This window comes from Brachybacterium sp. GCM10030268 (assembly GCF_042666305.1).
Classification (GTDB): Bacteria; Actinomycetota; Actinomycetes; order Actinomycetales; family Dermabacteraceae; genus Brachybacterium.
Genome location: NZ_JBHTCW010000002.1, coordinates 342868 through 399317, shown reverse-complemented (window position 1 = coordinate 399317; position 56450 = coordinate 342868). Strand labels below are relative to the sequence as shown.

Sequence of the window (56450 nt, the reverse complement as noted above, 5' to 3'; positions counted from 1 at the left end):
ACGATCCTGACCGTGGCGGCCGCCGCGCCACTGTTCCTGGGTCGTCAGGTGCGGGCGCGCCACCGAGCTCGGCGCCCGCATCGCGTGCTGATCCCCGTCCTCCCGGCGGTGCTCGCGATCGGACTGACCCTCGGAGCCTCCGCCGTCACCCTCGCCTCTCCGGAGCCGATCCAGGAGCGCGTCACCGCACATGTGGACGGGTCGAGCGGGCAGACGACCTGGGAGGCCACCGGCACCACCGACTGGGGTGAGCAGCTGGACGGGGCGACCGCGACCACCGAGCTGGAGCCGCTGACGTACGACCTGCGGGCCGACACGGCCGACGGGAGGACGGACGCGGAGCTGACCATCACCGCGCCACGGGACGCCTCCGAGTGCCTGCTCGTGCCGGAGGAGGGGACGCTGACCGACGTCACGGTCGACGGGACCCCCGTCGATGCCGAGGGCGGCCTGGGTGAGGTCCGCATCGTCGGGGTGCGCGCGGGGCAGACGATCACCATCGAGTTCTCGCTCGCCGCCGGCGCCGAGCTGACGGTGCGCGAGACGATCTTCGAGCCGTCTCTCGCCGGTGGCTGGACGGAGCCCGCGGAGGACGTCTCCCTCGTGCAGCCCCGCGTCACGGTGAGCTCCACGATCCGGACGAGCTGAAGAGGGCATCGAGAACACCAGGGCGACTCTGCGCGCGGCATCGCGAGAACTCCGGTCCCGATCCGGTCATCGTCCGTGGGCCGGCCTCACCCTCCCAGCGGGACGGCGCCCAGCACCTCGTGCAGCGGACCCCCGGAACGGCCCTGCCCGAGGCGGGAGGTGACCAGCTCGATCTCGTCGGTCCGCCACATCGGTCCGCGGTAGACGGAGAGCGCATGGACGGCGTCGGCGAGCATCACCTGCGTCGGATCCGGCTGCGGCGGGTCCCAGCGCGAACGACGGCGGCGCGCTCGCGGTGCCCGGGCGGAGACCCGTGCGACCGTGAGGTGGGCCCGCCGGCGCTCACGATCCTCCTCGCCCAGCAGCTGTTCGCTCATCAGGGCGCCGAGACGATCGACCTCCCCGCCGACCCCGATCCACAGCGTGCGGCTGCTGAACGTCCCCGCCCCGGAGAGCTGCAGATCCATCGGCTCGTGCCGCGCGGCCACCTCGGCGAGCGAGGCCAGGGCCCCATCGACCGCCCCGTCGGGCAGGTGGGGACGGAAGGCGAGAGTCAGATGCCACTGGGCGGCGTCTCCCCAGCGCAAGGAGAGTCCCGTCCGCGACCGCACCTCGTCCAGTGCGGAGGCGAGATGGTCCAGGGCATCCGGTGAGGGCCGGATCGAGACGAAGACCCGCATCATGCGGCCGGCGGGAAGCTCTCCCTGGCCGCCTTCGCGATCCGTGCCAGCTGAGCACGGTCTCCGATGGCCCCCAGCACGCCGCCGAGGCCGGGGATCGCCTTGCCGAACAGACGCACCGAGCGCAGGCCGAACTTGCGCAGGATCCGCCCGCCGATGGCGCCGGCGACGGCGGACTGAGGACTGGTCGGCAGGCGCTTGGCGACGGTGCGCGTGGCGACTCCGGCGACCGGACCGAGCCCGACGTTCTTGAGCACGTCCCCGGATTCCTCGCCCATCAGCGCTGCCAGGACGCGGACCCGGACGTCCTCGTCGTCGACGTCGTACCCGCGCACCACGGCGATGGCGCCGACCATGCGGGTGGACTGGACGTAGAACTCGACCACGTTGGTCGGCAGCAGGATGGGGAGCGTGAAGATGCCGCCGAGACCGGTGAGGAAGCCCGCCACGGTCACGCCGCGGCGATGGCGACGCACGATGCGGCGGATCGCGACCTCCGGGCGCTTCCGCCCCCGGCCGCGCTGCGCCCACCGGGCGATGTCCTGCGCCGAGGAGTAGCTGAGCTTGCCGTCCAGTCCGATGTCGCGGAACGTCTCGACCAGGCGCTGGAGCGCTCCACCGCTCGCGTCCGCGGCGGCCGGCTCGCTCTCGGCGCGAGGACCTCTGCGGGCCTCCTTCAGCGCCTGACGTGCCGTGCTGGTGGTCCTGCGGTCACGGCGCAGCATTCCGAGGATGCCCACGGCGAATCCCTCCTCGTCTCGTCTCCGGCTGCCCGGACGGGCGCCCATCGCGTGCGGCCATCATGCCGTCGTCGGGCGCTGACGGCGACACGTCCCGACCATTCGGTGCGGCGGGCCGGGGCCCTCGGCGCCCACCATGGCCCGGGACCACCGATCACGCGGGTCGCCCTGAGCACCGACGTGATGGACCTCCTGGCCGACACCGCTCGCAGGTGCGCCCGTCCGTGAGCCCCTGGTCGTAGGCTCGAGGCACCATGCAGCAGAAGCTCTATCGAGACGATGCGATCGTCCTGCGCACCCACCCCTTGGGCGAGGCCGATCGCATCATCACGCTGCTGACCAGGCGCCACGGCAAGGTGCGTGCGGTCGCCAAGGGCGTGCGCCGCACCGGCAGCCGCTTCGGTGCCCGTCTGGAGCCGTTCAGCCTCGTCGACCTCCAGCTGCACGCGGGCAAGAATCTGCACACCGTCACCCAGGTCGTGACCATCGAACCGTTCGCCGTGGCGATCAGCGCGGACTACGGCCGCTTCACCGCCGCCAGCGCCATGCTCGAGACCACCGACCGACTCACCGACGAGGTCGTCGATCCCAGCCAGCGCGGTTTCCTGATGCTGGTCGGTGCGCTGCGCGCGATGGGGGAGGGCCGGGTCGCACCGCCCCTGGTGCTGGACTCCTTCCTCCTGCGCACCCTCGCCGTCTCCGGGTGGGCCCCCGAGCTGCGGATGTGCGCCTCCTGCGGCGCTCCCGGCCCGCATCACGCCCTGGACGTCCGCGCGGGCGGGCTGGTCTGCACCGGGTGCCGCCGTCCCGGGGCGATCGCGGTGCGGCAGTCGGCGATCGAGCACATGATCTTCCTGCTGGCGGGGGACTGGGAGAATGTCGTCCCGGCCGAGGACACGGTGGCCCACGAGGCCGGTCGCCTGATCAGCGACACCGTGACCTGGCACCTGGAGCGTTCGGTGCGCTCCCTGAGCTACGTCGAGCGCTGAGCGCGTCCGCGCGAGAGACCCTGGAGGAGACCTTATGCCCGGCGCATCCGAGCGCGGAGGCGAGCAGCCGTTCGAGCACCCCAGCGGCGCGCAGCCCCCCGATCTGCCCGCACCCACCATCCCCGCCCATGTCGCAGTGGTGATGGATGGCAACGGCCGCTGGGCCAACCAGCGCGGACTGCCGCGCACCGCCGGTCACGAGGCCGGCGAGGCTGCACTTCTGGACGTCGTCGCCGGCGCTCTCCAGATCGGCGTCACGCACCTGTCCGCCTATGCCTTCTCCACGGAGAACTGGAAGCGGTCCCCCGACGAGGTCCGCTTCCTGATGGGCTTCTCGCGCTCGGTGCTGCGCCGCCAGCGGGACACCTTGAATTCCTGGGGCGTGCGGATCGTGTGGATCGGCCGCGCGCAGCGGCTGTGGGGCAGCGTGATCCGGGAACTCCAGGAGGCCGAGCAGCTCACGCGCGGTAACACCCGGATGACGCTGTACATGTGCGTGAACTACGGGGGCCGCGCCGAGATCGTCGACGCCGTGCGCGCCGTCGCCGAGGAGGCACGCGCCGGCCGGCTCAGCGGGCGCGGGATCACCGAGAAGACCCTCACCAGGCATCTGATCGACCCCGGTATGCCGGACGTGGACCTGTTCCTGCGCACCAGCGGGGAGCAGCGCACCTCGAACTTCCTGCTGTGGCAGTCGGCCTACGCGGAACTCGTGTTCGTCCCGGAGCTGTGGCCCGACGTCGACCGCCGGGTCCTGTGGCGGGCGATCACCGAGTACGCGCGCCGCGACCGCCGTTACGGGGGAGCGATCGATGCGCTCGCGGCCGACGAGCTCCCGGCGGGCGATGGCACGTCGACGGGATCCGCGCCGGCTCGGTCCTGACTTCGCCCGCTGCTCAGCGCATCCCATCGGTCCGCTCAGCGCATCCCGTCGGAGCCCTCGCCCGTATCGACCGCCGCCTCGTCGGGGTCTGCGCCCACCTCTGCGGGATCGGCTGCCCGGCGCCCGCGCGCGCGACGTACCAGGACGAGGACGCCGGCCGCGAGCGCGAGCAGCACCACGGCGGCGACCCCGGGGCTGCGCAGGAACAGCTCGACCCACAGGAACAGCGCGGTGAGGCCGACGGTCGCGTAGACCACCGCCCATGCGAGCCCGCCGATGGCCAGTGCGGGCAGGTAGCGACGCAGCGGCATCCCGGTGAGCCCGGCGGCGGCATTGGCGGCCGTCTGGAATCCGACGGTCAGGAAGCTGATCGCCACGACGGGTGCGCCGCGGCGGTTGACGATGCCGATGGCGCGGACCACGCGCGGACGGCGCAGCAGATCAGCGACGCGACCGCGGTCCGCGAGCCGGTGCGCACCGCGGCCGAGGGCATAGGTGCCGCCGGCGCGCAGAAGGATCACCAGATAGAGCAGAGCGATCGCCGGCAGCAGCGGCAGCGATCCGATCCACTCCATCATCTGCTCGGCTCCGTCATCGGGGTCATCGGGCCCGCTGCGTCATGATGTCTGCGCCATCATCAGGTCGCCCTCATCCGGAGACGGCCCGGTCCGCGGGAGCGTGCTCGGTGCACAGCCCGAAGACCTCCAGCGTGTGGTCGAGGTCGGTGAAGCCGTTCCTGCCGGCGATCGAGGTCATGGCGGCCTCGAGCTCGGGAGCGAGGAACTCGACGGTGCGCCCGCATTCGCGGCACACCAGATGGTGATGGTGGCCGCTGTCGGCGCACTGGCGGTACAGCGCCTCGCCGTCATCGGCGACGAGCACGTCGAGGCTACCGGCCTTGCTCAGCGCCTGCAGATTGCGGTACACGGTCGCCAGGCCGACGGTCTCCCCGTCGGCCTTCATCTGCTCGTGGATCTGCTGGGCGCTGCGGAAGTCATCCTGTCGCGAGAGCGTCTCGAGGATCGCGGCACGCTGGCGGGTGTTCCGTTGCATCCCTCCATTGTCCCTGATCCGGTTCGGGACCTCCATCCCGACGTGATCGGACGGACTCATCCGCGCGCTGCGTCCATCGCCTCGGGCTCCGGCGGCGCGGCGGTGAGGTCGCGATTCCGCCGTGAGCGGGCGGTACCGCGGGCCGCGGCGATGACGAGGCCGACCGCGTAGACCGCGATGGTCAGCAGCACGATCACCCCGCCCGGCGGGAGATCCACGTTCACGGTGATAAGCAGGCCGCCCAGAGCGCACGCGACGGCGATCACCATGGCGGTGCGCATGGTGCGGGCGAAGCCCACCACCAGGTTCTGTGCCGCCGCGACGGGCACGATCATCAGTGCCGAGACCATCAGGGCGCCCACGATGCGCATCGACAGCGTCACGGTGAGAGCGGCCATGACCGCGACCAGAATGTTCACCAGCCGCACCGGCAGACCGGATGCGCGGGCGAACTCCTCGTCGCTGGTGACCGCGGAGAGCAGGCCGTTCAGGCCCAGCCCGATGGCCAGGACCACCACGGCCAGCGCCACGGCGATGGTGACGTCGGGCAGGGTCACGGTCGACAGGGACCCGAACAGGTAGCCCATGAGGTTCTGTGAGGTGCCACCGGCGAGCTGGATGATCACCACGCCGCCGGCGATGCCCCCGTAGAACAGGATCGCCAGGGCGACGTCGCGACTGGTGTGGCCGAACTCCCGCACGTACTCGATGGCCAGCGCCCCGATCACGGAGGCGGCCAGCGCGCCGGGGATCGCCAGCAGATCGGCGGGGGTGGCGGCGACCCACGCGCCGACCAGCCAGCCGACGGCGACACCGGTCAGAGCCACATGGCCCAGGCCATCGCCCAGCAGCGACAGACGCTTCTGGACCAGGAAGGTACCCACCACCGGGGCGGTCAGACCGATCAGCACCGCGATGATCAGCGGGTACCGCAGCACGTCGTAGGTAAGGATGTCGAGCGGAGAGATCATGCGGGGTGGATCTCCTGTCCGAGGCACTCGTCGATCCGGTCGATCGGGCCGGTGTGGTCGTGACCGGGGTCCAGTTCGGGGCGCTGCGCCTCGGGCCCGTCATGGACCACGCGCCCGTGGTCGAGCACGACGGCGCGGGTCAGCTGGTCCTCCAGGGCACCGGTCTCGTGCAGGACTACCAGGATGCTGGTGCCGCGGGCGGAGAGCTCCCGGAACAGGCCCGCGATCAGATCCTGCGTACCGACGTCGATGCCGGCGAAGGGCTCGTCCAGGACCAGCACCTCGGGGTCGCGCACCAGGGCGCGGGCGATCATCACGCGGCGCCGCTGACCGCCGGACATGCGGGTGATCGGCCGGTCGACGAGGTCGACCAGACCGACCGCCTCCAGCGCCCGCTCGATGCGCGGATCGCGGCGACGGAGGAACCACGAGCGCGATCCGAGCAGGCCCGTGGCGACGGTCTCGCGCGCCGTGGCCGGGATGGAGCCGGCCGCCGGATTGTCCTGCGGGACGTACCCGAGACGATCATGCGAGGCCCGCTTGCGCACGGACTGCCCGAACAGGCGCACGGTGCCGGCTTCCAGCGGCAGCACCCCGAGCACGGCGCGCAGCAGCGTCGACTTCCCGGAGCCGTTGGCACCCAGCAGCGCGACCAGCTCACCCCGGTCGAGGCGGAGGTCGACGTCGTGGAGGACGCGGTTGCCGCCGAGAGCGACCCGCGCGCCCTGGACCTCGACCACCGGGTCCAGAGCGCCGGCGGGTGCCGGCGAGTCCGTGGCGGCCGTCATGACCAGCTCTCGACGAGCTTGCGGCTGTTCTCGCGCATGACCTGAGGATAGTCGGCGTCCTCGGAGAGCTGCGTGGCGAGGTTGTCGAGCTCCTCCGCCTCGACGCCGACGTTGTCGGCAAGGGTCTGCGCGACCTTCGGGCTCGCCGTGGTCTCGAAGAAGATCGTGGTCACGCCGGCCTCGGCGATGACCCCCTCGAGCTCCAGCAGCCGCTGCGGCGAGGGCTCGGTCTCCGGATCGATACCCGTGATCCCCACCTGGGTGAGATCGTAGCGATCGGCGAGATAGGAGAAGGCCGTGTGGCTGGTCACGAAGGTGCGTTCGCCGTCGGCGGCACCGAAGCTCTCCGCGAGCTCCGCATCGAGATCCTCGAGCTCGGTGCGGACCGTCTCGGCGTTGGCGGTGAACGTCTCGGCGGCCTCCGGAACGATCTGCCCGAGACGCTGGGCGAGGGCGTCCGCGATGTCGGCCATCCGTGCGGGGTCGTGCCAGAGGTGGGGGTCGTCCCCGGCGATGCCGTGGTCATGGCCGTCACCGCCCGCCTCGGCGCCGCCCTCGTCGCTCGAGCCCGAGCCCGCTGCCTCGTCGTGCTCGCTCCCCTCGTGCTCGTGCTCATGCTCATGCTCGTGGCCCTCGTCGGCCGAGAGCATCGAGACGACCGTGGAGACGTCCAGCACGTTCTCGTCGCCATGGGAGCTGATCGCATCGTCCAGTGCGGTCTGCAGCCCGGGGATCTGGACGACGAGGGCCGCCTCCTGGATCTCGATGACCTGCTTGGGGGAGAGCTCGATGCCGTGTGCATCGGCCCCGGGCTTGGCCAGCTGGACGATGTCGATCTCTTCGCCGCCGATCCGGTCGAGGAGGTACTCCATGGGGTAGCACCCGGCCACCACCACCGGCGCCGTGGACCCTTCGCCGCCGGCCCCGCAGGCCGCGAGAGCCCCGGCGCCCGCACCGAGGCCGGCGAGGGCGAGGACGGAGCGGCGGGACGGACGCAGGGCGGAGCTGTGCAACATGACAATCATTCTCACCAGCGGTGGGGCGGGAGGCAAGTCGCGCCACGCCCTGCGGCCCCGTTCGTGCCCACGATCACAGCTGGGCCGGGCCCGGTGCAGGTCGGCTGAGGCCGCCCCAGGGCCTCCCGCGCGCGGCCACGCCGCGACCTGGCTATCCTGGGGCGGACCATCTCACCCGTCACCAGGAGTCTCCCCGTGGCCAAGGCCCCCGCCAGCACGCTGGACAACGTCATCGCACTCGCGAAGAAGCGCGGCTTCGTGTTCCCGGCGGGAGAGATCTACGGCGGTACCCGCTCCGCGTGGGACTACGGTCCGCTCGGCGTGGAGATCAAGGAGAACATCAAGCGCCAGTGGTGGCGCACGTTCGTCCAGTCGCGGGCGGACATGGTGGGCCTGGACTCCTCGATCATCCTGCCCAAGCGCGTGTGGGAGGCCTCCGGTCACGTCAAGACGTTCACCGATCCGCTGGTGGAGTGCAAGAGCTGCCACAACCGGTTCCGCGAGGACCATCTGCTCGAGGCCTTCGAGGCGAAGAAGGGGCGGGCACCCGAGGGCGGCCTCGCCGAGGTGCCCTGCCCCAACTGCGGCACCCGCGGGGAGTTCACCGAGCCCCAGCAGTTCTCCGGGCTGGTCAAGACCTACCTCGGCCCCGTCCAGAGCGAGGCCGGGCTGCACTTCCTGCGGCCGGAGACGGCCCAGGGCATCTTCGTGAACTTCCTCAACGTCGTGGGCGCCACCCGCCAGAAGCCGCCCTTCGGGATCGGGCAGGTCGGCAAGGCATTCCGCAACGAGATCACCCCCGGCAACTTCATCTTCCGCACCCGCGAGTTCGAGCAGATGGAGATCGAGTTCTTCACGCCGCCCGCGGAGGCCGACGAGCACTTCGAGACCTGGGTCGAGGACTGCTGGAACTGGTTCACCGACCTCGGGATCTCCGAGGACAACCTGCGCCGATTCGACGTCCCCGAGGACGAGCGGGCCCATTACAGCGCGGGCACGATCGACATCGAGTACCGCTTCGGCTTCTCCGGCAGCGAATGGGGCGAGCTCATGGGCATCGCCAACCGCACCGATTTCGACCTCGCCAGCCACACCGAGGGCTCGGGCACCAAGCTGCAGTACTTCGACCAGGCGTCGAACGAGCGCTACACGCCCTACGTCATCGAGCCGTCCTTCGGTCTGACCCGCTCGATGATGGCCTTCCTCGCCGACGCCTACGCCGAGGACGAGGCCCCGAACTCCAAGGGCGGTGTCGACAAGCGCACCGTGCTCAAGCTCGACCCGCGCCTGGCTCCGATCAAGGCCGCCGTGCTGCCCCTGTCCAAGAGCGAGGACCTCGTCCCGCGTGCCACCCAGCTCGCCGACCAGCTGCGGAAGCACTGGAACGTCGAGATGGACGTCACGCAGGCGATCGGTCGCCGGTACCGTCGCCAGGACGAGATCGGCACCCCGTTCTGCCTCACGGTCGACTTCGAGACCGCCACCGATCAGGCCGTCACGATCCGCGAGCGGGATTCCATGTCCCAGGAGCGCGTGGCGCTGGATCAGGTGGAGTCCTATCTCGCCGCGCGGCTGATCGGCGCCTGAGGGCGCCCGGCGTTCCCCGCGACCCATGGCAGCCGGCGGCGGTGCGGAGCTCTCGCAGGCGTACTTCGAGGATCTCGTCCAACCGCTGCTGACCCGTCATGCTCCTCAGCTGGGGTACGCCGCAGCCCGGCTCGGCTCGGGCTCCGACGTGCTGGGCTTCGATGATGCCCAGTCCCGCGACCACGACTGGGGTCTTCGCCTGACACTGCTGGTCGAGGACGACCGGGCCGATCCGATCGACGCCCTGCTCGAGCGCGAGCTGCCCAGGACCTGGTGCGGACATCCGACCCGTTTCGCGACGACCTGGGACCCGCAGGTCCGTCACCGGGTCGAGGTGGCCTCGGCCGCCGACTTCGCGCGCTCCCGGCTCGGTCTCGACCCGACGCGAGGACTCACCGTCCTCGACTGGCTCTCGCTGACCGGACAGTGCGTCCTCGAGGTCACCGCTGGGCCCGTCTTCCACGACGGCACCGGCGCCATCTCCCGGATCCGCGAGACCCTGGCCTGGTATCCGCGCGATCTCTGGATCTACGCCGTGGCCGCCGACTGGTCGCGTCTGGGCCAGGAGTTCCCCGACGTCGGCCGCGCGGGCCTGCGGGGCGACGAGGACGGGTCGTCGGTGATCGCCGCTCGTCACGTGCGCACGATGCTCCACCTCGCGCATCTGCTCCACCGGCGCTGGCCGCCGTACGGGAAGTGGCTCGCCCACTCGGCCGCGGGGCTCCCGGGTGGAGGAGCTCTCCGCATCGCCGTGCACGAGGTGCTGAGGGCGCGGGACTGGCGCACACGCCAGGGCGCCCTGGCCGACGCCGTCGAACTGCTCGCAGCGGCCCAGGGTGAGATCGGGCTGCCGACGCTGCAGCCGGCGACCGAGGCCTTCTTCGAGCGCCCGCATATCGGGGTGCGCGGCATCCCCGAACTGCTCGGGGAGACGATCACCGATCCGGCCGTGCGGGCGCTGCCGGCCGGCGTCGGCACCGCCGAGCAGATCAGCGATAACGTGACCGTGCTGGTGGACGCCGACGCCCGGCGCCGCCTCGTCGGCGGCTGAGGCCGACGCTGCCAGACGCTGTCTCGTCAGCGGCCGACCCGACCAGGGGCCCGGCCCCGGAACCGAGCCACCGCTGTCCCGGTGGCGCGGACCCTCCGCTGTGCGCTGATCAGCGCACGACGGATCTGTCCTCGCGCCGCCGCCCGCGGGATCAGGCTGGTCCCATGACACCCATCGCATCCCCTTCACGACTCGAGACCACCCCCGATTCGGCCCCGCCCCAGGGGCTGGGCGACCTCACCGCGACCCGCCTCCTCCACCACCGGATCCTGCTGCTGGACCGTGAGCTGGATCAGGACAACGGCGCCCGGCTCAGCGCACAGCTCCTGCTGCTGGCCGCCGAGGACCCGCAGCGCGACATCACCCTGCTGATCAACTCCCCGGGCGGACTGGTCCCCGCGATGCTCGCCATCGGCGACCTCATCGACCTCGTCCCGTGCGACGTGCGCACCATCGCCCTGGGGATGGCCTACAGCGCCGGGCAGTACCTCCTGACCCACGGCACCCCGGGCAAACGGCTGATCCTGCCCCACGGCAGGGTGCTCATGCACCAGGGGTCCGCCGGGTTCGCCGGCAGCGCGGCGGACATCGAACTGCAGGCCGAGGATCTGCGGCGCGGCCGCGATCTGCTGATCGCCATCACGGCGGAGCGCACCGGACAGAGCGAGGAGACCATCGCGGCGGACTCCGAGCGGGACCGCATGTGGGATGCCGCCGGCGCCGTCGACTACGGGTTCTGCGACCGCATCGTCACCGCCCTCGAGGACGTGCTGCCGATGGGGGTCCCGGCCCGCACCGCCCCGTCGCTCGGACTGACCAGCGCCGTCCCCTCCACGTATCAGGGTCCGGCCCACGGAGGCGCGCGATGAGCAGCTACACCATCCCCAGCGTCGTCGAGCGCACCGGTGCCGGCGTCGAGCGCAGCGCCGATGTGTACTCGCGCCTGCTCTCGGACCGGATCATCTACGTGGGCACCCCCATCGACGACGGCGTTGCCAACACGGTCATCGCCCAGATTCTCCATCTGGAGAACGACTCGGCCGACGCACCGATCCACCTCTATCTCAACTCCAGCGGCGGTGAGGCGCAGGCGGTGCTGGCCATCTACGACACCCTGACCTATGTGCGCAGCCGGGTGGCGGTGACCTGCGTCGGCCAGGTGGTCGCGGCGCCGGTGGTGCTGCTGGCCGCCGGGACGCCGGGGCTGCGCTGGGTGCTGCCGCACACGCGGGTCGTGCTGCATCCGCTGGAGGCGCAGGGGCGCGGCGCCGTGCCGGACCTGATCCTGGCGACCGAGGAGGTCGAACGGATACGCCGCGCGCTCGAGGCGCTGATCGCCGAGCATTCCGGGCGCTCCCTGGACCAGGTGCGCCGGGATCTGGAACGAGAGCAGGTGCTCGACGCGGAGGCGACCGTCGCCTACGGACTGGCCGACGAGGTGCTGATCAGGCGGCCGACAGCACGGTGAGGCCGGCGCCGGCGGTCCGGCCGTCGCCGTCGAAACGGATCTGCCGGCGCCCCGGACCGGAGAGCGAGGAGAGCTCGAGCCGCACCGGCTCCGCCGCGGCGAGGCCCGTGACCGCGGCGCCGTCGGCCACCCGCAGCAGCAGGTCGGGAACCGTGAGGGCGAGGGCGCCGGTGATCGCGGCGAGCAGCTCGGAGGAGGGGTCCTCGCGCCCGCGCTCCACGTCGGACAGGTGCTGCATGCTGATGCCTGCGGCATCGGCCACCTGTGCGAGCGTGCGGCGCTGGCGCGTGCGCTCCTCGCGGAGCGCGGCGCCGACCAGCTCGCGCAGCAGAGGTTCCAGATGCCCGTCCATGGCCCGAGGCTACGCCGGACTCCTCCTCGGCGCCGCGTCCTCTGCTGAGAGCAGAAACCGGAGCTGTGCGGCCCCTGCCGTCAACCTCCGCCACTGTCCTCGCCGTCCCCGCATCCCGGTCCCTCCCCAGCCCGGTTCGATGCACATCACCCCCGTCCACCCTCCCCGCCGGCACGGCCAGGTGGGACAATCAGTCCGATGACCACCCTCGACGCTTTGCATTCCGGGAGCGGGCATGCCGTGACCGGGCCCGCTGCGACGCCGTCGGCCGTGCCTGCCGATGGCCCGACCCGTCGCGCCCTGACGATCGGACCGCACACGATCGACACCCCGGTGGTGCTCGCACCGATGGCCGGGATCACCAACATGGCCTTCCGCCTGCTGTGCCGCGAGTTCGGGGCCCTGCACAGCGAGCACGACGGGGGACTGTACGTCTCGGAGATGGTCACCACCCGCGCCCTGGTGGAGGATCACCCGGAGTCGTGGCGCCTGGTGACCATGGGCGAGCGGGAGACGCCGCGCTCGGTGCAGCTGTACGGCGTGGACCCCGCCACGGTCCGCCGGGCGGTCGAGATGCTGCGCGAGCGCGACCTCGTCGACCACATCGACCTCAACTTCGGCTGCCCGGTGCCCAAGGTGACCCGGCGCGGCGGGGGAGGCGTGCTGCCGTGGAAGACGGAGCTGTTCACCCAGATCGTCCGCGGCGCCGTCGAGGCCGCCGGGCCCGACGTGCCCGTGACCGTGAAGACCCGTATCGGCATCGACGACGAGCACGTCACGTACCGCGACGCCGGGCTCATCGCCCAGGAGGTCGGGGCGGCCGCGATCGCCCTGCACGGCCGCACTGTCGTCCAGCATTATTCCGGGACCGCCCGCTGGGACGCGATCTCCGATCTCAAGGAGCTGGTGACCGACATCCCGGTGCTCGGCAACGGCGACATCTGGTCCGCCGAGGACGCACTGACGATGATGGAGCAGACCGGCTGCGACGGCGTCGTCGTCGGCCGCGGCTGCCAGGGACGGCCCTGGCTGTTCGCCGACCTCGCCGCGGCCTTCGCCGGCCGACCCGACCGCATCCGCCCCTCGATGGGGGACATCGCGAGGATCCTGCGCCGGCACGCGGAACTGCTGGTCGAGTTCTTCGAGGACGAAGGCCGCGCCCTGCGCGACCTGCGCAAGCACGTGGCCTGGTACTTCAAGGGGTACCCCGTCGGCGGCGAGATGCGCCACCGCCTGGCCACCATGGAGTCGCTGGCCGACCTCGACGCGAAGCTCGCCGAGCTCGATCTGGACTCCCCCTACCCCGGAGAGGCCGTCGAGGGCCCGCGCGGCCGGGCCGGCAGCCCCAAGCGCGCCGTCGTGCCCCAGGGGTGGATGGAGTCCCGCGCGATGACCACCGACCACGCCGAGCGGCTGCACGAGGCCGAGCTCGACACCTCGGGGGGCTGAGGGGATGACCACGCCCGCGGGATACACCGAGGCCGACCTCGAACGCTGGGTGAACGAATCCGCCAAGTCCCAGGCGCGCACGCCGTTCCAGCGTGACCGCGCCCGGGTGCTGCACTCCTCGGCGCTGCGGCGGCTCGGGGCGAAGACGCAGGTCCTCGGCGCCGGCGCCAACGACTTCGTGCGCACGCGCCTGACGCATTCCCTCGAGGTCGCGCAGGTGGGCCGGGACATCGGTCTCGAGCTGGGCTGCGACCCCGACGTGGTCGACGCCGCCTGCCTCTCCCACGACCTCGGCCATCCCCCCTTCGGCCACAACGGGGAGAAGGTGCTGGCCGACCTCGCCGCCGATTTCGGCGGCTTCGAGGGCAACGCCCAGACCCTGCGCCTGCTGACCCGCCTGGAGCCGAAAGTCATCGGGGAGGAGCGTCCCTACGGGCTCAATCTCACCCGGGCGAGCGTGGACGCCGCGATCAAGTACCCCTGGGCCCGCGGACAGGGACCGGACCCGGACTCTCCCAAGTTCGGGGCGTACGCCGACGACCTCGACGTCTACGAATGGGCCCGCCGGGGCGCCGTCCCGGGCCGCAAGTGCTTCGAGGCGCAGGTCATGGATCTGGCCGACGACATCGCCTATTGCGTTCACGACATCGAGGACGCCGTCACCGGACTCACCCTGGACCTCGCGAAGCTGCAGGAGCCGATGGAGCGCTCCGCGGCCCTGTACGTGGTCCAGGACTGGTACATGCCCGATGAATCCATCGACGCGCTCGACGCCGCCCTACAGCGCCTCGAGGCCGAGCCGTACTGGACGCCGTCGTTCACGGGCACGATGCGCTCGGCGGCCGCGCTGAAGAACATGACCAGCCAGCTCATCGGGCGGTTCACCCGCTCGGTGGTCACCGCCACCCGCACCGCCCACGGCGAGGAGCCCATCGCCCGCTACAGCGGGGAAGCCGTGGTGCCCGAGCAGACGCACCTCGAGATCGCCGTGCTCAAGGGGCTGGCCGCTGCCTACGTGATGTCCTCGGCCACCCAGCAGCCGGTCTACGAGGCGCAGGAGGAGATCATCCGCGACCTGTACTCGCGGCTGTGGAACACCGGCACGGTGTATCTCAGCCCGCTGTTCGCCGAGCTGTGGGAGGCTGCCGGCGACGACGACTCCCGTCGACGCGTGGTCGTCGATCAGATCGCCTCCTACACGGACGTCACGGCCCGGCGCCTGCACGAGGTGCTGTTCGACCGGGAGCTCACGCATGTCACCGCAGCGGACACCCCGCTGCCCGGACTCGGATCGGAGCTGTGATCGGGTGGCCCAGGGACTGATCAATCGCGACGACATCAACCTGGTGCGCGAACGCTCGCGCCTGGACGAGGTCGTCGCCGAGCACGTCACCCTGCGCACTGCCGGAATCGGCTCGATGAAGGGCCTGTGCCCCTTCCACGACGAGAAGACCCCGTCGTTCAACATCCGGCCGCAGCTGGGCCAATGGCACTGCTTCGGGTGCGGCGAGGGCGGCGATGTCATCTCCTTCGTCCAGAAGATCAATCACCTCAGCTTCGTCGAGGCCGTCGAGCTCCTGGCGGGCCGCTACGGGATCCAGCTGCGCTACGAGGAGTCGAGCTCGGGCGGCGGGCGCGGTGACCGTCCCGACTTCGGGACCCGTCGCCGCCTGCTGGATGCCCACGCCATCGCCGAGGAGTACTACTGCGAGCAGCTGGCCGGTCCGGCCGCCGAGGTGGGCCGCCGGTTCCTGACCGAACGCGGCTTCGACCGGGAGGCCGCCGAACGCTTCGGCGTCGGCTTCGCCCCGGAGGGCTGGGACTCCCTGACCTCCGTCCTGCGCGGTCGCGGCTTCACCGAGCAGGAGCTGGTGGCCAGCGGGCTCGTCTCCCAGGGTCAGCGGGGCGTCTACGACAGGTTCCGCGGGCGGCTGGTGTGGCCGATCCGCGACATCACCGGCAACACCATCGGCTTCGGGGCGCGCCGGCTGCTGGAATCGGACAAGGGCCCGAAGTACCTCAATACGCCCGAGAGCCCGATCTACCACAAATCCAACGTGCTCTACGGCCTGGACCTGGCGCGCAAGGAGATCTCGAGACAGCGCCGCGTGGTGGTGGTCGAGGGGTACACCGATGTGATGGCCGCGCACCTGGCCGGCGTCACCACTGCCGTGGCCTCCTGCGGCACCGCGTTCGGCGCAGACCACGTCAAGATCGTCCGGCGCGTGATGGGGGATTCGAACCCGTCCTCGGGGCTGCAGCTGAACGCCGACGGCCGTGGGCTCTCCGGGGAGGTCGTCTTCACCTTCGACGGCGACGCCGCCGGACAGAAGGCCGCGCTGCGCGCCTTCGATGAGGACCAGAAGTTCGTCGCCCAGACCTACGTCGCCGTCGAGCCCGAGGGCATGGACCCGTGCGAGCTGCGCATCGCTCGAGGGGACCAGGCGGTCGTGGACCTGATCGAGGCCCGCAAGCCCATGTTCGAGTTCGCCATCCGCTCGGCGATCTCCCAGGTCGACCTCGACACGGTCGAGGGCCAGGTCAGTGCGCTGCGGATGGCCGCCCCCGTGGTCGCGCGCATCCGCGACCGGGCGATGCGCCCCGAATATGCCCGACGCCTGTCGGGATGGCTGGGCATGGATGAGCGCACCGTGCTGCGGGCCGTCCATGACGCCTCCCGCAGCGAAGAGCGCGCCGGCAGGCATGCTGACGAGCCGCTGAGCACGGAACGCCCCGGCACCCCGGCGGCGAGCGCGGGGGAGCAGCCCGCGGTCCCCGTCGCGCGTCTCGCCGACGCGGTCGGTCCCCGCGACCCCGTCGGACAGGTCGAGACCCAGTCCCTCGCGGTGATGATGCAGACCCCGCACCTGCTGGACACCGAGACGGTGGCAGCCCTGCCGGACGACGCCTTCCACGTGCCGGCTCTGCAGAGCGTGTGGGACGTGATGCTGGCCGCCGGAACACTGCTGGACGCGACCGAGGGGACTCTCCACCCCGCCCGCTACCTCGAACAGGTCCTCGAGATCGCGGGGGAGACCGTGCGTCCGCTGATCGTGGAAATCGCGAATCTCGACCTGCCCGCCCGCGACGAGGAGGGGCTCCAGCGACTGGCCAACTCGCTGCTGGCTCGTCTCAGCGAGCTGTCGATCACCCGAGAGTATTCGGTGCTCAAGCAGCGTCTCCAGCGCACCGATCCCTCGGACGGGGAGCGATACCAGGAGATCCTGGGCCGCCTCGCGCAGGTGCAGGAGAAGCGCCGCGCACTGCGCCAGAGCGTCGAGTGAGCGTCATGTGGAGGTGCTGACGCCACCGGGTACGGGGCCATGCAGGGACGGAGCCGTGACCGGACGGAGCCGTGACCACCGTTAGCCGTGGAGCCATCACGGAGCCATGGAGCCACGGGGTCGCTGCGCCGTCGCGCCGTGGAGCCACGTTCTGTCCGGAAAACCGGAAGCCGGTCTAGGGCCTGCCCCCTGAGGCCGATGTCGCCGCGTTGGTAGCGTTCCCCGAGCGCGCAGACCGGCGTGCCCCGTTCCACGCCCTATGCTGCCGAGGCGATCCCTCGCAGCCACCCGGAGCTGCCCCCATGCGACTGCCCGACCTCTCGAGGTACCAGCTCCCGCGCGAGTACACGCGGCTCGCGCGGCGCGCGGTGCGTCACGTCGTGGGAACCGTGCTCGGACTCCTGATCGGACCGCTGCTCGTGCTCGCAGCCCCGCTGCAGTTGATGCGCCTGCGGGCCCCCTTCCGTCGGGTGCGCCGCTGGGAGCTGTACCGCTTGCGCCGCTTCTACCAACTGCAGGTCGGGGCAGGGGACGGTGCCTTCCTCGGCGGACGCCGAGCGCTGCTGCACGGGCCGTTGTCGGCGGTGCTCGGGTACGTGATGTGCGATCTGCTGCTGCTGGTCGCCGCGGTCGTCCTGGGCAGTTTCACCCAGCTGCTGGCGGCCGGTCCCGTGGTGCTCGAGTTCGCCGTGTGGACCATCAGTCGTCCTGCGCTGCCGGTGCTGGTGATCTTCGGGACCTCCAGCCTGCTGGCCACGGCCCTCTACGCCGAGTTCGCGGTCTGGTTGCAGGCGAAGCTCCTGGGCCGCTGGACCGCGATCACGCGCCAGGATGCGCTGGAGACCCGCATCAGCCGCCTGCTGACCACGCGCCGCGGCGTGGTCGTGGCGATCGACGACGAACGCCGCCGTATCGAGCGCGATCTGCACGACGGGGTCCAGCAGAACGTGGTCTCGCTGTCGGTGACGCTGGCCCGGGCCCGGCGCGCCACGGATCCCCACCGTTCCGCCCAGCTGCTGGAGCAGGCTCACGGCCAGTCCCAGGCTCTGATCGAGGAGGTCCGCCAGGTGGCCTGGCGGATCTACCCGACCACACTCGACGAGCACGGACTGGCCGCCGCCCTGGACGGTGTCGCCGCGACCAGCCCGGTGCCGGTCCACGTGGACCACAGGATCGAGGCCGAGCTGCCTCCGGCGGTCGAATCGGCCGCCTACTTCGTGGCGCGGGAAGCGGTGACCAACGTGGTCAAGCATGCCGGTGCCCGCAGCATCCGGATCACCGTGGCCACTGAGGGCGAGCCCGACCGGCGCGTCCTGCGGCTGGCGGTCCACGACGACGGCACCGGCGGGGCCGATCCCGAAGGCGGCGGACTGCAGGGCCTGGCCAGGCGGGTCGCAGCGCTGGACGGTAGCGTGAGCGTGAACAGCCCGCCCGGCGGCCCCACCGTCATCACCGCGGAGATGCCCTGTGACTGAGCCCCACATCCCTTCGATCCCTGAACAGCCCGACGGGGAGGGTCCCCGCGCGCCGCTCAGCGTGGTCCTCGCCGACGATGCGGTGCTGCTTCGTGAGGGTGTCCGCAGCCTGCTGGTCGACGAGGGCATCGACGTCCTCGCCTCCGTGGGGGATGGAGACGCCCTGCTGAGCGCGGTCGCCGCGCATCATCCGCGCCTGGCGATCGTCGACGTGCGCATGCCGCCCACCCACACCAACGAAGGGCTGCTGGCCGCGGTGCGGATCAAGCGCGACCACCCGGACGTCGGGGTGCTCATGCTCTCCCAGTACGTGGCGCGCGAGTACGCCAGCGAGCTGCTGGGCACCGAGACCCCCGGCATCGGGTACCTGCTCAAGGACCGCGTCACCGAGATCGACAGCTTCCTCGACGCCGTCCACCGGGTCGCCGACGGAGGCACCGTGATCGACCCGGCCGTGGTCCGTGCCCTGCTGCGCGCGCCGGAGCAGCAGAAGGCGGTGAGCCGCCTGACGCCGCGGGAGATCGAGGTGCTCGAGGCGATGGCGGAGGGTCTCTCGAACCGCGGAATCGCCGAGCGCATGTTCGTCTCGCTGAGCACGGTGGAAAAGGCGATCAGCGCCATCTTCGACAAGCTCGAGCTGGCCGGGGACGAACAGACCAGCCGCCGTGTCCAAGCTGTGCTGCGCTACCTCGACGACCGGTAGACCCGTCGCGGTCCACCATCGCGCCTCGTCCCGGTCGAGCGGTACGGCTGGCCCAGCTCCTGGTGGACCGGCTCCTGGCGGACCGGCACCGGGCCGGCCATCGCCCCGCGGACCGGCGTCCGGGCGCGTTCAGACGAGATCGAGCGCTCGGGCAGTGGCATCCTCGACCCGTCCGCGCGCCGAGGCGTACAGCAGCCCGGTGGTGAAGGCGTTGTGGCCGCTGCGGGCACCCAGCGCGGCGTGCTCTCGCAGGAACTCGCACGCGACGACCGCGTCCTGCAGGTCTCCCAGCACCTGCTGCACCGTGGTGGCCCGCTCGAGGTGCGTGGCCGCCGCGGGCTCGGCGTCGGCCAGCAGCTCGGCTGCGTACCGCCACCGCTTGGCGGCCTTGCGCGCCGAGTGCAGTGCGACGGGGTGCCCCTCGGAGCTGCGGATGCGGCGACGGACTCGACGCCGGGACTTCTTGAGGGTCTTGGCGACGTCCTGCCCCGTCAGGGCCGGCGGGTCGCTGCACCAGGCGGTCAGCTGTTCCGTCGCAAGTCCCCATCGCGGGTCCTCGCAGGCCGCCGACAGTGCGTCGAGTCCTTCTCGCCGACGCGCTGAGAGCGCCTCGGCGAGGTCGCGGCGCGCCGGGCCGAGCACGAGCTCATCGGGAAGGGCCTCCAGTTCGGGCAGCAGGCTGCTGGCGAGGACATCGGCGTCGCGGATCCGTCCGAGTGCCAGGGCGACGAACCGCAGATCCTCATCGAGGGCGCCGGGCTCCGGGAAGGAGCGGGCGAAGGTGCGTACCGTCGCCCGCAACCGGCGCAGGGAGGTTCGCGTGTGGTGGACCGACTCCACGTCGGCGTCCCGCGCGATCGACTCGAGCCCGCTCAGAGCTCGCTGGGCATGCTCCCGGACGTAGCGGGCCAGGGGGTCCTCAGCACTCACCGATCGTCTCCTTCGTCCCCTCGAGCATCGTTGCTCATCCGGCCGGGCCACGAGAACGTCTTTCTGCGACCGGCACCGGCCGGACGGCGTCGGGGTAGGCCAGGCGGGGCTTGAACCCGCGACCGACGGATTATGAGTCCGCTGCTCTGACCGGCTGAGCTACTGGCCCGTGCGCCCTGGGCAGGGCGTCGTCGAACTTACCACGGGCCGAGCCCATGACCTGGCGCGATGTGACGCGTGCACGCGGTACGACGGCCGTTGAGCGCCGACCCGGAGCCAGGACGTGCCGCGCCCCGGCACGGGTCCACGGTGGTGTGGTTAGATGCGTCATAGTGCCCGGCGGGACGCCCGCTCGGAGGTGCGCCCAGGTGCTGCTCCTGCTAGAGTCTTCCAGGTCGATCCCGCATAGCTCAATCGGCAGAGCATTCGACTGTTAATCGAAGGGTTGTTGGTTCAAGTCCAACTGCGGGAGCCACAGGAGGAGAACAGCCCCGGGGTCACTCCGGGGCTGTTCTTCGTTCACCAGGTTCTCGTGAAGGAGCAGGACGATGTCCTCTGTCCCCGATGATCGCTTCGAGCTCCCCGAGGACTTCGGCCCGGGAAGCGTCTGGGCCGACCGCTCCGGCCACCGCACCCTCGTCGGCCGCAACCAGCGCGGCGTCGAGATCCCGATCGGACTGGGCGAGGGCGAGATCAGCCCCGGCGAGCTCCTGAAGCTCGCCGTGATCGGCTGCGCCGGTATGAGCAGTGACGTCAACCTCTCCCGCCGTCTGGGCGAGGACTTCGACATGCGGCTGTGGGCGCACGGTCTCTCGGAGGACTCCGACAACCGGTACCACTCGATCGCCGAGCAGGTGCAGCTCCCCGTGGAGCAGCTCACCGAGGCCGAGACCGCTGAGATCACGAAGGTCTTCGGGCGCGCCGTCGCCGCCGGATGCACGGTCGAGCGCACCATCGTCCCCGGCGTCGAGGTCACCCACGAGGTGCTCGGCGGAGCCGGGGCCGCCGCGGAGGCGGAGACCGCGCACGGATCCGCGGAGAGCTCCCTCCCTGCCACGGGCGAGGACGCCGAGGCGACGGGGCAGGTTGAGCGATGACCATCCGGCCCATCCGCATCGTCGGCGACCCGGTTCTGCGCACCCCGTGCGACCCGATCAGGACGGTCACCGACGCCACCCGCAACCTTGCCCGGGACCTCATGGACACCGTCGACGACGAGGGCCGCGCCGGCGTGGCGGCCAATCAGATCGGGGTAAGCCTGCGCGCGTTCTCCTGGAATCTCGAGGACCACGGCGTCGGGCACATTCTCAATCCGGCCATCGTCGAGCTCTCCGAGGAGACCCAGGACGACGACGAGGGCTGCCTGTCGATTCCCGGTCTGTTCTTCCCGCGCACCCGCAGCGCCTATGCACGGTGTGTGGGCACGGACGTCGACGGCAATGACATCGAGCTGGCCGGAGAAGGAATCGTCGCCCGGCTGATCCAGCACGAGGTCGCACACCTCGATGGCGAGCTCTACATCGACGGGCTCGAGAGGTCCGTCAAGAAGAAGGCATTGCGCCAGATCAGAGAGACCCTCTAAAGTAAGGCCAGGACACAGACCCGGTCTGGCATCTCATTTCCGTCCGGACGGTACCGATTCGTTGGGGAAGACGCATCGGAAACCGGAAGGAACGAGATGACTCAGGGCGTTCTGTATGTGCACTCCGCTCCGCGAGCCCTCGCGCCGCATATCGAATGGGCCGCCAGCGGAGTTCTCGGCATGCCCTCGCGCATCCGTTGGGATGAGCAGCATGTCGGCCGCGGGCTGGTGCGCGCCGAGATGACATGGCGGGGCCGCGAGGACACCGGCGCGCGACTCGTCAGCGCACTGCGCGGCATGCACGAGGTGCGCTTCGAGGTGACGCAGGAGGCGACCGCGTCCACGGGCGGGGCGCGCTGGAGCTGCACACCGGAGCTCGGCATCCACCACGCCGCGACCGACCATGCCGGCAACACGGTGCTCACCGAGGACCGCGTGCGCGGGTGTATGGAGCGTGCTGGGGATGACCCCTCGGCGCTGCGCCGCGAGCTGGGCATCGCGCTCGGGGAGCCCTGGGACGAGGACCTCGAGATCTACCGGCACGCCGGCGACGGCGTGCCCATGCGCTGGCTGCACCGCGTGGGCTGATTCCCGCCTCGCCCTCGTCGGGCCACCGGCAGGTCGGGCACTGCGCCCGACGCGAGAGCGCCGCATCTGGCCAGGAGATGCGGCGCTCTCTGTATCCTGCGTGGTCGCGGTGAGATCCTGCGTGGTCGCGGTGAGAATCCTGTGGTCGCTGCGCGACCCGGCGCTCAGGCGCTGGTGAAGAGCACGGCGACGTCGTGCCCGCCGAAGCCGAAGGCATTGTTGAGCACGGCGATGTCACCACCGGGGAGGTCCACCGGCTTGTTCTGAGCCACGTTCAGCGAGACCTCGGGATCGAGGTTCTCGATGTTGATCGTGGGCGGGGAGACGCGGTGGTGGGAGGCGAGCACCGAGAAGACGGATTCCAGCGCGCCCGCGCCGCCGAGCAGGTGGCCGGTCATCGACTTGGTCGAGGTGACCACCAGCTGATCGGTGACCCCGTCCAGTGCATCGGAGACGGCGTTGAGCTCGCTGATGTCGCCGAGCGGCGTCGAGGTGCCGTGGGCGTTGACGTGGACCACGTCGGCCGGCGCGACGTCGCCGTCGGTGACCGCCTCGCGCACCGCGCGGGACTGCCCCTCGAGCGAGGGGGCCGAGATGTGGTACGCGTCCGAGGCCATGCCGCGTCCCGAGGCGTAGGCGTACACGCGGGCACCGCGGGCGGCGGCGTGCTCCTCGCTCTCGAGCACGAGGATGGCTGCGCCCTCGCCGAGGACGAAGCCGTCACGGTCCACGTCGTAGGGCCGGGAGGCGTGCTCGGGATCGTCGACGCGGGGGGAGAGGGCGCGGATGTTGGCGAAGCCGGCCAGCGGCAGGGGGTGCACGCAGGCCTCGGTGCCGCCGACGACCACGACATCCGCGCGGCCCGAGCGGATCATGTCCATCCCGCCGGCGACCGCCTCGGCGCCGGAGGCGCAGGCCGAGACCGGCGTGTGGGCGCCGGCGCGGGCCCCGAGCTCGATCTCGATGTGCGCACTGGAGGAGTTCGCCATCAGCATCGGGACGGTGAAGGGGTTGACCCGGCGGGCGCCGCGCTCGCGCACCACGTCCCACTGGTCCAGGATCGTCCAGACTCCGCCGATGCCGGTGCCGACGACCACGCCCAACCGGGTGGGATCGACGTCGGGCGTTCCCGCATCGGCCCAGGCCTCGCGGGCGGCGATCATCGAGTACTGGCCCGAGGGGTCCAGCTTCTTCGCCTCGGGTCGGGCGAGGTGCTCGAACGGGTCGATAGCGATCTGGCAGGCGAAGTCCACGGCCAGGCCGTAGCGCTCCTTCCAGTCGTTCTCGAGCGTACGGGCGGTGGAGGTACCGGCCAGCGCGGCGTTCCAGGTGGAGGCGACGTCACCGCCGAGCGGGTTGACGGTGCCGAGACCGGTGACGGCGACACGGGAGCGGGAAGCGGACATGCGGACCTCCAGGTCGGGTGGGCGAGAAGGCGGCGACGCCCGGGACGGGAACGTCCCGGGCGTCAAGCGGGGATCAGGACTGCGCGCCCTCGATGTACTTGACGGCGTCGCCGACGGTGGCGAGGTTCTTGACCTCTTCGTCGGGGATGCGCACGTCGAACTTCTCCTCGGCGTTGACCACGATGGTCATCATCGAGATCGAGTCGATGTCGAGGTCGTCGGTGAAGGACTTCTCGAGCTTGACGTCCTCGGTGGCGACACCCGTCTCCTCGTTGACGATCTCGGCGAGGCCCTCGAGGATCTCGTTCTCGGTGTGTGCCATGGGTTCTCCTTAGGTCTATGGAATGTTGGCGGTCAAAGACTACCCGCGTCGCGGCCGGGGATCCGGCAGCCGAGGCGTGATAGTGGCACGGGCGTGACGCGGGTGACAAGCACCCCGGCGCGATGTGTCCGCAGCGGTCAGGGGAGGACGAGCACCTGGCCGGCGTAGGCCAGGCCCGCCCCGAAGCCGAACTGGACCAGGACGTCGCCGCTGCGGACGGCTCCCTCCTGGATCAGGCGGTGGGTGGCCAGAGGGATCGAGGCGGCCGAGGTGTTCCCGGTCTCCGCGATGTCCCGGCCGATGACGACGTCCTCGCGCAGCTGCAGCTGCTTGGCGAGCTCGTCGACGATGCGCATGTTGGCCTGGTGGGGGACGAACACGTCGACGTCCTCGACGCTCAGCCCGGAGGCGTCGAGCATCTCGCGGACCTTCTGGGCGGTGTGCCACACGGCCCAGCGGAACACGGTTCGACCGTCCTGCTCGAGCGTGGGCCATTCGCCCGTCCCGTCACGGAAGTCGATCATCGAGCCCGTCATGCGGATCGTGTCCCAGCTGTCCCCGTCGCTGCCCCATACGGTGGGGCCGATCTTCGGCTCGTCGCTGGGCCCGACGATCGCCGCACCGGCGCCGTCGCCCAGCAGGAAGGAGATCGAACGGTCGGTGGGGGAGACGAAGTCGGAGAGCTTCTCGGCGCCGATGACCAGCACGTGGCGTGCCGCTCCGGTGCGGATCAGGGCGTCGGCCTGGCCGATGCCGTACGCGAACCCGGCGCAGGCCGCGGAGATGTCGTAGGCGATGACATCGGGGCGGCCCAGCTCGCCCGCCAGCAGCGTCGCCAGCGACGGCGTGGGATACGGGAAGGAGATGGTCGAGACGATGATCGCATCCAGCGTCTCGAGGTCGATCCCGGAACTCTCGATCGCCTCCTTCGCCGCGGTCAGCGACAGGTCCTTGACGCCGACGTCCTTGCTGGCTCGGGTGCGGGTGATGATCCCAGTGCGCTGACGGATCCACTCGTCCGAGGAGTCGATCGGGCCGACCAGGTCATCGTTAGGCACGACGAGATCGCCGCGGGCGGCACCGTAGGCAAGGACCTGGGATCCCGGGACGGTGGGGCGGTGCTGGAGGGAGACTCGCGCTGCCATGTCAGTGCTCCTGGCCTTCGGACGCGGCGACACCGGCGTGCTCGTGCACCAGGTCGCGGGCGGCCTCGAGATCGTCGGGCGTGTTGAGGTTGACCGTCGCGACGCCCTTGAGGTCGCGCTTGGCCAGGCCTGTCAGGGTGCCGGCCGGCGAGAGCTCGACCATCCCCGTCACGCCGCGCTCGCGCAGCGCGCCCATGCACGCCTCCCAGTCGACGGGGGAGGCGACCTGGGTGACGATCAGCTCGAGGTAGCGGGACCCGGTGGAGACCGATTCGCCGCCGGCGTTGGAGATCAGCGGCGAGGACGGGTCCGCGACGGAAAGCGTGGGAACGAAGCCGGCGAGTTCATCGCGGGCTCCGGCCATGTACGGCGTATGGAACGCGCCGGCAACCGGGAGCGGGATCACCCGCGCCCGCGACGGCGCATCCTCGGCCAGGGCGGCGAGAGCGTCGGTCGAGCCGGCGGCGACCACCTGCGCGGCGGAGTTGATGTTCGCGGCGTGCAGTCCGTGGCGCTCGATCGCGGCCAGGACCTCGTCGCGGGCCCCGCCGACGACTGCGGCCATCCCCGTGGGCTCCGCGGCGGCGGCCTTCGCCATCGCCTGGGAGCGGACGGCCACCAGACGCATCGCATCCTCATCGCTGAGGACGTGGGCCAGGGCGGCGGCGGTCAGCTCGCCGACGCTGTGGCCCGCGATGACGTCGGCCGGCGGCAGATCGGGGCCGTCGTCCTGGGGACCGAGCTGGGTGCCGGCGATGATGCCCGCCGCGACCAGCAGCGGCTGAGCGATGGCCGTGTCGCGGATGGTGTCGGCGTCGGACTCGGTGCCGTGACGCAGGAGGTCCACGCCGGCGGCCTCGGACAGTGAGGCGAGCATCGCCTCGACGCCGGGCAGCTCACGCCACGGGCTCAGGAATCCGGGCTTCTGGGCCCCTTGGCCGGGGCAGACGATCGCGAGCACGAGGACCTCCAGGACGGGGGGATGCGGGGAGCGGCGCTCGGGGGTGCGGCGCCGTGAGGGGAAGCGGACGCCGGGTCATCCATCGCGCACGAGGGATGACCCGGCGGTGATCAGGACTCGCCGCCGAACGAGCCGGACTGGCCGGCGTTGACGTTCAGCAGGTCGTACTTGTCGATGGCCTGGCGGACCACCGCGGCGTCGATTTTGCCCTCGCGGGCCAGCAGCTGCAGGGTCTTGACGACCATGGAGTGCGCGTCGATCTTCAGGTGGCGGCGAGCCGCCGGGCGGGTGTCGGAGAAGCCCCATCCGTCGGCCCCGAGCACGCCGTACTGCCCCGGGACCCATTCGCGGATCATGTCCGGGACCATGAAGTCGTAGTCGGAGGTCGCCACGAACGGGCCGCTGACGCCCTCGAGGCGCTGCGAGATCCACGGGGTGCGCTGATCCTCGGGGCTGAGCAGGTTGTGCTTCTCCGCCTCCAGGGCCTCCTTGCGCAGCTCCGTCCAGGAGGTCACCGACCAGACGTTGGCGCGTACGCCCCAGTCCTCGGCCAGCAGCTCGCGGGCGTGGCGGGCCCACGGCACGCCGACGCCGGAGGCCAGCAGCTGTGCCTCGGGCCCGTCGCCCTCGGGCAGGCCCTCGACGACGTACATGCCCTTGAGCAGGCCTTCGACGTCCAGATTCTCCGGCTCCGCGGGCTGGACGATCGGCTCGTTGTAGACGGTGATGTAGTAGAAGACCTCCTGCAGGCGGTCGTCCTCGCCGTACATGCGCTGCAGACCGTCGCGGATGATGTGGCCGAGCTCGTACCCGTACGCCGGGTCGTAGATCACCGCGCCGGGGTTGGTGGCGGCCAGGATCGGCGAGTGGCCGTCCATGTGCTGGAGGCCCTCGCCGGCCAGTGTGGTCTTGCCGGCCGTCGCGCCGATGACGAAGCCCTTGGCCATCTGGTCCCCGGCGGCCCAGAAGAAGTCGCCGGTGCGCTGGAACCCGAACATCGAGTAGAAGATGTACAGCGGGATCATCGGGAAGTCGTGCGTGGCGTACGAGGTGCCCGCGGCGGTGAAGGCTGCCGTGGAGCTGATCTCGTTGATGCCCATGTGCTTGATCTGGCCGGAGGTGGACTCCTTGTAGGCCAGCAGCAGGTCACGATCGACCGAGAGGTAGTTCTGCCCGTCGGGGTTGTAGATCTTCGCCGTCGGGAACAGCGAGTCCATGCCGAAGGTGCGCGCCTCGTCGGGGACGATCGGGACCCAGCGCTTGCCGGTCTCCTTGTCACGCATGAGGTCCTTGAGCAGACGCACCAGTGCCATGGTGGTGGCGATCTCCTGCTTGCCCGACCCGCGACGGGTGACCTCGTAGGCCTTGTCGCCGGGCAGCTCGAGCGCCTTGTGCTCGGTGCTGCGTGAGGGCATGGGCCCGCCGAGCTCCTCGCGGCGCTGCTTGAGATACTTCATCACCGGGGCGTCGTCATCCGGCAGGTAGAGCGGGGCGTCGTAGACGCTGCCGGACTCGAGCTGCTCATCGGTCACGGGGATGCGCAGCGTGTCGCGGAGCGCCTTGAGATCCTCGAGGGTGAACTTCTTCATCTGGTGGGTCGCGTTGCGGCCCGCGAAGTTCGTCCCCAGCCGGTATCCCTTGACGGTCTGGGCGAGGATGACGGTCGGCTTGCCCTTCTGGGCCATGGCGGCCTGGAAGGCGGCGTAGACCTTCTGGGCGTCGTGCCCGCCGCGGTTGAGCTTCCACCAGATGTCGTCGTCGGAGAGGTCCTCCACGAGCGCCTTGGTGCGCGGATCGCGCCCGAAGAAGTTGTCCCGGATGAAGCCGCCGGATTCGGCGCGGTACGTCTGGTAGTCACCATCGGGAGTGGCGTTCATCAGGTCGATGAGCGCCCCGTCGGTGGACTTGGCCAGCAGGGGATCCCAGCCGGAGCCCCAGACGACCTTGATGACGTTCCAGCCCGCGCCGCGGAACTGCGCCTCGAGCTCCTGGATGATCTTGCCGTTGCCGCGCACCGGCCCGTCGAGCCGCTGCAGGTTGCAGTTGATGACGAAGGTGAGGTTGTCCAGGTGCTCCTTGGCGGCGATGTGCAGCGCGCCGCGGGACTCGACCTCGTCCATCTCGCCGTCGCCGAGGAACGCCCAGGTGTGCTGCTCGCTGGTGTCCTTCAGCCCGCGGTTGCTGAGATAGCGGTCGAAGGAGGCCTGCTCGATCGCCGCGACCGGGCCGATGCCCATCGAGACCGTCGGGAACTCCCAGAAGTCCTGCATCGCCCGCGGGTGCGGGTACGAGGGCATGCCGTGCTCGCTGGAGAACTCCTGGCGGAAGCCGTCCAGATCCTCCTGGCCGAGGCGGCCCATCATGTAGGCGCGCGCGTAGATCCCGGGGGAGGCGTGGCCCTGGAAGAAGACGTGATCGCCGCCGCCGGGGTGGTTGCGGCCACGGAAGAAGTGGTTGAAGCCGACCTCGTACATCGTGGCGATGGAGGCGTAGCTGGAGAGGTGGCCGCCGACGGCGACCCCGGGGCGCTGGGCGCGATGGACGAGCATCGCTGCGTTCCAGCGGTTGATGTTGCGCAGCTCCTTCTCGAGCTCCACGTCACCGGGGTACTCGGGCTGCTCCTCGACGGGAATGGTGTTGACGTAGTCCGTGGTCAGCGACTCCGGAAGCTCCAGGTCGCGTTCACGGGCGTGCTGGATGAGGCTCTGGACGACCTCCGAGGCGCGCTCGTCGCCCCGGTGCTCGACGAGTCCGTCGAACGAGTCCAACCACTCCTGCGTCTCCTCCGGGTCGGGATCCTGCGCGTGACTGGGCAGGTTGATGCCGATGGGACGAGGGGTCTCGTGCGAACTCACACTGTCCTTCTCTCTTCGGGAGGCGATGGACCGGCCGTGGGAGCAGTGGAACGCCGGCGGGCCCGGCTCCTTCGGCCTCGGTCCGAGCAAGCCTACCGTCGCCGGGGCGTGGAGGGACCTTCACGATCCCTCCTCAGGTGTGAGACGCCGGACACCCCGTACGGGCGCGTCGGAGTCACAGGCCCGCAGGTGGCGGAGGGTGCGGACGGCCCTCATCGCCCGGTGCCACCTCGAATCTCACCCGCGTGCGCCCCTGTAGTGCAGGAGGGTGGCTCGTGACATAGAATCGGCGCGCAGAGTTCGGTCCACCGTCCCCTCGGGCACGGCCGGACCTGCCGTATCTGCTTTGCCCCATCCTGTGAGGAGCCTTTTCTTGTCACCGTCGGCCGACGCCCCTTCGCCCAGCTCTCTTGCCGAGGCGCTGACGTTCACCTCGGGCCAGATCGTGCAGGAGTTCGGCTACGACGATGATGTCGACCTGGATCTGCGCGACGCGATCGAGGACCTCATCGACGGTGAGCTCGAGGACGAGGACTGCCAGGAGATCGTCGACGCCGTGATCATGTGGTGGCGCGATGGTGACGGCGACCTGACCGACGCGATGGTCGACACCCTCACCACCCTGGCGCCCGGCGCGCCCGTGTGGGTGCTGACCCCCAAGGCGGGCCGCGACGGGCACGTGCCCCCGGGAGAGATCCAGGAGAGCGCCGGGGTCGCCGGTCTGCGCGTCCTGACCACCGTGAGCCTCGCGCCCGATTGGACGGGGACCCGCCTGGCCAGCCGCCCGAGCTGATCACCGCCCTCGCGGCGGCCTCGCCCGCGAGGTGACCGCGCCTCGCGCGCGGGCGCGCGGCGTGCGATAGAAAGGGTCACCTGAAGGAGGTCCGGGGGCGCAGCTCCCGTCCGGGTCGTTAGCTCAGCTGGTCAGAGCGTCTGGTTTACACCCAGAAGGTCGGGGGTTCGAGCCCCTCACGACCCACCACGAGACACGGTGCACGGACACCGCTCAGCTCCGGCTCGCGCCCGGCGACGGGGTGCACCGACCTCACCGCATGCACCGCCTCACGGGGCGCACCGACCTCACGGCGTGCGCCGGGCTGTGGACCCTCGGAGCGGGGTGTGCGTCGGCCGGAGGGAAGCGTTCGTCAGCGGGTGACGACGTAGGCGAGCACCAGCAGGCACGGCACCGCGAGCGCCGCGCAGCCCCACACGACCGCGGTCCGCCGGTCCTGGGCACGTTCCTCATCGGTACGGGGCCGCTCACCGCCGGGGAAACCGGCCGCCTCGGCCTCTTCACGATCACGGTTGCGACGCACCAGCAGCCGGCCGATGATCACGATCAGGAAGGCAAGGATCGTCACGCCGAAAAGGAGCAGGATCAGGGTGTCGATGGCGGATCCTCCTGACGGGATGGAACGGATGTGGACAGGATCTCATGGCCTCGGGCAGCCGCCTGGGCGGTTCCTATACTGGAGGACCATCGCGGCAGGCTCGGACCGTTCTCGCACAGTTCGCCCGGGTGACCGCGACCGGCACCTATCGAAGGAGGAGCCGCGCAGGTGAGTGCACCGAGCAGACCGTTCGACGTCGAGGCGATCAGGGCGGATTTCCCGATCCTCGGCCGCATGCTGGACGAGGACACCCCGATGATCTACCTGGACGGGGGCGCCACCTCGCAGCGGCCCCAGCAGGTGATCGACGCCGAGGTCGCCTACCTGACCCACGACCACGCAGCGGTCAAGCGCGGCGCTCACCGGATGGCCACGGCCGCCACGGACGCCTTCGAGGACGCGCGCGAGACGGTGGCCGCGTTCTTCGGCGCCGCCACACCCGACGAGATCGTCTTCACCGGCAATGCGACCGAGGCGCTGAATCTGGTCGCCTACTCCCTCGGCAACGGTGATGAGTCCACCCCGGAGCACCTGCGGGTGCACGAGGGCGACGAGATCCTGGTGACGGAGATGGAGCACCACGCCAACCTGGTCCCCTGGCAGGAGCTGGCCCGGCGCACCGGCGCCACGCTGCGCTGGATCCCGCTGGCCGACGACTTCACCCTGGACCTGACCGGTCTGGACGCACTGGTCACCGAGCGCACCAAGGTCGTCGCCTTCGCCCACCAGTCCAATGTGCTCGGAACCGTGAATCCCGTCGCACGGCTGGTCGAGGCCGCACAGTCCGTGGGCGCGCTGACCGTCCTGGATGCGGCCCAGTCCGCCCCGCACATGCCGATCGACCTGGCCGCACTCGACGTCGACTTCGTCGCGCTGTCCGGCCACAAGATGCACGGCCCCACCGGCATCGGCGTGCTGTGGGGCCGCTACGAACACCTCGCGGCGCTGCCCCCGTTCCGCACCGGCGGATCCATGATCGAAGTGGTCCATCTCGACCACTCGACCTTCGCCGCGCCGCCGGCCCGGTTCGAGGCCGGCACGCCCCCGATCAGCCAGGCCGTCGGCCTCGCCGCCGCCTGCGATTACCTCACCGCTCTCGGCATGGAGCAGGTCGCCGAGCACGAACGGGCCCTGACCGACCGGGCGCTGCGCGGGCTGGCAGCGATCGACGGGATCCGCATCATCGGCCCCGCCGCCTCCCCGGAACGGGCGGGCGCGGTGTCCTTCGCCCTGGCAGGCCGCCACCCGCACGACGTCGGCCAGGTGCTCGATTCCCTCGGCCTCGAGGTGCGCGTCGGGCATCACTGCGCCTGGCCGCTGCATCGCCGCTACGAGCTGCACGGGACCACCCGCGCGAGCTTCTCCCTCCACACCACCGCCGCGGAGGTCGACGCTCTCATCGCGGGCGTCCGGCACACCGCCGACTTCTTCGGATCATTCTCATGAGCACAGCACTGAACTCCCTGTACACCGAGCTCGTCGTCGAGCACGACAAGCGCCCTCTGCACGAGGGCCTGCGCGAGCCGTTCGACGCTGAGGTCCACCACGTCAACCCCACCTGCGGGGATGAGATCACCCTGCGCCTGCATCTCAGTGGCAGCGGCGAGGGCCAGCGTATCGAGGACGTCTCCTATGACGCGATCGGCTGCGCCATGAGCCGGGCCGCCGCGTCGATCATGGCGGACCTCCTGATCGGCCGCACCGTGGCCGAGATGGATCCGGTGCGGGAGCACTTCGAGGCGGCCATGGGATCGCGTGGCCGCATCGAGGGCGACGAGGAGCTGATCGGTGACGGCGTCGCCCTGCTCGGAGCCGCCAAGTTCCCCGCGCGCGTGAAGTGCGTGCTGATGCCGTGGAAGGCCTACCAGGCGGCGCTGGTCGAGGCCCGGGCGCTCGGCTCATGAGCCGCCCGCACACTGTCGGTCCTCTGGCGGCGGCCACGGTGGGATCCGTGACCGGTCTGCTCGAGGAGACCTATCCGCTGTCCTGGGCGGAGTCCTGGGATCGGGTCGGTCTGGTGCTGGGGGAGCGAGGGGCCGACGTCCGACGGGTGCTGCTGGCCGTGGACCCCACAGTGGCGGTCGCCGAGGAGGCCGTGGACCGCGGCGCCCAGCTGCTGGTGACCCACCACCCGCTGCTGCTGCGCGGGGCCAGCTTCCTGCCCGCGGACCAGGGCAAGGGCGCCGTCGTCACGGACCTGCTGCGCGCCGGCACCGCCCTGTGGTGCGGTCACACCAACGTCGACCGGTCCACGCTCGGCACCGTCGGCGCCTGGATGAGCGCCTTGGATCTCCAGGATCCTCGGGCCCTCGTGCCGCCCCCGGAGAGCACGATGGCAGCCCACGGGTCACAGCTGTTCGGCCTCGGGGCGATCGGCAGCCTGCCACGGGAGATGAACGTCGCCGAGTTGACCGCAGCCGTGGCCGGCATCGTCCCGCCCACGGCCCGCGGAGTCGTCCACACCGGCCCGGCGAGCCAGCCTGTCCGGACCGTGGCCGTGTGCCCGGGCGCCGGCGACTCCTTCCTGGAGCAGGCCCTCGCCGCAGGTGTGGACGCCTACATCACCTCGGATCTGCGCCACCATCCCGCTCTGGAGCACCTCGAGGCCGCTGCGGACCACGCGGCGGTGCCGGCGCTGATCGACGTCCCGCACGCGGCGAGCGAGGCGCTCTGGCTGCCGCTGGCCCGCGACCTGCTCAGCGACGCCGTGCCCGGCCTGGACGTCGTGATCAGCGAGCACACGACCGATCCCTGGGGCGGCCGCGCCGGCTGACCCGCCGCCCAGCGGACCAGCCGCCCAGTGGACCAGCCAGGTCAGGCGATGTGGTCGACGATGACGAGGCGGTCTCCCTCCAGTTCCACGCGGAGACCGCCGCCGAGGGCCGGCTGCAGCAGATCCACGACGTCATCGGCCGAGGCCGGAGTCGTGCCGGCCGCCAGCAGCGATCGCGTGACGAGTCCGCGGTAGCGCTTGGCATCGTGGGAGACGACCTTGCGCGCACCGCCGCGCTCCTGGACGGGTGAGACCTCGAGGACCCGCACTGCCGGGTCGGTGCGCAGCTGCATCATCGAACGGTACGAGCCGGAGCGGCAGTCGATGACCACCGGCGATCCACCCTCCGCCTGTTCCTTCTGCAGGCGCTGCGCCGTCGGCCGCAGCCTCTGGGTCCACCAGGAGCCGGCCTTCCCGAGTCGGGAGACGGCGGAGGTCGCCGAGAGCCGGTAGGCGGGGATCCGGTCGGTGCCGGCGTCGACGAGTCCGAACAATGCGCTCTGGACGAGAAGGCGGCGGTCCGGCGCGGGGCGGTGCGCGGGGTCCAGCTGGTCGTAGAGCACCCCGGAGTACACCGCGAGCGGGGGAGCGGCCGGCTCGTGCTCGAGGTCTGCCATCCGCTGGACGAGCTCGGGGGAGGAGGCTGGGACACCGAGCTTCGCGGCGGCGTCCTGGGTCCCCGCCGTCCGCTGGGCGGCCCGCAGCATGGTCCGTCGGGCCTCGAGCAGCTCGGGCAGCGCCATCGCCTCGAGGTCGAGCGGGCGGGCCTCGGCCTCGGGTGGTCGTGTCTTGGTCTCCGAGGGCGGCAGCAGGATCAGCATCTCTCCATTCTCGGAGGCCGATCCGCCCTGCCATGGCACCTCGGGAGGCGCAGTCGCGAGACTTTGCGCACGTCAGCGCACCGTCGGTGACGACCTCACTGGCGGCCCGAGTGCGCGGTCGGCGTAAACTGGACGGCGGACCAGTCGGCCGGGCAGTCGCGTCCTCGGGGCTCGCGCTCCGGGGCCGAGGAAAGTCCGGGCTCCGCCTGGCACGGTGGTGGGTAACGCCCACCCGGAGTGATCCGCGGGACAGTGCCACAGAAAGCAGACCGCCGCCTGAGCCTTTCGGGGCGCGGGCGGTAAGGGTGAAAGGGTGGTGTAAGAGACCACCGCGGTCTCGGTGACGAGGCCGGCACGGTAAACCCCACCGGGAGCAAGGTCGTACAGGGAACGTTCGAGGGTGCCAGCCCGAGTTCCCGGGTGGACCGCTGGAGGTCGTCGGCAACGGCGATCCGAGATGGATGACTGCCGCTCACAGAACCCGGCTTACAGGCCGGCTGGTCCCTCATCACCCTCCGCCACCGCTGCGCCGGTAGGGAGGTGCAGCAATGTGGCGGTCAGCGCCGAGTCACCCTGCCTGAGCGTGCTCACGTCGTGCACCAGACCAGGAAGTTGCGCTCACCCCCGGGGCGGCCTGATCGGCAGACGCGTCCGGCCTGCCTGCTTCCCGCCGGACCCCTACTTCCGCGCAGAGCTCTTCTTCGGCGCAGAGGTCTTCCTCGACCCCGACGACTTGGTCGACCCTGACGACTTGGTCGACCCTGACGTCTTCGCCCCGGACGACGACCGGGACGAAGACGCCGACGTGCTGTTGCCGCTGCGGGCCGAACTCTTCGAGCCGGAGCTCTTCGACGCGGAAGCGGTCTTCTTCTGACCGGAGGTGGCCGAGCCAGAGTCCTTCTTCTGCGCCGAGGTCTGCTTCCGGCTGGAGGCGGACCGGCCGGAATCCTTCTTCTGGGCCCCGGTCTGCTGACGGGTCGAGGCGTCGGACCCCGAGTCCTTCTTCTGACCCGATGTCGACTGCGCCGAGTCCTTCTTCTGACTCGTGGACTTCTTCTGGCTCGTGGTCTTCTGACCGGACGTGGTGGCTTTCGTGCCGGAGCTCTTCGCAGACGACTTCTGCGCGCCGGTGGCCTTCCCGGACGAGCTCTTGGTGGCGCTCGATGCCTTCGTCGAGGCGGTGCTCTCGGCGGATTCCTCGGCCGGTGACCTGGTCGACGTCGCAGCGTTCTCCGTGGCATCGGTGCTCGCCGCGGACGTCGTCGAGCTCGCCTGCTTCGACGACGTCTTCGAGTTCGCCTGCTTCCCCGAGGACGCCGTCGACGGCGAGGACGTCTGCTCGCGAGAGGACGTCGAGCCGGATCCGTCGACATCATCCTCTGACCGTCGCGCAAGTGCCGCAGCGCCGATGATGCCTGCCTCGTTGCGCAGCTCCGCCGGCACGATGGGGGTGTTCAGCTCCAGGCGCGGGAGGAACTTCTCGTGCTCCTTGGAGACCCCGCCGCCGACGATGATGAGGTTCGGGCTGAAGAGGAACTCGACCAGGGAGAAGTACTTCTGGAGCCGCTTCGCCCACTTCTTCCAGGACAGGTCCTTGCGCTCACGAGCGGATTCGGCCATGTACTTCTCGGCCGAGTCGCCCTTGAGCGGAATGTGCCCGAGCTCCGTGTTCGGCACCAGCCGCCCGTCGACGAACATCGCACTGCCCACACCGGTGCCCAGCGTGATCACCAGCACCACGCCCTGCTGGCCGCGGCCGGCACCGAACTCCATCTCCGCGATGCCGGCGGCGTCGGCATCGTTGACCACGAACACGTCGTGCCCGGTGCGCTCGGTGAACAGGGCGTCGGCGTCGGTGCCGATCCAGGACTTGTCGACGTTGGCGGCGGTACGGGCCACTCCCTGCTGGATGACGGCCGGGAAGGTCACGCCGACGGGCATGCCCTCGCTGATGTCGAAGCTCTCGATGAGCTCGCTGACCGTGTCGGCGACCGCGTCCGGTGAGGAGGGCTGAGGGGTCTTGATCCGCAGCCGGTCCGCGGCGAGCGCCCCCGACGCAAGATCCACGGGCGCGCCCTTGATGCCGCTGCCGCCGATGTCGATGCCGAACGCCTGCTCGGTCATGATCTGTCCTCGTTCCGTGTGCCGGGTCCCGGCGGTCTGTCCGCCCATCGCTGGCCATAGTGTGCCAAACAACCCGGATCCCCGCCGACGAGCCGCGCTGCCGACCCCGCCGACGAGGCGGCCGGCGGTGGCCCGGGCGAGTGCGGGACAGTCCGCTCAGAGGACGGTGAGCAGCTCCGGACCCTGGTCGGTGATGACCATGGTGTGCTCGAACTGGGCGCTGAAGGAGCGGTCCTTGGTGACCACGGTCCAGCCGTCGTCCCACTGCTCCCAGTCCTGCGAGCCCATCGCGACCATCGGCTCGATGGTGAACGTCATGCCCTCGGCGATCACGTCGTCGAACATCGGCGCGGAATCGTAGTGGGGGATGACCAGGCCGTTGTGGAAGCCCTCGGCGACCCCGTGACCGGTGTAGTCGCGCACCGACTCGTACCCGTGGCGGGCGACGAACTTCTCGATCACGCGCCCGATGACATTGACCTGGCGGCCCGGCTTCGCCGCCTTGATGCCCCGCATCATCGCCTCGTGGGACTGCGAGACCAGGTCCTGGACGCGGGGATCGACCTCACCGACCTCGAAGGTGGCGTTGGTGTCTCCGTGGGCCCCGTGGATGTAGGCGGTGACGTCCACGTTGAGGATGTCGCCGGACTGCATCACCGTCGAGTCCGGGATGCCGTGGCAGATCACCTCGTTCAGGCTCGTGCAGCACGACTTCTCGTACCCGAGGTAGCCGAGAGTGGAGGGGTAGGCCCCGTGCTGGATCAGGACGTCGTGGACGACCTCGTCGATACGGTCGGTGGTCACGCCCGGCTGGGCGGCCTCACCGGCGGCCTGCAGAGCGATCGCCGCGATGCGCGAGGCCTCGCGCACGCGCTCGATGACATCCGCGCTCTGGATGTGGGGCCCGGTATCGGAGACGGCCTCGTCCTTGTCGACGTACTCGGGGCGCTCGATGCGTGCGGGCACGGGACGACGGGGGCCGACGGTGCCGGGAACCAGCACCTCTCGTCCTTCTGGACGGATCCATTTCTGCTCTACAGTCATATCCACCAGTCTCTCACCGATGCGGAAAGGAGCCCGACGTGACGGAGGGCACCGAGTTCTACTACAACCTCACCACGGGCAACGTCGAAGAGGGCCGGCAGTCGCCCGGCACCGAGCTGATGGGGCCCTACTCCACGCGCGCGGAGGCCGAGAAGGCGCTGAAGATCGCTGCGGCCCGGAACGAGGCGTGGCAGGAGGAGGACCAGGAGTGGGAGGACTACGGCGGATCCGCGGAAGGGTCCGAGCCGAAGAACTGACCCTGGAGCACTGACCCCGCGGCGCTCGTCGCTCGGCCGGCTGAGGTCAGTCGAAGGAGTGCTCCGGGCCGGGGTAGGACCGCTCGGTCACCTCGTCGCGGTACTGCGCGGCCGCGCGCTGGAGATCGGCGCGCAGATCTCCGAAAGCCTTGACGAACTTGCCGTGGAATCCGGACATGCCGGCCATGTCCTGCCACACCAGCACCTGCCCGTCGCAGGAGGGGCCGGCACCGATACCGACGGTCGGCACATGCACCACCTCGGTGATGCGTGCGGCGACCTGCGCCGGGACGAGTTCGAGCACGATCGCGGAGGCCCCGGCCTCCTGTAGCGCGACCGCGTCCTCGGCGAGCTGATCGGCTGCCGCGGCGTCCCGGCCCTGGACCCGGTGGCCCGATAGCGAGTTCACCGATTGCGGGGTGAAACCGAGGTGCCCCATCACGGGGATGCCGGCCTGCGTCAGCGCCTGGATCTGGGGGACGATGGCGTGGCCGCCCTCGAGCTTGATCATCTCCGCGCCGGCCCGGATCAGCTCGACACCGTGACGGACCGCGTCGGCCGGGCCCGTCTCATAGGTGCCGAAGGCGAGGTCCGCCACGATCAGCGGGCGGTGGACGCTGCGGGCGACGGCACCGGTGAAGGTGAGCATGTCCTGATGGGTGGTGGCGGTGGTCGAGTCGTGGCCGAGCACGGTGGTGCCGACGGAGTCGCCCACCAGCAGGACGTCGATCCCGGCCGCCTCGAAGGCCTGGGCGGAGAACTGATCGTAGGCAGTGAGCATCGAGAACGGCCGGCCGCGCTCCTTGGCGTCCTGCAGATGACGGATGCGGACCTTGGCGGGACCGGAGGATCCGGTGCCGGAGGGGGTGCTCACGATGTGCTCCTGGAGGCGCATGGACGACGAGGGTCGCGGGACTCCTCGATCGCGCCCCGCGGCCCGGACCACCGGCAGCTGCGGCAGGTCCGTACCCGGCAGTCTAGTTCCGCGTGCCCGCCGAGCCGGCGAGCCCGATCGATTCCGGGCACGGTGCGCCAGGCCTCGTGGGGCGGCCATATGGGAGCCTTGTGGCCCGTCGGCATCCGCGCCGGCGCCGAGAGGGAGGATGGATGATGAGTTCGATCATGCGCACGACGGTTCGCCGCGCGGCTGCAGGTCTGGGCGTCCTCGCCATCGCGGCGGGGGCGGGGGCGTGCACCGGCGGCGACGAGGGGGAGACGGGAGGCCAGGAGACCGCGTCGCAGGAGAGCGACCCGGAGGCCACCCGCGAGGCCACCGGTCCGAGCGACGGTGGCGGCGAGGCTCCCTCGGACGCCGGCAGCGGCGAGAACGCGGGCGAAGTCGGCGAGCAGGACGTCTCGGCGGCGAAGGAGCAGATGATCGGCTTCATCCAGGCCCTGGGGGACAAGGACGCCGAAGCGGCCTGCGGCTTCGTCCTGGCCCCGGCCACCGATCAGCCGGTCGAGGGGGCCTCCGCCACCGCCTGCGTCGAGACGATCACCGACAGCGACCAGTACCAGGCCCTGTCGCCGCAGGCGGCCGCGATGGTCACCGAGGACATGCTCGAGGCCGAGCCCCGGGACGACGGGACGATCGCGATCAGCGTGCCCGGGATCGACACCGAGGTGCCGATGGCGCGGGGGGACGACGGCAGCTGGTACATCAAGGCGCTCTGACCGGGATCGGGCCGCGGCCGCCCGCGGCCCGTTACCCGTTGCCCGCTGCCCGTGCGGCAGACTGGTTGCATGGAACATCTCCACGATGACGTCATCCGGACCGTCTCCGACCGCGACGTGCGGTTCATCCGTCTGTGGTTCTGCGACATCGCCGGGACGCTGAAGTCCATCGCGATCTCTCCGTCGGACCTCGAGACGGCCTTCACCGAGGGCATCGGGATCGACGGCTCCACCATCGAGGGCCTGACCCGCAGCTACGAATCAGACATGATCCTGCGCCCGGATCCAGGCACCTTCGAACTGCTGGCCTGGCGCGGCGAGACCAATGCGACCGGACGCATGATGTGCGACGTCCTCACCCCCGACGGCGAACCCGCCGCCGCCGACCCGCGTCGCGTGCTGCGCGACATCCTCGCCCGCGCCGAGGAGAAGGGCCTGGAGCTCTTCGCCCACCCCGAGATCGAGTTCTACCTGTTCGAGAAGCCCTACACCCAGGGCGACCGGCTGGTCCCGATCGACAACGCCGGCTACTTCGACCACGTCCACCGCGGCCAGGGCCAGGACTTCCGTCGCACCGCGATCGAGCACCTGGAGGCTATGAACATCCAGGTCGAGTTCTCCCACCACGAGAACGGGCCCGGCCAGAACGAGATCGACCTTCGCTACGCCGACGCGCTGACCACGGCGGACAACATCGTCACCCTGCGCACCGTGGTCAAGGAGGTGGCCCTGTCGATGGGGCAGGTGGCCACCTTCATGCCCAAACCGATGATCGACCAGCCCGGCTCCGGGATGCACACCCACCTCTCGCTGTTCCAGGGCGGCAAGAACGCCTTCCACGAGCCCGGCGCCGAGTACGGCCTCTCCCGCACCGGCCGCCAGTTCATCGCGGGCCTGCTGCAGCACGCCCCGGAGTACAGCGCCGTGACGAACCAGTGGGTCAACTCGTACAAGCGCCTGTGGGGCGCGCAGGAAGCGCCGAGCTACATCTGCTGGGGGCACAACAACCGTTCCGCGCTGGTGCGGGTGCCCTTCCACAAGCCCACCAAGGGCACCAGCTCGCGCGTCGAGTTCCGGGGGCTGGACTCCGCGGCGAACCCGTACCTGGCCTTCGCAGCCCTGCTGGCGGCGGGCATGGCCGGCATCGAGGGGGAGTACGAGCTGCCTGAGGGCGCCGAGGACGCGGTGTGGGACCTCACCGAGCGCGAGCGCCGCGCCATGGGGATCGAACCGCTGCCCACCGACCTGTTCCGGGCGCTGGAGAACTTCGAATCCTCCGAGCTGATGGCCGGCACCCTCGGCGAGCAGGTCTTCGAGTTCTTCCTGCGCGACAAGAAACAGGAGTGGCAGCGCTATCGCGAGCAGGTGACCGACTACGAACTGGCCTCCACGTTCGGCCGGGTCTGAGGTGCGCCGGCCGATGACCTCCCAGCCCGCGACCGGTGCCGGCGGCCTCGCCCGCCTCGGCTTCACCCGGACCGACCGCGTCAGTCGCTTCCTCGCCGACCCGGCCCTGGCCGGGCTGCCCCAGGGAGCCGTGGCCCGCATCGGTGCCACGGCCGACGGCGATGATGCGGTGATCGGTCTGCTCCGCCTGGCCGAAGCCGCCGAGGGCTGCGGACGCAAAGCGCTGAAGGACGAGTTCCTCGCCGGCATCGGGACGCCCGGCAGCGCCGGCGACCGGCTGATCCGGCTGCTGGGCACGTCCGTCGCGCTCGGCGACGTCCTCACCCGGCACCCGGAGCTGCTGGAGGCGCTGCGCGAGGGCGATGACGAGCTGGCCACGCCGGCCGCCGCCGTGCGCGAGCGGCTGCTGCGGGCGGTCGGCGCCGACCCGTCGGCCCCCGTGCCCGTCGCCGCCGAGGCCGGGCGGGAGGCCCGCGACGACCTGCGGGTCGCCTACCACGAACGACTGATCCAGATCGCCGCCGCCGATGTCCTCGCCGCGTCCCCCGAAGCTCTCCAGCCGCGGGTCTCGACCGCCCTCAGCGACCTGGCAGACGCCGCCCTGGATGCGGCCGCCGCGATCGCCCGGGCGACCGTCGAGGACCACGAGAAGGTCCGCTGGTCCGTGATCGCGCTCGGCAAGACCGGAGCGCGCGAGCTGAACTTCATCTCCGACGTCGACGTGATGCACGTGGTCGCCCCCGTCGACGATGCCGCCGAGGAGGAGCTGGTGGTGATCGGCTCCGCCCTCGCCCGGGAGCTGGCTCGCGTGTGCTCGGACCGCACGGCCGAGGGGTCCCTGTGGCAGGTCGATGCGAACCTCCGGCCCGAGGGCAAGGACGGTCCGCTGGTGCGGACCCTGGACTCGTACCGCCACTACTACACCCAGTGGGCCCACTCCTGGGAGTTCCAGGCCCTCCTGAAGTCGCGCGCCGCCGCCGGCGACCTCGAGCTGGGCCGGGAATTCGAGGAGATGGTCGAGCCCTGGGTGTGGAAGGCCTCCACCCGCGAGGGGTTCGTCGAGGACTCCCGCGCGATGCGCCGCCGGGTCATCGCCCACATCCCGCACGGCGAGGCCGACCGCAACATCAAACTCGGCCCCGGCGGCCTGCGGGACGTGGAGTTCACCGTGCAGATGCTGCAGATGGTCCACGGCCGCACCGATCTGGGTCTGCATGCGCGCTCCACGCTCCAGTCGCTCGCCCGGCTGGGCGAGGGCGGCTACATCTCCCGCAACCACGTCGCCGAGATGGACGCCGCCTACCGGTTCCTGCGCTGCGTCGAGCACCGCATGCAGCTGCACCGACTGCGCCGCACCCAGGTGCTGCCCACCTCCCCGGCCGACCTGCGACGCCTGGCACGCACTCTGGGCCTGACGCCGGACCAGTTCGACCAGAAGTACAACCGCACCCGCCGCCGCGTGCGCCAGCTGCACGAGGAGATCTACTACCGCCCCCTGCTGGAGACGGCCTCCACGCTCAGCGACGGCGAGATCCGGCTGAGCCCGGAGTCGGCCACGGCCCGCCTGGCAGCGATCGGCTACCGCGACGGGGCCCGCGCCCTGACCCACATCACCGCCCTGACCGAGGGCATCTCCCGGCGCGCGAAGATCCAGCGCCAGCTGCTGCCCGCGATGCTCGAATGGTTCGCGGACGGCATCGATCCCGACCTCGGCCTGCTCGCGTTCCGCCGGCTCTCGGACACCATCGGCTCCGCCCACTGGTACCTGGGCCTGCTGCGCGACTCGGGCCTGGCCGCGAAACGGCTGACCCGGGTGCTCTCCGGCAGTCGCTTCGTCGGCGAACAGCTGGTGCAGATCCCCGAGGCGGTGCGCTGGCTCGCCCGCGACGAGCATCTGCGCCCGCTCTCCCGCGACGTCCTGGGCCGGGAGTTCCTCGCCGTCATCTCCCGGGTCGACTCCGTCGAGGTGGCCCGCGACGTCCTGCGGCGCACCCGCAACCGGGAGCTGCTGCGGATCGCCCTGGCACACCTGACCGGTCTCTCCTCCGCGACCGAGGTCGCCCGCGCCCTCACCGACCTCGCCGAGGCGGTGCTGGAGGCGGGGCTGCTGGTCGCCTTCCATGTCGTCGCCCGCGAGCGCAAGGTGGTCGGCGCCGGCGCCGAGACCCTCGACAGCGTCGAGGAGGTCGATGTCGACACCGCCAAACGCCTGCGCGAGCGCCGCTCCGACCCGGCGCGCGCCCTCGGGGTGGAGATGGCGATCGTGGCGATGGGCAGCTTCGGTGCCCGCGAGATGGGCTACGCCTCCGACGCCGACGTCCAGTTCCTCCTCATCGATCGCGGGGCCGGGCACGCCGCCGGCGAGATCGGGGTGGCTGTGGCCACCCAGGTCCAGCGCATCCTCAACGCCCCCGCCGCTGGCACCGACATGAAGGTCAGCGCGGACCTGCGCCCCGAGGGGAAGAACGGCATGCTCGCCCGCAGCGTCGAGGCATGGATCGAGTACTACCGGCGGGACGCGCAGACATGGGAGAAGCAGGCGCTGCTGCGCGCCCGGCCCGTGGTGGCCTCGGAGGCCGTCGCGGCGCAGCTGCGGGAGGAGATGGACCGGCACCGCTACCCGGCGAGCGGGCTCGACGAGCGCGCGCGGCGGGAGATCACCCGCATGAAGGCGCGCGTGGAGTCCGAGCGCCTGCCGCGCAACGCCGATCCCTCCCGCCAGGTCAAGCTCGGCCGCGGCGGGATGACCGACGTCGAGTGGAGCGCCCAGATCCTCGCCATGGAGCACGCTCACGAGGTCGACGGGCTGCGCACCACCAGCACGCTGGGCCAGCTCGAGGCCGCCGCTGGGGCCGATCTGATCTCCGCCCGGGAAGCCGAGGAGCTCTCGGAGGCATGGAAGTTGGCCTGGCAGGTCCGCCGCTGCCTGTTCCTGTGGAAGGGGCGCGAGGGCGACGTGCTCCCCACCGACCGCACCGAGCTGCGGGCCCTCGCCCAGCTCATCGATGGCGAGGACGGCTCCGCCTCCGAGCTCGAGGAGCGGTACCTGCGGCTGACCCGCCGGGCCCGGCTGATCGCCGAGCGACTCATCTTCGGCCCCGAAGGGTGACCCGCCGCCGCGTGATTCTCGGCGCGTACGGCGCTGTCACCACGGCCGGAGGCCGCCGTCGGCGTACCGTGAACTCCGCCCCCTGTCACCGACCCGCGTCCTATCGCGTCCTCCCGAGGAGCCATGACGACCCCCACTCTCAGCGCCGACACCCCGCGTGGCCGCATGTACCGCCTCGAGCCCGACGGACCGCTGCTGTACCCCTCGATCACCACGGTCGCGGGCATGCGCGCCAAGGACCACCTGCAGGGCTGGTACGCCACCATGGCCTCCAAGCGAGCACTGGAGATGTACGCGTGGCTGGACCGCAATCCCGGCCGGGCCGCGGCGGAGATCGCCCGTGTCGCCCGCGACAAGTGGGGCACCCAGAAGCGCATCGCCGCGGCCGCCACCGAGTACACGCGCACCGCGGCGGATTTCGGCACCCTGGTCCATTCCGCCTGTGAGCTGTGGGGCACCAGCGGGGCGCGCCCCACCGCCGCCCAGATCGGCGAGCTCGCCGACCACATGCGCTCCTCGCAGGGAGCCTTCGCCGCCGAGAAGGACCCGCAGGCGCTGATCACCCGCGCCGACGTGCGCCTGGACGGCTACGGCCGGTTCCTCGAGGACTACCAGCCCGAGTTCGTCGAGGTCGAGCAGACGGTCGTGAACCATACCGTCGGCTACGCCGGGACCACCGATGCGATCGTCCGTATCGGCAACACGCTGCTCAGCGCCGACATCAAGACCTCGAAGAAGGTGCGCGGCGACTATGCGCTCCAGGGTGTGGCCGTGGTCCGCGCCGAACAGCTGCTGGATGACGACGGCACCGTGCGGGAGATGCCGGACCTCACGGGCGCGTTCATCATCCACCTGCCCGAGGCCGGCGGCTACCAGGTGGTGCCGCTGCGCACCGGTGACGCCGAGTTCGAGGTGTTCCGCTCCCTGCGCAGCGCGTGGTCCTTCGAGCCCGACGAGTGCGCCCTGGAGGCGTCGTCGGGTCCGCAGGAACTGCTGCTGTCGCTGCTGCGCGCCAAGGGCGGGATGGCCGCGCTGGACTGACCCAGCCGATTCAGGGGACCGGGCCGCCCGCTCGCTCCGTGATCTGGGCGGCCGTCAGCTCCCGGCACCGCTGGACATCCCGCAGGAGGCCGCGACGGCGCCGACCCTCGGGGCGGGCGCGGATCGCAGCGATCTCCTCCTCGGTCCAGGGCATCACGTCGCGGGTGCCGCCGCGGGCGGCCCAGCGCCGGTACCAGCGCGGCGCGAGGCGAGCGGGCCACCAGAAGCAGGACACGGCGATCACGAGCATGGCCAGCCAGATGAACGGCAGGTTCCACCACAGCTGCCGGAGATCCTCGCGTCCGAAGAACTCGAACACGGTCGCCGGCAGGGACATCAGCAGTGCTCCGCCCACCCCGGCCATCGTGAACGGCCAGGTGTTGCGGGAGGCGATCTGTGAGGCGTTGTAGGGCGGCTTGACCACCCACGAGCGGCGCGCCCCGGACAGCGCACGGAGACCGGGCGCCACGACGGCGACGACCACCAGGTGCATCGCCAGTCCGATCACGAGCACGTCGGTCGTCATGTACATCGCGTGCGAACTCCGTTCTGTCAGGTGACCGAGCCGTGGCGCCACGTAGGGGGGCAGCGTCGACGTCGATCCGAAAGCGGAGGCGCCGGGGCATGGCAGGTCAAGCCACGTCGCTGGGCACCGCGGTCTGATTGATGTGGTTCAGGGTGCCGACGATGACCTTGAGGTCGGAATCCGGGAAGAAGAAGTCCGGCCCCCTGGGAGCGTGGTCGGTGTAGGGAGATTCGAACAGACGCGCCGGGTGCATTACCCCGTTCCTGGTGAGTTCGTCGACGATCAGATCTACGAAGCGCACCTGATCCGCCGAGAACCTGGTCCGGTCGAGGTAGTCCTCGAAGGCCTCCTGTGCTGCGGAGCGGTCGAGCCCGACCAGACTGCGCACGAAGACACCGAGGCTCCCGGTCTGTTCGCTGGCCCACGCGATGTCGGCCCTGTGGGCGCCAGCCGCGATGAGCATCTGCTCGAGCTCTTCGAGGTCCTCGGGGGTGAGCTGCTTGTTGCGACGCAGCCGCTGCAAGGTGAGGTTCTCAAGGTGCTCCTTGAGGTACGCCTCGGCTTTGGCCCGGAAGCGCTCGAAGTTGGTGCCGGGGGTGGTGCCCTGGAGGTCTATCTCCGACTCCTCGCCGAGGACGTCCTCGAAGTCGGTGTAGACGGGGTTGCGGATGGTCCTCTCGATGAACCGCACCAGGGACCGCAGGCGAACCCGCGCGAGCTCCAACATCGGCAGTGTGACATCGACCCACCACTCGTCACCGGCCACGGACTCCAGCAGCACGGCCTGCTCCGCGACGGAGGGGATGGTGGTCTTGCCCAGCAGATCCTGCGCGATCGACTGGATCGTCTCGCGCAGCTTCTCACCCGCGACGGCGTCGCCCTCGAGCTGGGCGAGCTGGCGGCGCAGCACCAGCAGGTCGAACCGCTTGGCGTCCTCGTCGTCGTCGCGCTCAGTGGTGGGCAGGCCGGCCAGCGGGAGCGCGTCCTGGGCATCCTGCGGGGTAAGAGTTCTCCACGCCTCCGGATCGGAGAACCGCTCGACGGCCCGGCGGTGCCTGCGCACCATGAAATTCTCGAGGGTCATCCCCTCGACGATCGCGTGCAGGATCGCCGCGGTGGAGGCACGCAGCTCGGGTTCCTCGGAGCCGAGCGTGGTGACCAGGCCGAGTCGCGCCTCGAACAGGCGCTGCGAGAGGGACTTCTGAACCTGTCCTTCTGAACCGGGGAGATCCTGGCTGAAGAACTCGAGATTGCCGCAGAAGTCGAAGACGAGGAAGTCCTGCTTGTCGTCGCCGGGGCCGAACAGGTCCGGACACAGCCGGGTGCCGCGGCCGATCATCTGCCAGAACTTCGACTTCGACCGCACCTGCTTGAAGAACACGAGGTTGACCACCTCGGGCACGTCGATCCCGGTATCGAGCATGTCCACGCTGATCGCGATGTGCGGGGCCTTGTCCTTGACGGAGAAGTCGTCAATCAATGAGTGGGCATATGGGGAGCCGTGGGTGACCACGCGAGCGAACGTCCCGGCGTGCTCGGGGTAGGCGAGGTTGAAGCGCTTCTCGATGAACTCCGCGTGCTTCTGGCTCTTGGCGAAGATGATCGTCTTCCCGAGCCGATCACCGCCGGCCACGCGATAGCCGCGGGTCATGAGGGTCTCGAGGACCTTGTCCACGGTGTCCTCGTTGAACAGGAACCGGTTGAGCTCCTCGGCGCCGACCTCGTCCGGCGGGCCGTCCTCTCCCCAGTCCAGGGTGTCCCACTGGTCCTTCTCCTCCTCGGAGAGGTCCTCGTACCTGATGCCGGAGCGCAGGAACTGGGTTCCCACGCTGACGCCTTTCGGTGGTACGAGATACCCGGCCTCGACGGCTTCGTCGAGGCTGTAGTTGTCGGTGGGGACGCCGTCCTCCAGATGGAACAGGCGGTAGGTGTTGTGGTCGACCTCGTCCTTCGGTGTCGCGGTCAGCCCGACCAGGAAGGAGTCGAAGTACTCGAAGATCGCCCCGTACTTCGCGTACACGGAACGGTGGGCTTCGTCGATGACGATCAGGTCGAAGTAGCCGGGCCCGAAGCGGCGTGTGCCGCCGTCGACGTCATTGATGAGATTCAACATCGTGGGGTAGGTTGAGACGAAGACGCGCCCGTCTTTGGCCTTGTCGGTGACGAGGTTGACCGTGGTGGACCCGGGCAGGTGCGCCCGGAATGCGCCCGCGGCTTGCCGGACCAGGGCGTTGCGGTCGGCGAGGAACAGCACGCGCTTGACCCAGCCCGCTTTCTGCAGCATGTCCACGAGGGCGATCGTGGTGCGGGTCTTGCCCGAGCCGGTCGCCATCACCAGCAGGGCCTCGCGCTGCTTGCGGTCGAAGGCGTCGGCGATCGACTTGATCGCGCGCACCTGGTACGGGCGCCCGGCGATGTCGGTATCGACGCTTGCGGTCGTGAGGGGCAAACGGGCGCGACGGCGCTGGATCATCAGCTCCAACTCGTCGCGGGTGAAGAATCCCGCCACCTCGCGCGGTGGGTAGCCGCCGGCATCGTCCCAGATGTAGTGCTCGTAGCCGTTGGAGTAGAAGATCACCGGCCGACGACCGAACTGCGTCTCCAGGCAGTCGGCGTAGAGCTTGGCCTGCTGCTGGCCGACCTCGGGCGAGGAGGAGGTGCGCTTGGCCTCGACGACAGCGAGCGGCAGGCCGTCCTCACCCCACAGGACGTAGTCCACGTAGCCGACGCCCTGGATGTTGGGCATGCCCGTGACCTCGTACTCACGGTCACGATCCTGGTCCAGCTCCCAGCCGGCCTCGTGCAGCAGGTGGTCGATGAACACGTCGCGAGCGCCCGCCTCATCGTAATCGCGATCGTCGGGTGCGGTGGCGGCCTGTGCGGCAGCGATCTGCCGCCGGAGCGCCTCGATCTCCGCCTCGTGGGCGGCGAGCCGCTCCTCCTTCTCAGCGAGATGCTTCGCGTGCTCCGCGTCCTGCTCCTGGAATTTTTCCGCCAAACGGGCGACCTCGGAACGCGACAGGGGTGCGGCACGCGCGGCGAGCTTCGGGTCGAACAGCGCCCGCAAGGGGACTGCGTCCGGGTGCGGGGAGTGGTGGTAAGAGGTCCACACCAGGATGTGCAGCAGCTCCCGTAGCACGATCTGCGAGGCGTCCGGCCGAATCGAGCGAGAGTCGTGGACGGCGTTGTTGCCTATCCGCCGGATCATCGTCATCTTCTGCGTGATCTCGTGCGGGACTTTCGCCTTGAATGCCGGATCCGCGATCCGTGCGGCGAGGTCATCACGGTACGGCGTGCGCAGAGAGAGAACCTCGTAGAGGTAGCCGACGACTTCCTCGACTACGCGCCGCGCGTAGAAGCACGCCGACCGTGGGTCCGCGGCTAGGTAAGACTCGGCGCGGGTACAGTCCTCGTGGATCGACGGAAGGGTCCGGCCGACGAAGGCGAAGTTACTCATGGCTGCTCGGTCACATCCTCATCGATGGCGGTAGCGTCGGGACATCAGAGTTCACCCCGGAAGGCGCGAGACTGGAGGGCGTTGTAGAGCTCGTCGATGCCGGCAATAGAACGGAGTATGGCGGCGCGTTCTGCCGCGACCGCTCTTACAATCGTCGCGAACTTATACTGTTGGTCGAGTGGTGGGAGTGGCACCTGGATATTGCGCACGTCAGTCTGGTTAATGCTCGATTGATTTACCGCGTCCTTCGTCATCGGAGCAATCTGCGCCCGCGCGTCTCGGCTTTGCATGAACTCTGCAGCGAAGATGGGGAGGATCCTCTCGTGATCGAGTCGGATACGCATTATGTTCGACTCGAAGACCGTCTGCTCCCCCAAATCGCTGACGAGGGCCGCCTTCCCAACGTGCTCGCGGCTGTTCACGCGATTCACAAGTAGATCGCCGGGTGCGAGCGCGAACTCGGCAATCTGTCCGTTGGATGCCCGAAGACGCTTCAACGAGTCAATCTCAATGACACTGGACCCGGACTTGAACGAGTCGATCCGAACAATAGGCGTGCCTGAACCGTAGTCCGAACTCGGTCGGTACAGCCCGTTCTTCGGGCCTTCCACGATCAATTCCCCGAGCGCCACACGTCCGAAACCGGTGCGAAGCAACTTGTGCAGTACGGACGGGACGAGGGAGTCCAGATGGGCGAGCACCTGGCGACGATTGGCGCGGAGGGCGTCGGCGTGGTCAAGGATCGCGGCGATGCGGCGCTGTTCGTCGAGGGGTGGGAACCGAACCTTCAATGAGCGGAGTGCGGCCTCCACCGAGAGGTTCTTGATGGTTGCACCCCGTATGAATGGTGCAATACCGAGCTTGAACCGATCCGAACGAAGATAATGGAACACGAACCGCGGCGATGTGGAGTCGGAGTTAACCCGTAGTACGCGAATGAAGTTTGTCGCCGCTGTGGGGACGACCGGATTGTCAGATATGAACGCAACGTTTCCGCAGTTACCTGACGACGTGAGCAAGATGTCGCCGCACTGCAGAGTGGCTTTAGCGGCCTCGCGGCGCGTGAAACTCCGAGTTGGCACTTTTTCCCAATGCACTTCACCGGTGGTACCGACGTCGCCGTTCCGAACTGCCCGCATATTTACGTCGGCCGCGTCGGGCTCTTTACCCCAGTAACCGCCAAATCGAACTGGGAAAATGTCGGCCAGCGCCGTCACGACAGCATCGCCTTCAGCTCATCCAGCCCTTCGGCGATCTCGCTCTCGAGCTGCTCGATGTCGGCAATGATGTCCAGCGGGGAACGGTGCTCGACCTCGTCGTACTCGATCTCCTTGTAGCGATTCAGGGACAGGTCGTAGCCCTGGGCGGCGATGTCGGCCTTGGGGACGAGGAAGGACCGGTCGGTGCGGACGCGACTCGTCTCGGCCTCGAGATTCTGCCATCGAGCCAGCACGTCGGGCAGATCGTTGGCCTCGCTAGGGCTGCGCTTGTCGTCGAGAGAGAAGCCGTCGGCCTGGACGTCGTAGAACCAGACGTCCTCTGTGCCACCCGAGTTCGTCTTCGTGAAGAAAAGGATCGCGGTGGAGACCCCGGCGTAGGGCTTAAAGACCCCGGAGGGGAGCTTCACCACGGCATCGAGCTTCTGGTCCTCCACCAGGATCTTGCGGAGAGTCCTGTGCGCCTTCGATGAGCCGAAGAGCACCCCGTCGGGCACGATCACCGCTGCACGTCCGCCGGGCTTCAGGAGCTTGAGGAACAGGGCGACGAACAGCAGCTCGGTCTTCTTCGTCTTCACTGTGCGCTGGAGGTCTTTGGAGGTGGACTTGTCGTCCAGCGAGCCCGCGAACGGCGGGTTGGCGAGGATCAGAGAGTACTTCTCAGCGTCTGCGCTCGCGCCCTCGGACAGTGAGTCTCGGTAGCGGATGTCCGGGGACTCCACCCCGTGCAAGAGCATGTTCATGCTGCCGATTCGCAGCATGGTCGAGTCGAAGTCGTAGCCGTGGAACATGCTGCGGTGAAAGTGTGAGCGCTGCGTCGTATCCAGCAGGGCGTCGGCGTGGGAGTCGCGGATGTACTCGCTGGCTGCGACAAGGAAGCCGGCTGTGCCGCAGGCCGGGTCGCAGATCTCGTCCATTGGCTGGGGTGCGGTCATCTTCACCATCAGGTCGATGATGTGCCGCGGGGTGCGGAATTGACCGTTGGTGCCGGCGCTGGCGATCTTCGAGAGCATGTACTCGTATAGGTCGCCGTTGGTGTCGCGAGCCTCCATAGGGATGTCGTCGAGCATGTCGACCACCCGCGAGAGCAATGCCGGCGTGGGGATCGTGAACCGGGCGTCCTTCATGTGGACGCTGTAGGTGGAGCCATCCCCACCGAAGCGCGTACCGAGGTCCCGCAGGAAGGGGAAGACTTCTTCGGACACCGTCCGGTACATAACTTCGGAGGAGGAGTTCTTGAACACGCTCCACCGCAGATGATTCTGCCCGTCCAGGAACACTGGATCCTCGATCGCCCCGCCGCCGAAGCGTGCCTTCTTCTCGGCGAGGGTCTGGAGGTCGTCGAGCCTGCGGATAAACAGCAGATAGGTGATCTGCTCGATCACCTCGAGCGGGTTACTGATGCCGCCGGACCAGAAGGCATCCCAGACGCGGTCGAGCTTGGACTTGAGTGCACCGGTAATCACGGGGGTAACTCTACTGGTCAGCTGGCGGAGTGGATGACCATTTCGGGGGCGCGCCCAGCGGCAGAGTGGCCCCGTCCCGAGTTTCGGTCGAGGATCCACGACGCGTTCTCGGGCCTCCAGGTCGCGTGAACCGTCTCTCCGCGCAGCACCGGGTCGGCGAAGGCCGTGCGCGGGACACTTCGCACAAGTGGTCTTGGTGTGGAGGGTTACCTACACCGTCGACGACCCAGTCCGCGCGCGGCGACGACGACTGTGGCCTGATTGCCCAGCACGACCCGCCGGCCGTTGCCCGCCCATCCATCGGGCGCCCCACCCACGAAAGCGGCCCCCGCCCTGCACGGATGCAGGTCGGGGGCCGCTGATCGAGCTGACGGCTCGGGGAGCGTCAGCTCGAGAGCCCAGAGGGCTCAGATGTCTCCGTCAGCTCAGATGTCGTAGTAGAGCTCGAACTCGTGCGGGTGCGGGCGGAACCGGAAGGGATCGATCTCCTGGGTGCGCTTGAACTCGATCCAGGTCTCGATGAGGTCCTGGGGGAACACGTCGCCCTCGGTGAGGTAGTCGTGATCGGCCTCGAGGGCGTCCAGGGCGGCGCCGAGGGAGTCGGGCAGCTGACGGATCTGCTGGTGCTCCTCCGGGGGCAGCTCGTAGAGGTCCTTGTCGATCGGCTCCGGCGGCTCGATGCGGTTGCGGATGCCGTCGATGCCGGCCATCAGCTGGGCGGCGAAGGACAGGTACGGGTTGGCCGAGGGGTCCGGTGCGCGGAACTCGATGCGCTTGGCCTTCGGGGTGGAACCGGTGACCGGGATCCGGATCGCGGCCGAGCGGTTACGGGCCGAGTACACCATGTTCACCGGCGCCTCGAAGCCCGGCACCAGACGCTTGTAGGAGTTCACCGTGGGGTTGGTGAAGGCCACCAGCGAGGGCGAGTGCTCGATGATGCCGCCGATGTACCAGCGGGCGATGTCCGAGAGGCCGCCGTAGCCGCGCTCGTCGAAGAACAGCGGCTCGCCGTCCTTCCACAGCGACTGGTGGGTGTGCATGCCCGAGCCGTTGTCGCCGAACAGGGGCTTGGGCATGAACGTCGCGGTCTTGCCGGACTCCCACGCGGCGTTCTTGACGACGTACTTGAACTTCATGACGTCGTCGGCCGCGTTCAGCAGGGTGTTGAAGCGGTAGTTGATCTCCTGCTGGCCCGCGGTGCCGACTTCGTGGTGGGCTCGCTCGACCTGCAGGCCGACCTGGTCCAGGACCGCGCAGATGTCATCGCGCAGATCGGACATCTGGTCGTTCGGGGAGACGGGGAAGTACCCGCCCTTGACGCGGGTCTTGTAGCCCTGGTTGCCGCCGAACTCGGACTCGTCGCGGTCGGTGTTCCACACGGCCTCGTCGGAGTCGATCTGGTAGAAGCCCGAGTTGATGCTGGTCTTGAACCGCACGTCGTCGAAGATGTAGAACTCGGCCTCGGCGGCGAAGATCGCCGTGTCGGCGATGCCGGTCGAGGTCAGGTACTCCTGGGCCTTCTGGGCCACCGTGCGCGGGTCGCGGGAGTAGGGCTCGTCCGTGAACGGGTCGACGATCGAGAAGTTGATGACCAGCGTCTTGCGCTCGCGGAACGGGTCCACGTACGCCGTGCGCAGATCAGGGATCAGCTTCATGTCGGACTCGTGGATCGCCTGGAACCCGCGGATGGACGAACCGTCGAACAGCTGACCGGTCTCCATCGCCTCCGCATCGAACGTGCTCGCCGGCACGTTGAAGTGCTGCATGATGCCGGGAAGGTCGCAGAAGCGGATGTCGATGAACTCGACGCCCTCTTCCTCGATGTACTTCACGACCTCGCTGGGACTGTTGAACACATTTCCTCCATCCGCGCCCATAGGCGCGTGTTTGTGCTGTCGAACCCCGAGGGGGTCATCACCATGTCGAGATCCGGGCACACGGGTGCGGACCGCATCTCGGGTGCCGTCCACCATATGCGCCGTCGGTGCGAGCCGGTTCCCATGACCGCAGAGCGGGCAGCCGCTCCCAGATCCGGGGTCTAGGGTTTCCGTCGTGGTCGAGCGCAAGGATCTGGGGTCGTGGATGGGCGGCGTGCCGTCCGATCCGGACTATGTCGCGGGGGCGGATCTCGGCCTGCCCGCCGAGGGGTCGGGGTCGGTCGCCCCGTTCTGGCGCCGTCCCGTCTCGGTCGTGATCGACTGGGGCCTGTGCGTGGCCATCTCGGCGCTGTTCTTCCAGTACGACGCCACGGCCAACCTGGTCCTCTTCGTGGTCGTGAACCTGCTGTTCATGAGCCTTTTCGGGGCCACGCCGGGCCAGTTCGTGATGCGGGTCCGGATCCTCCCGGTGCGCGGACGGATGCCGATGCCGCTGCGAGCTGCGGTGCGCACGGGTCTGATGCTGCTGCTGATCCCGGCCGTCGTGTGGAACAAGGACGCGCAGCCCCTCCACGACACGGCCGCCGGCACCGCCGCCGTCACCGTCTGACGGCTCTGCCCTCGCGACGGGTCTGCCTCTCCGGTGCCGATGCGCGGGGCACCTCATCGCGGTCGCGCGGCGATCCTCTACGCCCGTCACCCTCGTGCTTCTACGCCCGTGACCTGGTGCGATAAATATGGTCACGTTTCGATAACCCACGTAACGGAGAGATAACCACGGCTCGCGGGGAGCCGAGCCGGTGAGGAAGCGTCCCAGGTTTCCGACAGACGAAACCCCCGCGCGGTCGGAACCGGGCGGGGGCGTCAGGAGGGGAGGCGCCGCGAGTCAGCGGCCGCGCATCGCCTTGCGGTTCGGGCGTGCCCGCATCGGGTCCACGCCCTTGGGAACAGCCTGACGGATCGAGCGGTGCAGCGCTGTCAGCCGCTTGCTGACCTGTGCGGACTCATCCTTGGTGAGGACCTTCTTCATCCGCGTCATGTGGGTCGGCAGCTTGTGCAGCGGGACCTCACCCTCGCCGTCGCCGACGACGATCTGGTGGACCGGGACGCCTTCGTGCTGGAGCACCCGGCGGATGTTGCGCCGCTCCTTCTCCAGCAGCTTCATGGAGATGGCGGAGGAATCCTCCGCCACCACGGCGATCCCGGCGCGGCCGGAGGCGCGGAAGAGCATCTTCTGGCTGCGGGGATCGACCTGGACGGGCTCGTCGGCGACGTCCCAGCCGCGGCGTATCGACTGCATCGCGGCCAGGGCGGCGCCGGGCTGGCCCTTGATGCGGCTGAAGGCGGCGCGCTCGGCCTTGCGCGCCAGGATCAGCATCGCGACCAGCACGCCGACGGCCAGTCCGAGGAAGATGCCGTACCAGGGGCTGTTGAACACGAGCCAGCTGACCAGGATGCCGGCGGCGATGGAGGCCACCACCGCGAGGATCATCAGGGGCAGGGTGGTGCGGTCGACGTCCTGGGTGTACTTGAACACCTCGAGCATCTGCTTCAAGCGCCCCGGCTTCTTCGAGCCGTCGGCGTTCTTCGCGCCCTTGGCGGGCTTGGTCTCGCTGTTGCGGGCCATGGGTGTGGGTCCTCTCGGGGGCGCGCGAGCCTCAGCTCGCGGCAGCCTGATTGCTGCGGGCGACGACGCTCGCAGCTTCCTGACGGGCGGGCTGGTCCTGATCCAGATGGCGGAGATTCTCCGGGATCTCCCGGCCGAGCTTCCTCATCGCCTGCGCCCAGAGCTTCCCGGCGCGGTAGGAGGAGCGGACCATCGGTCCGGCCATGACACCGAGGAAGCCCATCTCCTCGGCGGCCTCGGAGAGCTCGACGAACTCTTCGGGCTTGACCCACCGGTCGATGGGGTGGTGCTTCTTGGACGGGCGCAGGTACTGCGTGATCGTGATGAGATCGCAGCCGGCGTCGCGCAGCCGCTGCAGGGACTCGAGGATCTCTCCGGTCGTCTCACCCATGCCCAGGATCAGGTTGGACTTGGTGATCATGCCGGCGTCCTTGCCCAGGGTGATCACGTCCAGCGACCGCTCGTAGCGGAAGGCCGGACGGATCTGCTTGAAGATCCGCGGGACGGTCTCGAGATTGTGGGCGAACACCTCGGGCCCGGCCTCGAAGACCTGCTGGAGCGCCTCGCCGTTGCCCTTGATGTCGTCGATCAGCAGCTCCACGCCGGTGCCGGGGCTGACCGAGTGGATCTGGCGGCAGGTCTGTGCGAACAGGCCGGCGGCGCCGTCGGGCAGGTCATCGCGGGCGACGCCGGTGATCGTGGAGTAGCGCAGGCCCATGTCCTTCACCGATCGGGCGACCTTCACCGGCTCCATCGGGTCGACCGCCATGGGCTTGCCGGTGGCGATGTCGCAGAAATCGCAGCGACGGGTGCAGGTGTCGCCGCCGATGAGGAAGGTCGCCTCGCGATCCTCCCAGCATTCGAAGATGTTGGGGCAGCCGGCTTCCTCGCAGACGGTGTGGAGGCCCTGCCCGTGCACGCGCTTTTTCATGGCGCTGTACTCGGGACCCATCACGGCGCGGGTCTTGATCCATTCGGGCTTGCGCTCGATGGGTACCTCGGCGTTGCGTGCCTCGACGCGCAGCATGCGCCGGCCTTCGGGAGCGACAGTCACCCTCATGCCTCCTACGTTCGACGTTCCGGGAAGTCTACCGAGCGGGCCTGGGCCCGGCGCACGTCATACCACGGCAGCAGAGGTGCGGTGCGCCACCAGTTCCGTCATCGCCTCTTCGGCCTCGTCGATCACATCGGCCACGGCGATGCGACGGCCCGCCTCGCGGCTGAGGCTGGTCACGCCGGCGTCGTCGATACCGCAGGGGATGACGTTCTCCGCCCAGCTGAGGTCGTTGGCGCAGTTCAGGGCGAAGCCGTGCATGGTGGCCCGCTTGGAGACCCGCATCCCGATCGCGCAGACCTTGCGGGCCTCCTCGCCCTGCGGGGCGACCCATACGCCGCTGCGACCCTCGATCGGGAGCGTGTCCACGCCCATCTGCCCGCAGACGCCGATGAGAGTGTGCTCGAGCGCGCGCACGAAGCCGACGACATCGATCGGGATCGGGAGCTTGACGATCGGGTAGCCGACCAATTGCTGCGGCCCGTGCCAGGTGATCTTCCCGCCGCGGTCGATGTCGATCACCTCGGCGCCGTCGCGGGGGCGCTCGTGATCAGCGGTGAGCTTGCCGGCGGTGTACACGGCCTGATGCTCCAGCAGCAGCAGCGTGTCCGGCCGGATGCCGGCGACGACCTCGGCGTGGAGGCGGCGCTGGATATCCC

51 protein-coding genes, 3 tRNA genes, 1 other RNA gene and 1 pseudogene (2 of these 56 only partly in view) are annotated in these 56450 nt (G+C 69.8%); 28 read left to right on the top strand and 28 right to left on the bottom strand.

The features are described 5' to 3' along the window. Positions 1-648: the 3' end of a M28 family peptidase gene (locus ACFQRD_RS04830; protein ID WP_377803543.1), read on the top strand. 1704 nt of this gene lie to the left of the window's left edge; the window shows 648 of its 2352 coding nt (coding positions 1705-2352); the start codon falls outside the window, past its left edge; its stop codon occupies positions 646-648. 86 nt (positions 649-734) lie between these two features. On the opposite strand, the gene ACFQRD_RS04825 is transcribed toward ACFQRD_RS04830, so the two are convergent. Together ACFQRD_RS04825 and ACFQRD_RS04820 are read right to left on the bottom strand one after the other, a co-directional pair. Then, complete coding sequence (locus ACFQRD_RS04825; RefSeq protein ID WP_377803542.1) at positions 735-1331, bottom strand: 2'-5' RNA ligase family protein; 597 nt, start codon at positions 1329-1331, stop codon at positions 735-737. Further along, positions 1328-2068, bottom strand: a complete 741-nt coding sequence (locus ACFQRD_RS04820) for an EcsC family protein (RefSeq protein ID WP_377016830.1) — start codon at positions 2066-2068, stop codon at positions 1328-1330. The genes ACFQRD_RS04825 and ACFQRD_RS04820 overlap by 4 nt, the downstream gene beginning before the upstream one ends. 254 nt (positions 2069-2322) lie before the next feature. Between ACFQRD_RS04820 and recO the strand changes: the two genes are divergently transcribed. Then, a complete protein-coding gene (gene recO / locus ACFQRD_RS04815; RefSeq protein ID WP_377803541.1) occupies positions 2323-3057 on the top strand; it encodes a DNA repair protein RecO in 735 nt (244 codons plus the stop codon). A gap of 34 nt (positions 3058-3091) precedes the next feature. Next, a complete protein-coding gene (locus ACFQRD_RS04810; protein ID WP_377803540.1) occupies positions 3092-3940 on the top strand; it encodes an isoprenyl transferase in 849 nt (282 codons plus the stop codon). 35 nt (positions 3941-3975) lie between these two features. On the opposite strand, the gene ACFQRD_RS04805 is transcribed toward ACFQRD_RS04810, so the two are convergent. The 5 genes from ACFQRD_RS04805 to ACFQRD_RS04785 form a co-directional block, all read right to left on the bottom strand. After that, positions 3976-4515, bottom strand: coding sequence for a DedA family protein (locus ACFQRD_RS04805; RefSeq protein ID WP_377016836.1), 540 nt, complete (start codon positions 4513-4515; stop codon positions 3976-3978). Positions 4516-4588: 73 nt separating this feature from the next. Further along, a complete protein-coding gene (locus ACFQRD_RS04800) occupies positions 4589-4993 on the bottom strand; it encodes a Fur family transcriptional regulator (RefSeq protein ID WP_377016839.1) in 405 nt (134 codons plus the stop codon). 56 nt (positions 4994-5049) lie between these two features. Beyond that, complete coding sequence (locus ACFQRD_RS04795; RefSeq protein WP_377016841.1) at positions 5050-5964, bottom strand: metal ABC transporter permease; 915 nt, start codon at positions 5962-5964, stop codon at positions 5050-5052. After that, positions 5961-6752, bottom strand: a complete 792-nt coding sequence (locus tag ACFQRD_RS04790) for a metal ABC transporter ATP-binding protein (protein ID WP_377016843.1) — start codon at positions 6750-6752, stop codon at positions 5961-5963. Before ACFQRD_RS04790 ends, ACFQRD_RS04795 begins: the two co-directional genes overlap by 4 nt. Further along, positions 6749-7768: a metal ABC transporter substrate-binding protein gene (locus tag ACFQRD_RS04785; protein ID WP_377803539.1), complete on the bottom strand. Its 1020-nt coding sequence runs from the start codon at positions 7766-7768 to the stop codon at positions 6749-6751. The genes ACFQRD_RS04790 and ACFQRD_RS04785 overlap by 4 nt, the downstream gene beginning before the upstream one ends. A 195-nt stretch (positions 7769-7963) precedes the next feature. Between ACFQRD_RS04785 and ACFQRD_RS04780 the strand changes: the two genes are divergently transcribed. From ACFQRD_RS04780 to ACFQRD_RS04765, 4 genes are all read left to right on the top strand, one after another. Beyond that, on the top strand, positions 7964-9355 hold the full coding sequence (locus tag ACFQRD_RS04780) for a glycine--tRNA ligase (protein ID WP_377803538.1): 1392 nt from the start codon (positions 7964-7966) through the stop codon (positions 9353-9355). Positions 9356-9380: 25 nt separating this feature from the next. Continuing rightward, a complete protein-coding gene (locus ACFQRD_RS04775) occupies positions 9381-10406 on the top strand; it encodes a DUF4037 domain-containing protein (protein ID WP_377803537.1) in 1026 nt (341 codons plus the stop codon). Positions 10407-10570: 164 nt separating this feature from the next. After that, positions 10571-11275 carry a ClpP family protease gene (locus ACFQRD_RS04770; protein ID WP_377803535.1) on the top strand — a complete coding sequence of 235 codons (705 nt, stop codon included), beginning with the start codon at positions 10571-10573 and terminating at the stop codon, positions 11273-11275. After that, positions 11272-11874 carry a ClpP family protease gene (locus ACFQRD_RS04765; protein ID WP_377803534.1) on the top strand — a complete coding sequence of 201 codons (603 nt, stop codon included), beginning with the start codon at positions 11272-11274 and terminating at the stop codon, positions 11872-11874. Before ACFQRD_RS04770 ends, ACFQRD_RS04765 begins: the two co-directional genes overlap by 4 nt. Here the strand turns inward: ACFQRD_RS04765 and ACFQRD_RS04760 are convergent. Continuing rightward, positions 11852-12226, bottom strand: a complete 375-nt coding sequence (locus ACFQRD_RS04760; RefSeq protein WP_377803533.1) for a helix-turn-helix domain-containing protein — start codon at positions 12224-12226, stop codon at positions 11852-11854. The two genes, ACFQRD_RS04765 and ACFQRD_RS04760, sit on opposite strands and share 23 nt — an antisense overlap. Positions 12227-12424: 198 nt before the next feature. Here ACFQRD_RS04760 and dusB point away from each other — a divergent pair, with 198 nt between their 5' ends. From dusB to ACFQRD_RS04735, 5 genes are all read left to right on the top strand, one after another. Continuing rightward, positions 12425-13675 (top strand): tRNA dihydrouridine synthase DusB, encoded by a 1251-nt coding sequence (gene dusB / locus ACFQRD_RS04755; RefSeq protein ID WP_377803532.1) that lies wholly within the window; start codon positions 12425-12427, stop codon positions 13673-13675. Between the two features lie 4 nt (positions 13676-13679). Then, positions 13680-14978 carry a deoxyguanosinetriphosphate triphosphohydrolase gene (locus ACFQRD_RS04750; RefSeq protein WP_377793979.1) on the top strand — a complete coding sequence of 433 codons (1299 nt, stop codon included), beginning with the start codon at positions 13680-13682 and terminating at the stop codon, positions 14976-14978. A gap of 4 nt (positions 14979-14982) precedes the next feature. After that, positions 14983-16959, top strand: coding sequence for a DNA primase (gene dnaG, locus ACFQRD_RS04745; RefSeq protein WP_377803531.1), 1977 nt, complete (start codon positions 14983-14985; stop codon positions 16957-16959). A 302-nt stretch (positions 16960-17261) separates the two neighbouring features. Continuing rightward, positions 17262-18434: a sensor histidine kinase gene (locus ACFQRD_RS04740; protein ID WP_377803530.1), complete on the top strand. Its 1173-nt coding sequence runs from the start codon at positions 17262-17264 to the stop codon at positions 18432-18434. Further along, entirely contained in the window at positions 18427-19137 is a 711-nt protein-coding gene (locus ACFQRD_RS04735) for a LuxR C-terminal-related transcriptional regulator (protein WP_377803529.1), read from the top strand. Before ACFQRD_RS04740 ends, ACFQRD_RS04735 begins: the two co-directional genes overlap by 8 nt. A 129-nt stretch (positions 19138-19266) precedes the next feature. Here ACFQRD_RS04735 and ACFQRD_RS04730 read toward each other — a convergent pair whose 3' ends face one another. Both ACFQRD_RS04730 and ACFQRD_RS04725 read right to left on the bottom strand, forming a co-directional pair. After that, positions 19267-20067 (bottom strand): CHAD domain-containing protein, encoded by an 801-nt coding sequence (locus tag ACFQRD_RS04730; protein ID WP_377803528.1) that lies wholly within the window; start codon positions 20065-20067, stop codon positions 19267-19269. A 95-nt stretch (positions 20068-20162) separates the two neighbouring features. After that, positions 20163-20236, bottom strand: a tRNA-Ile gene (locus ACFQRD_RS04725). Between the two features lie 230 nt (positions 20237-20466). Here ACFQRD_RS04725 and ACFQRD_RS04720 point away from each other — a divergent pair. From ACFQRD_RS04720 to ACFQRD_RS04705, 4 genes are all read left to right on the top strand, one after another. Further along, positions 20467-20542 (top strand) — tRNA-Asn (locus ACFQRD_RS04720). 73 nt (positions 20543-20615) lie between these two features. Next, on the top strand, positions 20616-21164 hold the full coding sequence (locus tag ACFQRD_RS04715) for an OsmC family protein (protein ID WP_377803527.1): 549 nt from the start codon (positions 20616-20618) through the stop codon (positions 21162-21164). Beyond that, the gene (locus ACFQRD_RS04710) at positions 21161-21649 is read left to right on the top strand and encodes a peptide deformylase (protein ID WP_377016873.1); all 489 of its coding nucleotides are present in this window, start codon (positions 21161-21163) and stop codon (positions 21647-21649) included. Before ACFQRD_RS04715 ends, ACFQRD_RS04710 begins: the two co-directional genes overlap by 4 nt. 96 nt (positions 21650-21745) lie before the next feature. Next, positions 21746-22237 (top strand): DUF3145 domain-containing protein, encoded by a 492-nt coding sequence (locus ACFQRD_RS04705; RefSeq protein ID WP_377803526.1) that lies wholly within the window; start codon positions 21746-21748, stop codon positions 22235-22237. A gap of 164 nt (positions 22238-22401) precedes the next feature. On the opposite strand, the gene ACFQRD_RS04700 is transcribed toward ACFQRD_RS04705, so the two are convergent. The 5 genes from ACFQRD_RS04700 to aceE all read right to left on the bottom strand — a co-directional run bounded on the left by ACFQRD_RS04700 (position 22402) and on the right by aceE (position 28926). After that, positions 22402-23643, bottom strand: coding sequence for a beta-ketoacyl-[acyl-carrier-protein] synthase family protein (locus tag ACFQRD_RS04700; RefSeq protein WP_377803525.1), 1242 nt, complete (start codon positions 23641-23643; stop codon positions 22402-22404). Positions 23644-23716: 73 nt separating this feature from the next. Continuing rightward, entirely contained in the window at positions 23717-23965 is a 249-nt protein-coding gene (locus ACFQRD_RS04695; RefSeq protein ID WP_377016879.1) for an acyl carrier protein, read from the bottom strand. Positions 23966-24102: 137 nt separating this feature from the next. After that, positions 24103-25110: a beta-ketoacyl-ACP synthase III gene (locus ACFQRD_RS04690; RefSeq protein ID WP_377803524.1), complete on the bottom strand. Its 1008-nt coding sequence runs from the start codon at positions 25108-25110 to the stop codon at positions 24103-24105. A gap of 1 nt (position 25111) precedes the next feature. Then, complete coding sequence (locus ACFQRD_RS04685; protein WP_377793973.1) at positions 25112-26071, bottom strand: ACP S-malonyltransferase; 960 nt, start codon at positions 26069-26071, stop codon at positions 25112-25114. Positions 26072-26181: 110 nt separating this feature from the next. After that, a complete protein-coding gene (gene aceE, locus ACFQRD_RS04680) occupies positions 26182-28926 on the bottom strand; it encodes a pyruvate dehydrogenase (acetyl-transferring), homodimeric type (RefSeq protein WP_377793972.1) in 2745 nt (914 codons plus the stop codon). Positions 28927-29299: 373 nt separating this feature from the next. On the opposite strand from aceE, the gene ACFQRD_RS04675 reads away from it, so the two are divergent. Beyond that, the gene (locus ACFQRD_RS04675) at positions 29300-29719 is read left to right on the top strand and encodes a DUF3052 domain-containing protein (protein WP_377016887.1); all 420 of its coding nucleotides are present in this window, start codon (positions 29300-29302) and stop codon (positions 29717-29719) included. Positions 29720-29831: 112 nt separating this feature from the next. Continuing rightward, positions 29832-29908 (top strand) — tRNA-Val (locus tag ACFQRD_RS04670). Positions 29909-30071: 163 nt separating this feature from the next. Here the strand turns inward: ACFQRD_RS04670 and ACFQRD_RS04665 are convergent. Further along, positions 30072-30287 carry a hypothetical protein gene (locus tag ACFQRD_RS04665; protein ID WP_377016889.1) on the bottom strand — a complete coding sequence of 72 codons (216 nt, stop codon included), beginning with the start codon at positions 30285-30287 and terminating at the stop codon, positions 30072-30074. A gap of 198 nt (positions 30288-30485) precedes the next feature. Here ACFQRD_RS04665 and ACFQRD_RS04660 point away from each other — a divergent pair, with 198 nt between their 5' ends. Genes ACFQRD_RS04660 through ACFQRD_RS04650 form a run of 3 tightly spaced genes read left to right on the top strand, consistent with a single transcriptional unit; the run spans position 30486 to position 33090 of the window. Beyond that, positions 30486-31763 (top strand): aminotransferase class V-fold PLP-dependent enzyme, encoded by a 1278-nt coding sequence (locus ACFQRD_RS04660; protein WP_377016891.1) that lies wholly within the window; start codon positions 30486-30488, stop codon positions 31761-31763. After that, the gene (gene sufU, locus ACFQRD_RS04655) at positions 31760-32221 is read left to right on the top strand and encodes a Fe-S cluster assembly sulfur transfer protein SufU (RefSeq protein WP_377016893.1); all 462 of its coding nucleotides are present in this window, start codon (positions 31760-31762) and stop codon (positions 32219-32221) included. Before ACFQRD_RS04660 ends, sufU begins: the two co-directional genes overlap by 4 nt. Positions 32222-32268: 47 nt before the next feature. After that, positions 32269-33090, top strand: a complete 822-nt coding sequence (locus ACFQRD_RS04650) for a Nif3-like dinuclear metal center hexameric protein (protein WP_377016895.1) — start codon at positions 32269-32271, stop codon at positions 33088-33090. 41 nt (positions 33091-33131) lie between these two features. On the opposite strand, the gene ACFQRD_RS04645 is transcribed toward ACFQRD_RS04650, so the two are convergent. Next, entirely contained in the window at positions 33132-33911 is a 780-nt protein-coding gene (locus tag ACFQRD_RS04645) for a YaaA family protein (RefSeq protein ID WP_377016897.1), read from the bottom strand. A gap of 140 nt (positions 33912-34051) precedes the next feature. Here ACFQRD_RS04645 and rnpB point away from each other — a divergent pair. Beyond that, positions 34052-34416, top strand: an RNA gene (gene rnpB / locus ACFQRD_RS04640) — RNase P RNA component class A. Positions 34417-35294: 878 nt separating this feature from the next. On the opposite strand, the pseudogene ppgK reads toward rnpB, so the two are convergent. Together ppgK and map are read right to left on the bottom strand one after the other, a co-directional pair. Next, a pseudogene (ppgK, locus tag ACFQRD_RS04635) lies at positions 35295-36035 on the bottom strand (polyphosphate--glucose phosphotransferase); the annotation flags it as partial. Between the two features lie 156 nt (positions 36036-36191). Further along, positions 36192-37079: a type I methionyl aminopeptidase gene (gene map, locus ACFQRD_RS04630; protein ID WP_377803523.1), complete on the bottom strand. Its 888-nt coding sequence runs from the start codon at positions 37077-37079 to the stop codon at positions 36192-36194. A 38-nt stretch (positions 37080-37117) separates the two neighbouring features. Between map and ACFQRD_RS04625 the strand changes: the two genes are divergently transcribed. Continuing rightward, entirely contained in the window at positions 37118-37336 is a 219-nt protein-coding gene (locus ACFQRD_RS04625; RefSeq protein ID WP_377016901.1) for an SPOR domain-containing protein, read from the top strand. A 46-nt stretch (positions 37337-37382) separates the two neighbouring features. Here ACFQRD_RS04625 and panB read toward each other — a convergent pair whose 3' ends face one another. Continuing rightward, complete coding sequence (gene panB, locus ACFQRD_RS04620) at positions 37383-38231, bottom strand: 3-methyl-2-oxobutanoate hydroxymethyltransferase (RefSeq protein ID WP_377016903.1); 849 nt, start codon at positions 38229-38231, stop codon at positions 37383-37385. 215 nt (positions 38232-38446) lie between these two features. Between panB and ACFQRD_RS04615 the strand changes: the two genes are divergently transcribed. From ACFQRD_RS04615 to ACFQRD_RS04600, 4 genes are all read left to right on the top strand, one after another. Further along, entirely contained in the window at positions 38447-39010 is a 564-nt protein-coding gene (locus tag ACFQRD_RS04615; protein ID WP_377803522.1) for a hypothetical protein, read from the top strand. A gap of 69 nt (positions 39011-39079) precedes the next feature. Then, on the top strand, positions 39080-40417 hold the full coding sequence (locus ACFQRD_RS04610; RefSeq protein WP_377793968.1) for a glutamine synthetase family protein: 1338 nt from the start codon (positions 39080-39082) through the stop codon (positions 40415-40417). 13 nt (positions 40418-40430) lie between these two features. Beyond that, positions 40431-43526: a bifunctional [glutamine synthetase] adenylyltransferase/[glutamine synthetase]-adenylyl-L-tyrosine phosphorylase gene (locus ACFQRD_RS04605; RefSeq protein WP_377803521.1), complete on the top strand. Its 3096-nt coding sequence runs from the start codon at positions 40431-40433 to the stop codon at positions 43524-43526. Between the two features lie 123 nt (positions 43527-43649). Beyond that, on the top strand, positions 43650-44567 hold the full coding sequence (locus ACFQRD_RS04600) for a hypothetical protein (RefSeq protein WP_377793966.1): 918 nt from the start codon (positions 43650-43652) through the stop codon (positions 44565-44567). A gap of 10 nt (positions 44568-44577) precedes the next feature. Here ACFQRD_RS04600 and ACFQRD_RS04595 read toward each other — a convergent pair whose 3' ends face one another. From ACFQRD_RS04595 to glnA, 5 genes are all read right to left on the bottom strand, one after another. Then, on the bottom strand, positions 44578-45099 hold the full coding sequence (locus ACFQRD_RS04595) for a hypothetical protein (RefSeq protein ID WP_377803520.1): 522 nt from the start codon (positions 45097-45099) through the stop codon (positions 44578-44580). A gap of 100 nt (positions 45100-45199) precedes the next feature. Beyond that, the gene (locus tag ACFQRD_RS04590; protein ID WP_377803519.1) at positions 45200-48550 is read right to left on the bottom strand and encodes a DEAD/DEAH box helicase family protein; all 3351 of its coding nucleotides are present in this window, start codon (positions 48548-48550) and stop codon (positions 45200-45202) included. A 44-nt stretch (positions 48551-48594) separates the two neighbouring features. Beyond that, positions 48595-49767 (bottom strand): restriction endonuclease subunit S, encoded by a 1173-nt coding sequence (locus ACFQRD_RS04585; protein WP_377803518.1) that lies wholly within the window; start codon positions 49765-49767, stop codon positions 48595-48597. After that, positions 49764-51233: an N-6 DNA methylase gene (locus ACFQRD_RS04580; RefSeq protein WP_377803517.1), complete on the bottom strand. Its 1470-nt coding sequence runs from the start codon at positions 51231-51233 to the stop codon at positions 49764-49766. Before ACFQRD_RS04580 ends, ACFQRD_RS04585 begins: the two co-directional genes overlap by 4 nt. A gap of 425 nt (positions 51234-51658) precedes the next feature. Beyond that, positions 51659-53089, bottom strand: coding sequence for a type I glutamate--ammonia ligase (gene glnA / locus ACFQRD_RS04575; RefSeq protein WP_377016916.1), 1431 nt, complete (start codon positions 53087-53089; stop codon positions 51659-51661). 196 nt (positions 53090-53285) lie between these two features. On the opposite strand from glnA, the gene ACFQRD_RS04570 reads away from it, so the two are divergent. After that, positions 53286-53720, top strand: coding sequence for an RDD family protein (locus ACFQRD_RS04570; protein ID WP_377016918.1), 435 nt, complete (start codon positions 53286-53288; stop codon positions 53718-53720). A gap of 276 nt (positions 53721-53996) precedes the next feature. Here ACFQRD_RS04570 and ACFQRD_RS04565 read toward each other — a convergent pair whose 3' ends face one another. From ACFQRD_RS04565 to lipB, 3 genes are all read right to left on the bottom strand, one after another. Beyond that, a complete protein-coding gene (locus ACFQRD_RS04565) occupies positions 53997-54737 on the bottom strand; it encodes a DUF4191 domain-containing protein (RefSeq protein ID WP_377016920.1) in 741 nt (246 codons plus the stop codon). A 31-nt stretch (positions 54738-54768) separates the two neighbouring features. Beyond that, positions 54769-55791: a lipoyl synthase gene (gene lipA, locus ACFQRD_RS04560; RefSeq protein ID WP_377017268.1), complete on the bottom strand. Its 1023-nt coding sequence runs from the start codon at positions 55789-55791 to the stop codon at positions 54769-54771. A gap of 63 nt (positions 55792-55854) precedes the next feature. Next, a protein-coding gene (gene lipB, locus ACFQRD_RS04555; RefSeq protein WP_377016922.1) for a lipoyl(octanoyl) transferase LipB crosses the window boundary here: on the bottom strand, positions 55855-56450 show its 3' portion. The gene runs 103 nt beyond the window's last position; only the last 596 of its 699 coding nucleotides appear in the window; its start codon lies beyond the right edge, outside the window; the stop codon is at positions 55855-55857.

Coding starts and splice junctions, on each gene's coding strand:
- ACFQRD_RS04695 (WP_377016879.1), bottom strand. CDS start 23,965: ATGGCACACACCGAGAACGAGATCCTCGAGGGCCTCGCCGAGATCGTC.
- ACFQRD_RS04785 (WP_377803539.1), bottom strand. CDS start 7,768: ATGTTGCACAGCTCCGCCCTGCGTCCGTCCCGCCGCTCCGTCCTCGCC.
- ACFQRD_RS04590 (WP_377803519.1), bottom strand. CDS start 48,550: ATGAGTAACTTCGCCTTCGTCGGCCGGACCCTTCCGTCGATCCACGAG.
- ACFQRD_RS04710 (WP_377016873.1), top strand. CDS start 21,161: ATGACCATCCGGCCCATCCGCATCGTCGGCGACCCGGTTCTGCGCACC.
- ACFQRD_RS04565 (WP_377016920.1), bottom strand. CDS start 54,737: ATGGCCCGCAACAGCGAGACCAAGCCCGCCAAGGGCGCGAAGAACGCC.
- ACFQRD_RS04645 (WP_377016897.1), bottom strand. CDS start 33,911: ATGCTGATCCTGCTGCCGCCCTCGGAGACCAAGACACGACCACCCGAG.
- ACFQRD_RS04595 (WP_377803520.1), bottom strand. CDS start 45,099: ATGTACATGACGACCGACGTGCTCGTGATCGGACTGGCGATGCACCTG.
- ACFQRD_RS04795 (WP_377016841.1), bottom strand. CDS start 5,964: ATGATCTCTCCGCTCGACATCCTTACCTACGACGTGCTGCGGTACCCG.
- ACFQRD_RS04750 (WP_377793979.1), top strand. CDS start 13,680: ATGACCACGCCCGCGGGATACACCGAGGCCGACCTCGAACGCTGGGTG.
- ACFQRD_RS04775 (WP_377803537.1), top strand. CDS start 9,381: ATGGCAGCCGGCGGCGGTGCGGAGCTCTCGCAGGCGTACTTCGAGGAT.
- ACFQRD_RS04810 (WP_377803540.1), top strand. CDS start 3,092: ATGCCCGGCGCATCCGAGCGCGGAGGCGAGCAGCCGTTCGAGCACCCC.
- recO (WP_377803541.1), top strand. CDS start 2,323: ATGCAGCAGAAGCTCTATCGAGACGATGCGATCGTCCTGCGCACCCAC.
- ACFQRD_RS04740 (WP_377803530.1), top strand. CDS start 17,262: ATGCGACTGCCCGACCTCTCGAGGTACCAGCTCCCGCGCGAGTACACG.
- ACFQRD_RS04760 (WP_377803533.1), bottom strand. CDS start 12,226: ATGGACGGGCATCTGGAACCTCTGCTGCGCGAGCTGGTCGGCGCCGCG.
- ACFQRD_RS04610 (WP_377793968.1), top strand. CDS start 39,080: ATGGAACATCTCCACGATGACGTCATCCGGACCGTCTCCGACCGCGAC.
- map (WP_377803523.1), bottom strand. CDS start 37,079: ATGACTGTAGAGCAGAAATGGATCCGTCCAGAAGGACGAGAGGTGCTG.
- ACFQRD_RS04765 (WP_377803534.1), top strand. CDS start 11,272: ATGAGCAGCTACACCATCCCCAGCGTCGTCGAGCGCACCGGTGCCGGC.
- ACFQRD_RS04690 (WP_377803524.1), bottom strand. CDS start 25,110: ATGGCAGCGCGAGTCTCCCTCCAGCACCGCCCCACCGTCCCGGGATCC.
- ACFQRD_RS04790 (WP_377016843.1), bottom strand. CDS start 6,752: ATGACGGCCGCCACGGACTCGCCGGCACCCGCCGGCGCTCTGGACCCG.
- ACFQRD_RS04700 (WP_377803525.1), bottom strand. CDS start 23,643: ATGTCCGCTTCCCGCTCCCGTGTCGCCGTCACCGGTCTCGGCACCGTC.
- ACFQRD_RS04605 (WP_377803521.1), top strand. CDS start 40,431: ATGACCTCCCAGCCCGCGACCGGTGCCGGCGGCCTCGCCCGCCTCGGC.
- ACFQRD_RS04600 (WP_377793966.1), top strand. CDS start 43,650: ATGACGACCCCCACTCTCAGCGCCGACACCCCGCGTGGCCGCATGTAC.
- ACFQRD_RS04805 (WP_377016836.1), bottom strand. CDS start 4,515: ATGGAGTGGATCGGATCGCTGCCGCTGCTGCCGGCGATCGCTCTGCTC.
- panB (WP_377016903.1), bottom strand. CDS start 38,231: ATGCGCCTCCAGGAGCACATCGTGAGCACCCCCTCCGGCACCGGATCC.
- dusB (WP_377803532.1), top strand. CDS start 12,425: ATGACCACCCTCGACGCTTTGCATTCCGGGAGCGGGCATGCCGTGACC.
- sufU (WP_377016893.1), top strand. CDS start 31,760: ATGAGCACAGCACTGAACTCCCTGTACACCGAGCTCGTCGTCGAGCAC.
- ACFQRD_RS04800 (WP_377016839.1), bottom strand. CDS start 4,993: ATGCAACGGAACACCCGCCAGCGTGCCGCGATCCTCGAGACGCTCTCG.
- ACFQRD_RS04715 (WP_377803527.1), top strand. CDS start 20,616: ATGTCCTCTGTCCCCGATGATCGCTTCGAGCTCCCCGAGGACTTCGGC.
- ACFQRD_RS04770 (WP_377803535.1), top strand. CDS start 10,571: ATGACACCCATCGCATCCCCTTCACGACTCGAGACCACCCCCGATTCG.
- ACFQRD_RS04825 (WP_377803542.1), bottom strand. CDS start 1,331: ATGATGCGGGTCTTCGTCTCGATCCGGCCCTCACCGGATGCCCTGGAC.
- ACFQRD_RS04705 (WP_377803526.1), top strand. CDS start 21,746: ATGACTCAGGGCGTTCTGTATGTGCACTCCGCTCCGCGAGCCCTCGCG.
- ACFQRD_RS04615 (WP_377803522.1), top strand. CDS start 38,447: ATGAGTTCGATCATGCGCACGACGGTTCGCCGCGCGGCTGCAGGTCTG.